Annotated in this window: 49 protein-coding genes, 2 pseudogenes and 1 riboswitch (2 of these 52 only partly in view); of the genes and pseudogenes, 31 read left to right on the plus strand and 20 right to left on the minus strand. The window is 55.8% G+C overall.

Annotated elements, in window-relative coordinates; genetic code table 11:
- From ACR0BI_RS09295 to ACR0BI_RS09320, 6 genes are all read left to right on the plus strand, one after another.
- On the plus strand, positions 1-527 hold the final stretch of the coding sequence (locus ACR0BI_RS09295) for an enolase C-terminal domain-like protein (protein WP_480562260.1). 607 nt of this gene lie to the left of the window's left edge; the window shows 527 of its 1,134 coding nt (coding positions 608-1,134); its start codon lies beyond the left edge, outside the window; its stop codon occupies positions 525-527.
- Positions 524-1,774, plus strand: a complete 1,251-nt coding sequence (locus ACR0BI_RS09300) for an NAD(P)/FAD-dependent oxidoreductase (protein ID WP_480562259.1) — start codon at positions 524-526, stop codon at positions 1,772-1,774. Before ACR0BI_RS09295 ends, ACR0BI_RS09300 begins: the two co-directional genes overlap by 4 nt.
- 52 nt (positions 1,775-1,826) lie before the next feature.
- A complete protein-coding gene (locus ACR0BI_RS09305) occupies positions 1,827-2,801 on the plus strand; it encodes a TRAP transporter substrate-binding protein (RefSeq protein ID WP_170663349.1) in 975 nt (324 codons plus the stop codon).
- Between the two features lie 69 nt (positions 2,802-2,870).
- Positions 2,871-3,404, plus strand: a complete 534-nt coding sequence (locus ACR0BI_RS09310; protein WP_170406962.1) for a TRAP transporter small permease — start codon at positions 2,871-2,873, stop codon at positions 3,402-3,404.
- A gap of 4 nt (positions 3,405-3,408) precedes the next feature.
- Entirely contained in the window at positions 3,409-4,722 is a 1,314-nt protein-coding gene (locus ACR0BI_RS09315; protein ID WP_223118444.1) for a TRAP transporter large permease, read from the plus strand.
- Positions 4,723-4,728: 6 nt separating this feature from the next.
- Positions 4,729-5,661, plus strand: coding sequence for a hypothetical protein (locus ACR0BI_RS09320; RefSeq protein WP_480562258.1), 933 nt, complete (start codon positions 4,729-4,731; stop codon positions 5,659-5,661).
- Between the two features lie 30 nt (positions 5,662-5,691).
- Here the strand turns inward: ACR0BI_RS09320 and ACR0BI_RS09325 are convergent, their stop codons facing one another.
- The gene (locus ACR0BI_RS09325; RefSeq protein WP_480562257.1) at positions 5,692-7,008 is read right to left on the minus strand and encodes a UDP-glucose dehydrogenase family protein; all 1,317 of its coding nucleotides are present in this window, start codon (positions 7,006-7,008) and stop codon (positions 5,692-5,694) included.
- 581 nt (positions 7,009-7,589) lie between these two features.
- Between ACR0BI_RS09325 and ACR0BI_RS09330 the strand changes: the two genes are divergently transcribed.
- Positions 7,590-10,592, plus strand: coding sequence for an ATP-binding protein (locus tag ACR0BI_RS09330; protein WP_480562256.1), 3,003 nt, complete (start codon positions 7,590-7,592; stop codon positions 10,590-10,592).
- Here the strand turns inward: ACR0BI_RS09330 and ACR0BI_RS09335 are convergent.
- On the minus strand, positions 10,589-12,250 hold the full coding sequence (locus ACR0BI_RS09335; protein WP_170663357.1) for a peroxidase family protein: 1,662 nt from the start codon (positions 12,248-12,250) through the stop codon (positions 10,589-10,591). The two genes, ACR0BI_RS09330 and ACR0BI_RS09335, sit on opposite strands and share 4 nt — an antisense overlap.
- 18 nt (positions 12,251-12,268) lie before the next feature.
- A complete protein-coding gene (locus ACR0BI_RS09340; protein WP_170562132.1) occupies positions 12,269-13,336 on the minus strand; it encodes a catalase family protein in 1,068 nt (355 codons plus the stop codon).
- 258 nt (positions 13,337-13,594) lie between these two features.
- Positions 13,595-13,802: riboswitch (cobalamin riboswitch) on the plus strand.
- 102 nt (positions 13,803-13,904) lie between these two features.
- Between ACR0BI_RS09340 and ACR0BI_RS09345 the strand changes: the two genes are divergently transcribed.
- Genes ACR0BI_RS09345 through ACR0BI_RS09360 form a run of 4 tightly spaced genes read left to right on the plus strand, consistent with a single transcriptional unit; the run spans position 13,905 to position 17,024 of the window.
- Positions 13,905-14,261, plus strand: a complete 357-nt coding sequence (locus ACR0BI_RS09345; RefSeq protein ID WP_480562255.1) for a DUF1636 family protein — start codon at positions 13,905-13,907, stop codon at positions 14,259-14,261.
- Complete coding sequence (locus ACR0BI_RS09350; protein ID WP_480562254.1) at positions 14,258-15,043, plus strand: ABC transporter ATP-binding protein; 786 nt, start codon at positions 14,258-14,260, stop codon at positions 15,041-15,043. The genes ACR0BI_RS09345 and ACR0BI_RS09350 overlap by 4 nt, the downstream gene beginning before the upstream one ends.
- Before the next feature lie 18 nt (positions 15,044-15,061).
- Positions 15,062-16,009 (plus strand): ABC transporter substrate-binding protein, encoded by a 948-nt coding sequence (locus tag ACR0BI_RS09355; RefSeq protein ID WP_480562253.1) that lies wholly within the window; start codon positions 15,062-15,064, stop codon positions 16,007-16,009.
- Position 16,010: 1 nt separating this feature from the next.
- Entirely contained in the window at positions 16,011-17,024 is a 1,014-nt protein-coding gene (locus tag ACR0BI_RS09360) for an iron ABC transporter permease (protein ID WP_170509083.1), read from the plus strand.
- Positions 17,025-17,078: 54 nt separating this feature from the next.
- Here the strand turns inward: ACR0BI_RS09360 and ACR0BI_RS09365 are convergent, their stop codons facing one another.
- A complete protein-coding gene (locus ACR0BI_RS09365) occupies positions 17,079-17,972 on the minus strand; it encodes a LysR substrate-binding domain-containing protein (RefSeq protein ID WP_170422562.1) in 894 nt (297 codons plus the stop codon).
- 255 nt (positions 17,973-18,227) lie between these two features.
- Between ACR0BI_RS09365 and ACR0BI_RS09370 the strand changes: the two genes are divergently transcribed.
- Genes ACR0BI_RS09370 through ACR0BI_RS09385 form a run of 4 tightly spaced genes read left to right on the plus strand, consistent with a single transcriptional unit; the run spans position 18,228 to position 24,547 of the window.
- Positions 18,228-20,681 (plus strand): GcvT family protein, encoded by a 2,454-nt coding sequence (locus ACR0BI_RS09370; RefSeq protein ID WP_170422564.1) that lies wholly within the window; start codon positions 18,228-18,230, stop codon positions 20,679-20,681.
- A 15-nt stretch (positions 20,682-20,696) separates the two neighbouring features.
- Positions 20,697-22,217, plus strand: a complete 1,521-nt coding sequence (locus ACR0BI_RS09375; protein WP_480562252.1) for a trimethylamine methyltransferase family protein — start codon at positions 20,697-20,699, stop codon at positions 22,215-22,217.
- 60 nt (positions 22,218-22,277) lie between these two features.
- Positions 22,278-23,291 carry an Ldh family oxidoreductase gene (locus tag ACR0BI_RS09380; RefSeq protein WP_170625709.1) on the plus strand — a complete coding sequence of 338 codons (1,014 nt, stop codon included), beginning with the start codon at positions 22,278-22,280 and terminating at the stop codon, positions 23,289-23,291.
- A gap of 11 nt (positions 23,292-23,302) precedes the next feature.
- Positions 23,303-24,547: an FAD-dependent oxidoreductase gene (locus ACR0BI_RS09385; protein ID WP_170625708.1), complete on the plus strand. Its 1,245-nt coding sequence runs from the start codon at positions 23,303-23,305 to the stop codon at positions 24,545-24,547.
- Here ACR0BI_RS09385 and ACR0BI_RS09390 read toward each other — a convergent pair.
- The 3 genes from ACR0BI_RS09390 to ACR0BI_RS09400 are packed head-to-tail and all read right to left on the minus strand — an operon-like array spanning position 24,522 to position 27,100.
- Positions 24,522-25,910, minus strand: a complete 1,389-nt coding sequence (locus tag ACR0BI_RS09390) for an MATE family efflux transporter (RefSeq protein WP_170732630.1) — start codon at positions 25,908-25,910, stop codon at positions 24,522-24,524. The two genes, ACR0BI_RS09385 and ACR0BI_RS09390, sit on opposite strands and share 26 nt — an antisense overlap.
- 12 nt (positions 25,911-25,922) lie before the next feature.
- Positions 25,923-26,510: a helix-turn-helix transcriptional regulator gene (locus tag ACR0BI_RS09395; RefSeq protein ID WP_170393837.1), complete on the minus strand. Its 588-nt coding sequence runs from the start codon at positions 26,508-26,510 to the stop codon at positions 25,923-25,925.
- An 11-nt stretch (positions 26,511-26,521) separates the two neighbouring features.
- On the minus strand, positions 26,522-27,100 hold the full coding sequence (locus tag ACR0BI_RS09400) for a carboxymuconolactone decarboxylase family protein (RefSeq protein WP_170393839.1): 579 nt from the start codon (positions 27,098-27,100) through the stop codon (positions 26,522-26,524).
- A gap of 269 nt (positions 27,101-27,369) precedes the next feature.
- Between ACR0BI_RS09400 and ACR0BI_RS09405 the strand changes: the two genes are divergently transcribed.
- From ACR0BI_RS09405 to ACR0BI_RS09420, 4 genes are read left to right on the plus strand one after another with little or no spacing between them, the layout of a single operon-like run.
- Positions 27,370-28,116, plus strand: coding sequence for an amino acid ABC transporter ATP-binding protein (locus ACR0BI_RS09405; RefSeq protein ID WP_480459463.1), 747 nt, complete (start codon positions 27,370-27,372; stop codon positions 28,114-28,116).
- Between the two features lies 1 nt (position 28,117).
- On the plus strand, positions 28,118-28,960 hold the full coding sequence (locus ACR0BI_RS09410; RefSeq protein WP_170393841.1) for an amino acid ABC transporter permease: 843 nt from the start codon (positions 28,118-28,120) through the stop codon (positions 28,958-28,960).
- Positions 28,961-28,996: 36 nt separating this feature from the next.
- Positions 28,997-29,830: a transporter substrate-binding domain-containing protein gene (locus tag ACR0BI_RS09415; protein WP_170393843.1), complete on the plus strand. Its 834-nt coding sequence runs from the start codon at positions 28,997-28,999 to the stop codon at positions 29,828-29,830.
- 53 nt (positions 29,831-29,883) lie between these two features.
- Positions 29,884-30,765 carry an amino acid ABC transporter permease gene (locus ACR0BI_RS09420; protein WP_170646825.1) on the plus strand — a complete coding sequence of 294 codons (882 nt, stop codon included), beginning with the start codon at positions 29,884-29,886 and terminating at the stop codon, positions 30,763-30,765.
- 7 nt (positions 30,766-30,772) lie between these two features.
- Here ACR0BI_RS09420 and ACR0BI_RS09425 read toward each other — a convergent pair whose 3' ends face one another.
- The 3 genes from ACR0BI_RS09425 to ACR0BI_RS09435 all read right to left on the minus strand — a co-directional run bounded on the left by ACR0BI_RS09425 (position 30,773) and on the right by ACR0BI_RS09435 (position 33,302).
- Positions 30,773-31,090, minus strand: coding sequence for a non-heme iron oxygenase ferredoxin subunit (locus tag ACR0BI_RS09425; RefSeq protein WP_170663377.1), 318 nt, complete (start codon positions 31,088-31,090; stop codon positions 30,773-30,775).
- A gap of 3 nt (positions 31,091-31,093) precedes the next feature.
- Positions 31,094-32,038, minus strand: a complete 945-nt coding sequence (locus tag ACR0BI_RS09430) for a fatty acid desaturase family protein (RefSeq protein WP_170646827.1) — start codon at positions 32,036-32,038, stop codon at positions 31,094-31,096.
- Between the two features lie 154 nt (positions 32,039-32,192).
- Positions 32,193-33,302, minus strand: a complete 1,110-nt coding sequence (locus ACR0BI_RS09435) for a hypothetical protein (RefSeq protein ID WP_480878544.1) — start codon at positions 33,300-33,302, stop codon at positions 32,193-32,195.
- 71 nt (positions 33,303-33,373) lie between these two features.
- Between ACR0BI_RS09435 and ACR0BI_RS09440 the strand changes: the two genes are divergently transcribed.
- Positions 33,374-34,303, plus strand: a complete 930-nt coding sequence (locus ACR0BI_RS09440) for a LysR substrate-binding domain-containing protein (RefSeq protein ID WP_480562250.1) — start codon at positions 33,374-33,376, stop codon at positions 34,301-34,303.
- Between the two features lie 96 nt (positions 34,304-34,399).
- The gene (locus ACR0BI_RS09445) at positions 34,400-35,449 is read left to right on the plus strand and encodes an aromatic ring-hydroxylating dioxygenase subunit alpha (RefSeq protein WP_480562249.1); all 1,050 of its coding nucleotides are present in this window, start codon (positions 34,400-34,402) and stop codon (positions 35,447-35,449) included.
- A gap of 34 nt (positions 35,450-35,483) precedes the next feature.
- Here ACR0BI_RS09445 and ACR0BI_RS09450 read toward each other — a convergent pair whose 3' ends face one another.
- Positions 35,484-36,287, minus strand: coding sequence for a phytanoyl-CoA dioxygenase family protein (locus ACR0BI_RS09450; RefSeq protein WP_480878547.1), 804 nt, complete (start codon positions 36,285-36,287; stop codon positions 35,484-35,486).
- 273 nt (positions 36,288-36,560) lie between these two features.
- Between ACR0BI_RS09450 and ACR0BI_RS09455 the strand changes: the two genes are divergently transcribed.
- The 5 genes from ACR0BI_RS09455 (at position 36,561) to ACR0BI_RS09475 (ending at position 44,514) form a co-directional block, all read left to right on the plus strand.
- A complete protein-coding gene (locus tag ACR0BI_RS09455) occupies positions 36,561-37,811 on the plus strand; it encodes an FAD-dependent oxidoreductase (protein WP_170393855.1) in 1,251 nt (416 codons plus the stop codon).
- A gap of 14 nt (positions 37,812-37,825) precedes the next feature.
- A complete protein-coding gene (locus tag ACR0BI_RS09460) occupies positions 37,826-38,083 on the plus strand; it encodes a sarcosine oxidase subunit delta (RefSeq protein ID WP_480562247.1) in 258 nt (85 codons plus the stop codon).
- Positions 38,070-40,940 carry a 2Fe-2S iron-sulfur cluster-binding protein gene (locus ACR0BI_RS09465; RefSeq protein ID WP_480562246.1) on the plus strand — a complete coding sequence of 957 codons (2,871 nt, stop codon included), beginning with the start codon at positions 38,070-38,072 and terminating at the stop codon, positions 40,938-40,940. Before ACR0BI_RS09460 ends, ACR0BI_RS09465 begins: the two co-directional genes overlap by 14 nt.
- 1 nt (position 40,941) lies before the next feature.
- Positions 40,942-41,430 (plus strand): sarcosine oxidase subunit gamma, encoded by a 489-nt coding sequence (locus ACR0BI_RS09470; protein WP_480562245.1) that lies wholly within the window; start codon positions 40,942-40,944, stop codon positions 41,428-41,430.
- Positions 41,431-41,721: 291 nt separating this feature from the next.
- Positions 41,722-44,514 (plus strand): bifunctional aconitate hydratase 2/2-methylisocitrate dehydratase, encoded by a 2,793-nt coding sequence (locus ACR0BI_RS09475; RefSeq protein ID WP_480562244.1) that lies wholly within the window; start codon positions 41,722-41,724, stop codon positions 44,512-44,514.
- A gap of 121 nt (positions 44,515-44,635) precedes the next feature.
- Here ACR0BI_RS09475 and ACR0BI_RS09480 read toward each other — a convergent pair.
- Positions 44,636-44,898, minus strand: a pseudogene (locus ACR0BI_RS09480) (transposase); the annotation flags it as partial.
- A 26-nt stretch (positions 44,899-44,924) separates the two neighbouring features.
- Between ACR0BI_RS09480 and ACR0BI_RS09485 the strand changes: the two are divergent.
- A pseudogene (locus tag ACR0BI_RS09485) lies at positions 44,925-45,431 on the plus strand (UDP-N-acetylglucosamine 2-epimerase).
- An 8-nt stretch (positions 45,432-45,439) separates the two neighbouring features.
- On the opposite strand, the gene ACR0BI_RS09490 reads toward ACR0BI_RS09485, so the two are convergent.
- The gene (locus ACR0BI_RS09490; protein ID WP_480562243.1) at positions 45,440-46,942 is read right to left on the minus strand and encodes a glycosyltransferase family 4 protein; all 1,503 of its coding nucleotides are present in this window, start codon (positions 46,940-46,942) and stop codon (positions 45,440-45,442) included.
- 163 nt (positions 46,943-47,105) lie between these two features.
- On the opposite strand from ACR0BI_RS09490, the gene ACR0BI_RS09495 reads away from it, so the two are divergent.
- Both ACR0BI_RS09495 and ACR0BI_RS09500 read left to right on the plus strand, forming a co-directional pair.
- Complete coding sequence (locus ACR0BI_RS09495) at positions 47,106-48,059, plus strand: Gfo/Idh/MocA family protein (protein ID WP_170393871.1); 954 nt, start codon at positions 47,106-47,108, stop codon at positions 48,057-48,059.
- A 232-nt stretch (positions 48,060-48,291) separates the two neighbouring features.
- Positions 48,292-49,374: a DegT/DnrJ/EryC1/StrS family aminotransferase gene (locus ACR0BI_RS09500; RefSeq protein ID WP_480562242.1), complete on the plus strand. Its 1,083-nt coding sequence runs from the start codon at positions 48,292-48,294 to the stop codon at positions 49,372-49,374.
- A gap of 63 nt (positions 49,375-49,437) precedes the next feature.
- Here the strand turns inward: ACR0BI_RS09500 and ACR0BI_RS09505 are convergent, their stop codons facing one another.
- The 5 genes from ACR0BI_RS09505 to ACR0BI_RS09525 form a co-directional block, all read right to left on the minus strand.
- Complete coding sequence (locus tag ACR0BI_RS09505) at positions 49,438-50,451, minus strand: NAD-dependent epimerase/dehydratase family protein (RefSeq protein WP_170393875.1); 1,014 nt, start codon at positions 50,449-50,451, stop codon at positions 49,438-49,440.
- A 140-nt stretch (positions 50,452-50,591) separates the two neighbouring features.
- Positions 50,592-52,040, minus strand: coding sequence for a phosphonoacetaldehyde dehydrogenase (phnY, locus tag ACR0BI_RS09510; protein WP_170393878.1), 1,449 nt, complete (start codon positions 52,038-52,040; stop codon positions 50,592-50,594).
- Positions 52,041-52,081: 41 nt separating this feature from the next.
- Positions 52,082-52,417: a carboxymuconolactone decarboxylase family protein gene (locus tag ACR0BI_RS09515; protein ID WP_170393880.1), complete on the minus strand. Its 336-nt coding sequence runs from the start codon at positions 52,415-52,417 to the stop codon at positions 52,082-52,084.
- 10 nt (positions 52,418-52,427) lie between these two features.
- The gene (locus ACR0BI_RS09520; protein WP_170646909.1) at positions 52,428-53,189 is read right to left on the minus strand and encodes an amino acid ABC transporter permease; all 762 of its coding nucleotides are present in this window, start codon (positions 53,187-53,189) and stop codon (positions 52,428-52,430) included.
- 10 nt (positions 53,190-53,199) lie between these two features.
- On the minus strand, positions 53,200-53,940 hold the full coding sequence (locus ACR0BI_RS09525) for an amino acid ABC transporter ATP-binding protein (RefSeq protein WP_170407352.1): 741 nt from the start codon (positions 53,938-53,940) through the stop codon (positions 53,200-53,202).
- Positions 53,941-54,060: 120 nt separating this feature from the next.
- On the opposite strand from ACR0BI_RS09525, the gene ACR0BI_RS09530 reads away from it, so the two are divergent.
- Both ACR0BI_RS09530 and ACR0BI_RS09535 read left to right on the plus strand, forming a co-directional pair.
- On the plus strand, positions 54,061-54,831 hold the full coding sequence (locus tag ACR0BI_RS09530) for a transporter substrate-binding domain-containing protein (protein WP_170393886.1): 771 nt from the start codon (positions 54,061-54,063) through the stop codon (positions 54,829-54,831).
- Between the two features lie 45 nt (positions 54,832-54,876).
- Complete coding sequence (locus ACR0BI_RS09535; protein WP_480562241.1) at positions 54,877-55,614, plus strand: creatininase family protein; 738 nt, start codon at positions 54,877-54,879, stop codon at positions 55,612-55,614.
- Positions 55,615-55,645: 31 nt separating this feature from the next.
- Here ACR0BI_RS09535 and ACR0BI_RS09540 read toward each other — a convergent pair whose 3' ends face one another.
- On the minus strand, positions 55,646-57,358 hold the full coding sequence (locus ACR0BI_RS09540; protein ID WP_480562240.1) for an ABC transporter ATP-binding protein: 1,713 nt from the start codon (positions 57,356-57,358) through the stop codon (positions 55,646-55,648).
- A 4-nt stretch (positions 57,359-57,362) separates the two neighbouring features.
- Positions 57,363-57,671: the end of an ABC transporter permease gene (locus ACR0BI_RS09545; RefSeq protein WP_170393891.1), read on the minus strand. Its footprint extends 642 nt past the window's final position; only the last 309 of its 951 coding nucleotides appear in the window; its start codon lies beyond the right edge, outside the window — the gene reads right to left on this strand; its stop codon occupies positions 57,363-57,365.

The raw sequence follows: 57,671 nt of genomic DNA on the forward strand, positions 1-57,671 counted from the left end.
TCGAGGACGCACCGGCTCAGGTTCGCGATGTTGCGCAATTCGCTCCGGATTTCATTGAGCAACCTGTCCGCGCTCATCAATTCAGCATGATGGGCAAGTTGCGACAGATGATTGACGTCCCACTTCTGGCTGATGAGAGCGTCTTTGGCCCCGAAGACATGGAGCGGGCAGCGCGTGACGGTATCTGTGACGGGGTTTCAGTGAAAATCATGAAATCCGGTGGCCCGACACGAGGCCAGACTGTGGCCCGTATCGCTGCAGCACATGGTCTGACAGCCTATGGCGGTGATATGTTCGAGGCCGGATTGGCGCATCTGGCGGGCACACATATGATTGCTGCAACACCTGAGATAACGTTGGGCTGCGAATTCTATCAAGCCTCCTACTTCCTGAAAGAGGACATTCTTGAAAGCCCCTTCCAAGTAAGCAGCGGCGAAGTTGTAGTCCCTGACGCACCCGGCCTCGGCAACAGGCCTGATGTAACCAAGCTTGAGCATTATGCAATGGCCAAGGCGGTGGGGGCATGAGCGAGAAGAAGACCATAGCGATCATCGGCGCTGGGATTGTTGGCGTGTCTGCTGCGGTATGGCTGCAGCGGGATGGTCACGAGGTAATCCTGATCGACAAGGTCGGACCGGGAGAGGGCACCTCACATGGCAATGGGGGCGTGCTGGCGTCATGCTCGATTGTTCCGGTGACTGTTCCAGGGCTGCTCCGGAAGGCGCCCAAAATGCTGCTCAGCCCGTCTCAGCCGTTGTTTCTGAGATGGGGGTATCTTCCAAAGCTGATCCCTTGGCTAACCCGCTATTTGAGTCATGCGAATGCATCAGATGTGGAACGCATAGCTTCAGCTTTGACGCCAATTGTTGGCGATAGCCTGAACGACCACAAAGCGTTGGCCGAGGGCACAGGCGCTGAAAAATGGATCGTGCCCTCTGACTATCTGTTCCTGTACAACGACCGCGCGCATTTCAAAGATGATGCGTTTGGCTGGGACATTCGGCGCAGGAACGGATTCACATGGGACGAATTGGAAGGCCCTGCCTTTCACGCCTATGATCCGGTCTATAGTGAAGACATTGGATTTGCGGCGAAGCTTTCGGATCATGGCCATATCACGGACCCGGGCCGGTACGTCAAAGATCTGGCGGCGTATGTCGAGGCACATGGGGGCACAATCCTGCGTGCAGCGGTCGATGACGTGGTTCAGAAAAACGGTCGTGTAACCGGTATACGGGCGGCAGGCGAAACCATCGCGTGTGATACGGCAATTGTAACTGCGGGCGTTTGGTCGGGGCCTTTGGCCAAGCGTTTAGGCATTTCTGTTCCCCTTGAAACCGAACGCGGCTATCATCTTGAATTGGTGGAGCCTTCTGCCATGCCGCGCAGTCCGGTCATGGTGGTTTCCGGCAAATTTGTCGCCACACCGATGGATGGCCGCATTCGTTTGGCTGGCATCGTGGAATTTGGCGGTCTTGATGCGCCACCCTCACGCGCGCCGTTTGAATTGATGCGCAAGAATGCCCGGATGGCCTTCCCGGGTTTGACATGGAAGGAGGAGGTGGAATGGATGGGGCACCGCCCAGCACCAACCGACTCGATCCCGATTATCGGTGAGGCTCCGGGGATCAGCGGTGCGTATATGGGCTTTGGGCACCATCACATTGGCCTGACAGGCGGGCCGAAAACGGGGCGACTTCTGGCCCAGATGATTGCGGGCAGAACACCGAACACTGACATGAGCGTCTACGCGCCCTCGCGTTTCGCAACATAGAAATGACTGGCGAAGAACGCCGGCACCTCAAAACTCAACAGGGAGAAACATGATGAAAAAACTGACAAGCCTTCTGGCGGCAACCGCTCTGACCGCTACCGCGGCCGCACCTGCAATGGCCGAGAAATGGGATATGCCGATGGCCTATTCAGCATCAAACTTCCACTCGGCCACGGGCGCGGAGTTCGCCAAATGTGTCACCACAGGAACCGGTGGTGAGATTGAGATTGTCACGCACCCTTCCGGCTCGCTGTTCAAAGGTGCCGACATCAAGCGTGCGATCCAGACCGGGCAAGCCCCGATTGGTGAGCGTCTGCTGTCTGGGCACCAGAACGAAAACGCGCTGTTCGGCTTTGATTCCATCCCGTTCCTGGCCACGTCATTCGATGATAGCGCCAAGCTTTGGGATGCCGCCAAACCTTCGATTGAAAAGCTGTTGGCTGAACAGAACCTGACCCTGCTTTATGCAGTGCCGTGGCCTCCGCAAGGGCTTTATTTCAAGAACGAAGTGAACTCGGTTGCGGATATGGAGGGGATCAAGTTCCGCTCCTATAACAACGCCACCTCACGCCTGGCCGAACTGACTGGTATGCTGCCCGTCACCATCGAGGCGGCTGAGATCAGCCAGGCCTTTGCCACCGGAGTAGCGGATTCCATGGTGTCGTCCGGGTCGACCGGCTATGACCGGAAGGTCTGGGAAAGTCTGAACTACTTCTATGAAGTGGATGCCTGGCTGCCGCGCAACTACGTGATGGTCAACTCAGACGTCTGGGCCGGTGTCTCGGATGCGAACAAGAACGTCATCAAAGGCTGTGCGGAACTGGCCGAGTATGCAGGTAACTGGCGTGCCAAGGAATATACCGGCTTTACGCTTCAGGGTCTGCGCGATGGCGGCATGACAGTTGGTCCTGCATCCGAACAGATGACGAATGAGCTTAAAGAAATCGGTGTCACCATGACCAACGAATGGCTTGAGGCCGCCGGTGACGAAGGCAAAGCCATCGTCGACGCGTTTAACTCTCAATAATCGTTCGAATGCGGGCGGCAGTTCATCCTGCCGCCTGCTCCCAATCCACAAAAAGCACAGGGGGACAGCATGGCGGCAATGCGAGGGCTCAGGTCCGTACTGGATTTCATTTATCTGGCAGCAGGGGTTCTGGCGGCGCTCAGCCTGATTGCCATTCTGGTGTTGATTGTTGTGCAAATGCTGGCCCGTTGGACCGGTGAGGTGTTTCCCGGCGCGCCGGATTATGCTGGATACGCGATGGCCGCTGCGTCTTTTCTGGCCTTCGCCAACGCCCTGAACCGAGGCAGCCATATTAGAGTCTCCATTCTCCTGAATGCGGTTCCCGATGGCTTTCGCAGAATTCTGGAAATCTGGTGCTTTGCGATTGGTTCGGCGGTCATGTGGTATTTCTGCTGGTATGCCTATCGCTTTGTGTACTGGAGCTGGAAGTTCAACGATATCAGCCAGGGGCAAGATAAAACCGCCCTTTGGATACCGCAATCTACCATGCTGATCGGAGCGGTCATTCTGGCCATCGCGCTGACCGATCACCTGTTCCATGTCCTGTTCAAGGGTGATCACCGCATCACCCGTGATCTGGCCGATCAGAGCCACGGAGAGTAAGAGCATGGAAAATATATCCGTTATTATCCTCTTCCTCTTTGTCCTTTTCACCTTGCTGGGCACCGGTGTCTGGGTCGGGCTCGCTCTGATGGGCGTCGCCTGGGTCGGGATGGAGCTGTTCACGACACGCCCGGTGGGTGATGTGATGATCACGACGATCTGGTCGGCTTCGTCATCCTGGACGCTGACCGCCTTGCCGATGTTCATTTGGATGGGCGAGATCCTCTACCGAACGCGATTGTCCGAAGACATGTTCAAAGGCCTGTCGCCGTGGATGGCACCTTTGCCCGGAGGGCTGGTTCACACGAATATCGTAGGCTGTACGGTGTTTGCCGCGGTATCGGGGTCATCTGCCGCGACGTTGACCACGGTTGGCAAGATGTCGATCCCGGAACTGCGAAAGCGCAACTATCCCGAACGCATGGTCATCGGCACGCTGACCGGCGCGGCAACACTTGGGCTAATGATCCCACCGTCACTGACGTTGATCGTGTACGGCGTTACGATCAACGAGTCCATTACCAAGCTGTTCTTTGCAGGCATCCTGCCCGGTCTTGTGCTTGCCGCAATGTTCATGGGCTATGTCGCCATCTATTCGAAAGTTGGCAAAGACTGGAACCCCAACGATGAGAGCAAGCTGACCTTTTCCGAAAAGATTAAGAACTCTCGCTTTCTGTTGCCAGTGATCCTGCTGATCATGGTGGTAATCGGATCGATGTATCTGGGTTATGCTACGGCGACCGAGGCGGCGGCTTTCGGTGTGATTGGCGGACTGCTACTGGCAGCAGGGCAGGGATCGTTGAACTGGAAGACCTTCACTGAAAGTTTGATGGGCGCAACCCGCACCAGTGCGATGATTGCGCTGATCCTAGCGGGTGCTGCGTTCCTGTCATTGTCGATGGGCTTTACCGGCCTGCCGCGCGGGCTTGCGGATTTGATCGCGGGCTGGGAACTGACCCGGTTCGAACTGCTCATGGTTCTGCTGGTATTCTACGTCATTCTGGGATGCTTCCTTGATGGGATTTCTTCGGTTGTGCTGACTATGGCTGTTGTCGAGCCTATGATCCGGGACGCCGGGATCGATCTGATCTGGTTCGGTATCTTCATCGTGGTCGTTGTCGAGATGGCGCAGATCACGCCGCCCATCGGTTTCAACCTGTTTGTGATGCAGGGCATGACTAACCATGAAATGAGCTATATCGCCCGCGCTGCGATCCCGATGTTCCTGATCATGGTGCTGATGGTGTTCGTTCTGATCTGGTTCCCCGAGTTGGCGACGTGGCTGCCCGAAAACCTGCGTCAAAGCCCCGGTGGGTAGACGCCGTTGAACCCGCTTCACCTTGCGGCGCGTCACGGCCCATATGTGTTGGTATCGGGCCTTGCCGCAGGCCTTCTGCTGCCGGGGCTGGCCGCACCGATGCGGCCTCTATTGCCGCCCTTGGTCATGCTCCTGCTGTTTTTGACGCTGCTGCGAATGCAGCCGGGGGCCATTGTGGGTTCGCTGGTTGACCTGCGAAAAGTTGCGGGAACGATTGCCGCCTTTCAATTGGTTTTGCCGTTGTCTGTCGTTGGGATTGGAATTGCCTGCGGATGGACCGGTTCGCCAGTTTTTTTGGCATTGCTTGTCATGGCTGCAGCCCCATCAATATCCGGCAGCCCCAATATGTGCCTGATGATGGGCTATTCTGCGGAACCGGCGATGCGACTAGTCGTGGTTGGAACGGCTGTTTTGCCACTGACCGCGTTACCGATCTTTTGGCTGATGCCGGAATTGGGTGATCTCAGGGCGGTCCTGATGACCGCGCTTCGGCTTTTTCTTACCATCACAATAGCAATTCTCGCGGCTGTCATATTGCGCCGCACGGTGCTGCGCCAACCTTCAAAGTCTACGCTTTTGAACGTGGAAGGTGCGGCAACGATTACTCTGTCCGTTTTCGTTGTTGGCCTGATGCCATCATTGAGTGCAACCGCACTTGTGGACCCACGTTTCGCGCTGTTCTGGATCGCGTTTGCCTGTCTGATCAACTTTGGGGCTCAGGTTGTCTCATTCCAATTCACACGAACTCGAATGCCCGGTGCCGAGGCTACGGCGGTGTCTCTGATCGCCGGAAACCGGAACATCGCGATATTCTTCGTGGCACTGCCACCTGAAGTGACCGCGCCGATCATGGTGTTCATCGGGGCCTATCAGATACCGATGTATCTGACGCCGCTGATCATGCGCCGACTGTATCAGACGGCTGCCACAACCAGCTGATTTGGGCCAGAGGCATTGGCGGTGCCAGCCCTAACGCTGATCCCCAACCCCGACGCCGACATAGGTTTCAAATCCCGATCCCAGAACCATCGTGGACGAGTAGATATTACGCAAGTCGACCATTCGGGGGGATCTCATAGTCTCTGCCAGCTCGCTCAGGTTCAGGGCGCGGAACTCGTTCCATTCTGTCAGCAAGACAACAACGTCCGCATCTTTGGCTGCGGCGTAGGGATCATCCATCCACTCGACGCCAGGAAGCAGCGCTTCCCCCTCGGCACGGCCTTGCGGATCGACAACGCGGACCTGGGCACCGCCGCCGATCAGGGCGGGAACGATGGTCAGGGAAGGTGCGTCGCGCATGTCATCGGTGTTGGGCTTGAAAGTCACACCCAGAACCGCCACGGTCTTGCCATTGAAGCTGTCATCGCAGGCATCCCGGATCTTCTCGATCATCCGCTTCTTGACCTCATCGTTTACACGAATGACGGTTTCGGTGATCTGCATCGGGTGGGCAAAATCCTGTCCGATCCGGGCAAGTGCAGCGGTGTCTTTCGGAAAACACGAGCCGCCATAGCCAGGGCCTGCGTGCAGAAACTTGTTGCCGATCCGCCCATCCAGACCAATACCGCGCGCCACCTCTTTGACATCGCCGCCTGCCCGCTCGCAAAGACCGGCGATTTCATTGATGAACGTGATTTTGGTCGCCAGGAATGCGTTCGCCGCGTATTTGATCATCTCGGCGCTTTCTAGATCAGTGGTCAGGATCGGAAAGTCACGCAGATAAAGCGGGCGGTAAATCTCGGCCATGACATCCGCCGCTCGTTCGTTTTCGATCCCTACGACAACACGGTCTGGGCGCATAAAATCATCAATTGCGGCGCCCTCGCGCAGGAATTCGGGGTTCGATGCGACGTCGAATTCCGCCTTCGGATTTGCACCCGAGACAACTTCATGAACCTTGCGGTTGGTGCCAACCGGGACAGTCGATTTGGTTACGATAACCGTATAGCCGGTGATGGCCTGAGCGATTTCTTCGGCGGCGGCCATCACATAAGTCAGATCAGCGTGCCCGTCCCCGCGTCTCGTAGGTGTGCCTACCGCGATGAACACCGCGTCCGCGCCGTCGACCGCAGCGGCCAGGTCGGTGGTAAAGGTCAGGCGGCCAGCTGCCACGTTCTTGGCCATGAGCACATCAAGGCCCGGCTCGTAAATCGGCACCTCTCCATCCTGAAGCATCTTGATCTTGCGATCGGATTTATCGACGCAAATCACATCATGGCCAAAGTCCGAAAAGCAAACCCCGGACACCAAACCAACATATCCGGTGCCAATCATCGCAATGCGCATTTATCGAATTCCTTCTTTTGGGTTTCGCCAATGGCGCATTTCCTGGTCTCTTTCAACCGCTGAACTAAGAGCTCTTGGGGCTCGATAATTACAACCGCCTAGGCATTGCCGGCTTGCTTTCGACAACAACTCGGCACTTCTGAGGTGTTGCGGGCGATAGGGCAAAATCATCAGACTGTTTCTTGGCGACCGAATATGCTTGTTGTGGTGAATTGTTCAAGTGCTGTTCGTGGCTTGCGTTGAACTGGCTATCTGGTCTCGGCGAAGAACGGCGTGTTACGATCAAGATTCGTTGCCAGATCGGATTTCCTACGATGGCATTCGTTCGACCGCTGGCGCGCATTCTCAATCCTACATGTAATATCAGGCACTTCTTCGCTTCAGCAGGCGTTGGGCATAGCCAGAATGCGAAGCTTCATATAGTCTCACAATCAGTTTTCGTGGTGTCGAGCGGCGGCGCGTGCAATCTGTTAATTATTTTAAGGCTTCGCGATGGGGGGCATGTTCTCGTTTTTGGGTTCCGGGAAAGGCGTTGGCCCTGCATCTCCACGCCGCATGAGCGCCGGTCGCGGAGCGCGCTGATGGTGCTGCACCCCACCGGCCCGGAAACTGATCTTGGCGCGATGGAGCACCGCCATCTGACTGTCATGATGGTGGATCTTGTCGAGTCCACGGTATTGGCTCAAATGCTTGAGCCCGAAGATTTGCTGTCTACGACATTACGTTATCATAAACTGGTCGAACAAATTGCCGATGAGTTCGGGGGCAGGGTGCTGCAGATCGTGGGCGACGGTATCCTCGTCGCCTTTGGTTGGCCTGCTGCGTCTGAAAATAATGCCGAGCGCGCTCTACGCGCGGCGCTGCGCATCCACACTGATCTGCCCGCAATGGCGGGTCCGCTCGATCTCAGGTGCCGGATTGGGATCGCATCCGGCGTAGTTCTTGTCGGGGACATCGCGCTTGGGACCAATATTCAGCCCGACGCGATTTTTGGATCGACGCTAAATCTTGCGGCACGTCTTCAGTCGTTGGCGACCCCCGGTGGAACAATGGTTTCTGCGGCAACACGAGCGCTTGGGGCCGAGCAAATGGAGTTCGAGCCGCAAGGCGTTCAGAGCCTCGCGGGGTTCGACCGGCCTGTTCCAGTTTATCGATTGACCGGTGAAGGCAAGGATCAGGCCCGCCGCCATAACCGCACCCCGTTGCTTGGCCGCAAAGCCGAACGCGGACAACTCCGCCGCGCGTGGAAAGACGTGGAAGCCGGAAGAGGGCGGGTGATTCACATATTGGGTGAGGCAGGGATTGGCAAATCGCACCTGATCCGTGATCTGCGTTCGTCGGTCGGGCCGCAGGCATGGGTGACCTATCACTGCAGCCCGTTCCATGTCAGCACACCGTTCTTTCCCTTCGTATCACAGGTCGAACGGTGGTGCGGCATCCACAATCACGACGATATTGCCGCGCGTCGCGACCGGTTGTCAGAACATCTGAGCGATATTCTGGACGACGCGCAACTTCGCACGCTGTATTTCATTCTTGCCCCGGGCCCCGGCGACAGCGGGACGACCAGTGAGGACGAACTGCGCGCGCAACTGAGTGACATATTCATCCGCGTCTACCAAAAACTCAGCCGAGAGGGACCGGTGCTTGTCGTGGTTGAGGATATGCAATGGGTTGACCCATCGACCCTTTCAGTGCTGCGCGACGTGGCCGAGCATCTGACATCACTTCCCGTACTGATGTTGATGGTTTCGCGGATGCCGGCGCCATCAGCGATCAAAGAGAGCATACCGTCTCTTGAGCAATTGTCGCTTCCACCGCTCGATGATGCGACATCGTCAGAACTGGCCAAGGCGGCCTCGGGTGCGCGACTTGATGACCGCACCACGGCGCAGATTTTGGCGCGGGGCAATGGTGTGCCCCTTTTCATCAAGGAATGCTCTGCCGCCATCGCTGCGTCGCCTGAACGTATCGTGGACAACATTCCCGCCACCTTGCATGACCTCCTGGCGCAACAGGTTGACGAGGTCGGAGAACTCCGACGCGCCGCGATCGAAGCCGCTGTTATTGGTGGTGCCTTTGGGGCACCTTTGCTGGCTCAGATCAGTGAACTGACTGAAGACGAGTCCGAAGACGCTATCTTTGGGCTCGCCGCCACGGGTATATTGCAACATCTGCCCGGCGCGAATGACGACGCCGAAATGATCTGGCGGTTCCGCCATGAATTGGTGCGTGAGGCGGCATATCAAAGCCTTGTGCGGGACCGTCGCATTCATTTGCATCGACGCACGGCGGAAGCCCTTGCCGCCCAACCGGAAGCCGCCCGACAGCCTGAACAAATAGCGCGGCACTGGGAACTGGCCGGTGAAACAACGAAGGCGGTGGCCGCCTGGTCGGAGGCCGCGCGGCTGAACCTGAGGCGCCACGCAAATCGCGAAGGGGCTCAGCATGCCCGAAACGGATTGCGGCTGTTGGACGAGTTGCCCGTAGACCAACGCGATAAAGCTGAATTGAACTTGCAATTCCTTCTGGCCGCTGCCGAACGCGTGCATGTCGGTTATGGTGCCAAGCCCGCAATCGATGCCTTTGGGCGCAGTTTTGAACTGGCTGAAAAGCTGGGCGACAGGCGTACTCTTGTGCGCGCGGGCAGGGGTCTGTTTACCGCTGCAATGGTCAAAGGTGATTACCAGAACGCCGAGCAATGGGGGCAAGCGATCATCGATGCGTATGACGATCACCACACCCGAATGGTCGGAAACTACATCTGTGGGGCCGCGCTATCCCCGCGCGGTCGGTTTCAGGATGCGGCAGCAGCTCTGGAACAAGCGGCGTCTCATGCGGATGCGCATTGCGCCGAAGCTGGAAACAGCCCCGATATTGCAGCCGTGATACAAATCGAGAGTATGAGCGCGCTGGTCGACAGCTTTCAGGGCAAAACTGAGGTGGCACTCGCCAAAGCCAAGCGGGCAGTTGACGCCGCGATGGCGTCAGGCCAGCCCTTGATCATCGCAAATGCAATGCACTGGTTGACCGAAATCCACATGCAAATGGATCACCCGGATTATGCGCGCATGGCCGAGGCGCTGAGCGCGGCTGTTCAGGACAAGGGCGGCCCTTATTACCAAGCTGTTGCGACGGCCCATCTTGCCGGGGCTGCCATCAGAACCGGCGAGGCCACAGAGGGCGTGGCCATGCTGCAGGCCGCTTGGGGAAGGATGCACGCAACGGGTGCCGAGGCGGCTGGCGTGCTCGTCAACACCGAGCTCGCACGGGGCTATCTTGCTCTGGGTGAGATTCAGAAAGGGTTGGATGCGGTGGAGGCTGGCCTGACATGTGCAGAAAACACTGACGAGCGGAACTATGAGGCTGAAATCCACCGGATCAAGGCAGCCCTTCTACTGGAACAAGGTGCTCCGTTCGACGCGGCTGAGGCGGCTTTGCGTGAAGCTATAGCCGTGGCGAATGATCAGGGCGCGGCGCTGTATGAATTGCGCGCGCTGAGTGATCTTGCCTGCATCCGGCCAGCCGATACGGAAGTTGCCGCGCGGATTACTGAGCTGGAAGAGCGCGCGGTCGCGTCTTAGGTCCCGCCGGGACGTCGACCTAAAGTGCAGTCTTCGGGTTGCAGGTCCAAGCCAACAAAACGCGCCACCTGCGAGAATGACGAAGTTTTCTTCAGCAACTGAAAACCTTTCTCTGAAAAAGTCTCAGCCGAGTACAAGTTTTTGGACACCATCGGGTTGTTCATAAGCTGCGTGATTGCGTCATACGCCACCATCGATGTCATCAGATCGCCCATGATCACATCGCCCTTGTGCTGTTCCGCAAAGAGACCAGGGAACAACTCGACCCTATTGACGTCGCAATAAAGCCGGCTCAGGTCGGCAATCAATTCGTCCGCAAACGGCTGATCACCAACCATCTCAGTAAAGCTTGAATGCGGTTTGCGGCAGAAATGATGACGATAAGTGTTCAGCGACGGAAGACGCGCCTTACGCGTCAGGGCAATTGTAGCTTCGACAGGGGCAGGAGCACCGGGCGCAGGCCTTTGGAACAGGAAATCGGGCGTGTTGCGCAGCGACATGCGGGCTGCAGGTTGGCGCGACAATGATCGGATCATTTCCGCCAAGCCCGTTTGTTCGACCAGTCGTGGATTGAACCTGAAGCCTTCTGGGCCAACCTGTGCGCCGTCGATTATGAACCGTTCGGGGATCATCGAATGCCAGCGGTAGAGCAAATTGAACTCAATCGCGATCTGGTTGGAGTGATGCCAGGGTTGCCAGCGATTTACGCCAATGGGCAGTTTGAATGGCATATTGGCGATGTGGGCGATGTAATCCTCAAGCACAAGCTTGATCAGCAATGCGATCAAGGTGCAGCGTGTAGTCTGGAACACACGCTCTTTATCCCAGCCCGAAATGCCGCGCTTTTCGCGCCACAACAGATCGGCAAAGGTGTTATGGGCGCGCAACATCAGTGTATTGATCGCGATATAGCCTATGGTACCATTGCCATTATCGAGCCCGGTTGCATGAAAATCGAGCAGTAGCTGGTCAATCGCGTGATCGCTGAGACCCGGATGCGCCCGTTTCACCGCATTCCACAGCTTGCATGGATCGTGCAGGGGCTTTCCGCAATTCTCGCCAGTGGCAATACTGCCATCAAAGGGGGGCGCAAGCTTAACACCACCGGATTGGTTCTTTTGAAACAGCTTCGGGGCCCACATCTCGCCTTGTGTATCCAGACGAAAGGCCAACCGGTGGGTTAATTCATTGGTATCGGGATCGCGTTCGCGCAGCATGTCGGTCTGAAAATCGTTCAGCCCGTAGATTTGGCACAGATCGACCTCGTGGTTCGAATCCGTCTGATCAACCGGTCCTTTCGCCCCAAAGGTGCGCAGGAAACTGTCGGTAAACCATTGTGCGGCCGAGATAAACAAAAGTGTCGATCCTTGCGGGCACATCAAGGTAAGCGGGCTGCCATCCATTTGTGTCCGTCGGCGAAAGAGATCAGCAACTTCGCTTTCCGACGGCAGGACGGGTGAGAGGTCTTCTGGCGTTGTATGCCGACCGATCCAGCGATGGGAAAACACGCCGGGCCATGTCGTGTAGTCTGCGCCCATCGTATAGGGCCGCGGTCGGTGGATCTTCGCGGCGTTTGCAAGCCTGATCGCGGCTAAATAGCTCGTAACGGGTGGGGAGATCTTGAATCCGAGTTTGATCAGATCATCAACGTCCAGCATCAATACATCTCCGTTTGGTCATCGATTCGGGAACCGGGCGCGGGCCAAGCTCAGATAGGTTCTGAGCCGGATCGCATTAATCGGTCCTAAAGGTTCGTGATCTGCCGTGACACGCCAGGGCGAGAAGCTCATCGCGTCTCCATTCTGCGGATCAAATTCTGCACCTTTGGGAATCGTGATATCCGCCACGGGCGTGACGGTATGATGGTACGGATCAAGAGGTGCATCTGGTTGCGGATCGCATGCCCACCGGATGCGATTGTCGAGCACATCGAATTCGTCGGCCGGGCGCGGGGGCTCAATCACACACAGCTCGAAGTGATTATCTCCATCGGCCACGTCTTGCCGCAAACACTGCCCGATCCCATCTGGGTCGTCTACCGGATGTGCCGGAATTTTTGGTTTCGCGCTGCGGGCCAAGTATCTGACCGTTAGATCGGGGCCCAGCCGATACGGTGTTGTCGACCAGAAATGGACCTCAAAAGGCGAGTGCATATAGTTCGAGGCAAAATCACTCGCGACGCGAAACTGACGCTTGCCTTCACGAGTGAGGAAGGCGCGAAATCCTGCGCGCAGCCCTTTGGTGATCAACCTAAGGCTCCATTTTCGTCGCCCTTTGATCGCGTGCTGGACCGCTTGTAATGTGGCGACAAGCCTGCCCAATCGCTCATATTCATCGGGGACGTAGCTGGGAAACACATCCTGATCGACCAATACGAAATCGAACTCGTCGCTGAGTTGTGTGGTCCCCAGATGCGCAAGTGCCTCGGCGTCGATCAGCTTGGGGCCTGGCACGTCAAAAAGCTTGATCGCCATCCCGTGGGCATCCGATTTCCGGTCATCCAGATGCGCGCCGTTGGAAAAGCGAAGTGCGGCTGAATAGGCAGCGGGCTGTTCAAACAGGCCGTGACGGAACTGTTCTGGTAGATCGTTTCTGACAGTGAATGTTGCAGCCACGCACCCGTGACTGCGCCCATGCTGAGCCCTTAAGCGATGGCCTTTCCACCGTGCAACGGCCTCGAGATTGTGGTCAATGACATCATCAACAATATCCGGCGGCAATGCGTTTTGCGAAACATGCGTCAAAGAACCGTCTCCTTGGATAAACCCAGGCAATGATCAAACAGGGGTAAGGCGCTGACAAAGCTAAACCTCTAAATTTGTTCAGCTTACCTCAGATTGTCTAATTTCCAAACACACCAACTATGGACAGCCGTGGCCAGACAAATTCGGCGCGCAGCCCAACCCATTCGGTTGGTGCTACGGACACGTGGTTGCCCGCGCTCGATCCTCGACCAGAGTTGGGTGCCTTCGACTTTATCATTGACGTGTCCGGTGTTCTCGGGCACTCAATCGATTGATGGTTCCCGGTGGTATTGCCGCGGGATGAAAAGGGAATACGGTGAGGTTTGCCAAAAGGTGCCAATTCCGTAACTGCCCCCGCAACTGTAAGCGGTGAGCAAGGCCAAACAGCCACTGGTCCACAGGGTCGGGAAGGTTGGCCGAGCGCGGACCCGCAAGTCAGGAGACCTGCCATCAGATGTTTAACCAACCCGGGGCGGGGCGTCCTGGAAGGAGGCTTTGATGGCGCGTCAATCGCGTGTTTACATTGTCGGCAGCTTCCGCATGCGCTTGGAAACAAGTGGAGTGGACCATGCCAGATAAGCCTGATCATTTCATTCTAGTCTGCGAAAGCTGCACTGAAGGGCTGCCCCTTGATGAAATTTGCGATGCGTTGACTGGGAAATTACCTCGCAGTTTTGCGATCCGCGCGTCGTCTTGCATGGCAGGCTGCGATAGTCCCAGAACGGTTGGGTTCCAGGCCGTAGGAAAGGCGCAATACCTTTTTGGTGGCATTCAGACCGCGGAAGAGGTGCAGGCGCTGGCTGAGTTTGCAGCGCAGTATCGTGAAAGCCCGGATGGCTGGACAAATGCCACTGATCGCCCGCAGGCGTTGTTCAATAAAACCCTCTCGCGCATGCCGCGGATCGAACACGGGGCATCGCAATGACGTTGCCACCCTTTCTGATTGCCGAAAACCTTGAGTATTATGCCCTTAACGGAGATGTCCTGTTGCAGGGCGTCTCGTTCGAGTTGTACGAGGGTTCCATTCTAGCCATCGCCGGCCCGAACGGGGCGGGGAAAACGACGCTTCTCAATCTGTTGTGCGGCGCTGAGCCGCTGGCACTTGGTGATGTTCGGATCAAAGGACGCAGTCTGAAAAAGCTCACGGCCAAAGAGCGTGCGCGCATGATTGCAGTGGTAGGTCAGCAGGAACTGCCCGATGGACGCTTGGCGTTACGCGATTATGTTGCGCTGGGGCAAATACCCATCCGTGCGGACCGCTCTGCCGAAGGCCACGCGCAAGAGCTGGACCGGATTTTAGACCTGACCGGTCTCGCCAATCTCGCGGACAAGCGCATGGCCCAACTGTCTGGAGGCGAACGTCAGCGTGCCCATATCGCACGTGCTTTGGCGCAGAACCCTTCGTTGCTGTTTCTGGACGAACCGACCAACCATCTGGATCCTGATGCAAAAGGGCGGATGCTGTCTTTGGTCGCCGAGCTTGGGATCACCGTGGTCATGATCGTACACGATCTGGTCATGATCCCCGAATTCGCCACACACGTGGCGCTGATGAAATCGACCCTCATGATCGAGTTTGGGTCGGTGGACAAGGTGCTGACACCCGAAAGAGTCCGCGAAACTTTTGGCGTTGATTTCCTCTGCTTTCTCCACGAAGGCCGCGTGATCCCGGCGCTTGATATTCGAAGAACCACAGTCTCAACTTAGTCGAAGGAACACACTGAGATGAAATACATCTGGCCCGTGGCGTTGGCCACCGCCATGGCAAGCGGTGCTGCTGCGCAAGAAGTCACCGTAGACAACTGCGGCGAACCGCTGGTTTTTGATACCGCGCCCAAGCGCCTGGTTGTGCATGACATGAACATGACCGATATGGCCTTTGCATTGGGTCTGCAGGACAAGATCGTCGGCCTGACCGGCATCACCGGCTGGTACAAGACCAGCCCTGATTTTGATGCCCTGCGCGGCGACATCCCCGAGCTTGCGCCGAAATATCCGACCGTCGAAAACCTGGTGGCGGTTGAACCCGACCTGTTCTTTGCCGGTTGGTACTATGGCATGAAGCCGGGTGGTGATGTGACCCCAGATACATTGGAACCGTTCGGAATCAAGACCTTGGTTCTAACCGAAAGCTGTATCCATCTGGACAAGGATCGCCCCGAAGCCAGCATGGATCTTCTGTTTGGCGATGTGTTGCGCTTGGGCAAGGTGATGCAAGTCGAAGACAAGGCCGAAGCTCTGGTCTCGGGCTGGAAAGAGCAGCTGGCAGCGATCGAAGCCAAGACTGCTGAACTGCCCAAGCCCCGCGTCTTTCTTCTGGATGGTCCTGCAGATGCTCCGTTTACCGCCGGTAAATTCGCGATTCCCGATGCGATGATCACTGCCGCCGGTGGTGAAAACGTCACTCATGACATGGACACGAGCTGGGGCCGCACTTCGTGGGAGGCCGTTGCCGCATCGAACCCGGAATTCCTGGTTTTGTTGGATTATCAGACCGGCAATGGTGCCGAGGACACCTTCAAGTTCCTGCAGGAACATCCCGTCATGTCGCAGACTGACGCCGTCAAGAACGAGCGCTGGATCGGATTGCGCTACGAGGAGCTGACGCCGGGACCGGCAAATATCGAAGCGATCTCGAAGATGGCGCGCGCGATGCATCCGGGTCAGAGCTAATATGGGCCGACTGGGCCTGACGTTGTTGCTGGGGGCGGTCGTTCTGACCGCCCTTTTGCTGATCTCCACGATCTACGGTACAACCTCGATTCCTTTATCCGACACCTTCACCGCGATATTGCGCGGTACCGGGTTGCAGGACGGAGAGATGTCGCCGCTGCATAGGATCGTATTCGACCTGCGACTGCCCCGCGCGTTGTTTGCAGCCGTGATCGGTGCCGGGCTGGGCATCGTTGGCGTGGTGCTGCAAACGACCACACGTAATGACCTTGCCGATCCATTTCTGTTCGGCCTGTCCTCGGGCGCGGCAGCGGGGGCGGTGTTTGTAATTACCGTGACCGGAGATATTCTGGGTTTCTGGACTCTGCCTCTGGCTGCCTTTTGCGGCGGTCTTGTGGCGTCGGGCATCGTGCTGGCGCTGGTTCATGGGCTTCGCACCAGCGCACCGGAGAAGCTGATCCTTGCGGGTCTGGCTGTGTCGTTTTTGTTTTCGGCCATCACCAACTATCTGATCTTCGCCGGTGATAGCCGCGCCGCCCATTCTGTCATCTTCTGGATGCTGGGGGGGCTGGGCCTGGCCCGTTGGGAGACGTTCCCGCTGGTGTGCATCGGTCTGCTGCTGATCCTGAGCTATTCGCTTTATCGCAGCCGCTGGTTGGATGCGCTGCTGACCGGGGATTTGACTGCCGCTACTCTGGGTGTGCCGGTTCGGGGTCTGCGGTTCAGCATGTTTTTCACCGCAGCCTTGGCAACGGCCGTGTTTGTTTCCGTAGCCGGAGTGATTGGTTTTGTCGGTCTGATGGTGCCGCATATTGCGCGCGGGATCGCAGGTCCCCTGCACAAAAACCTTCTACCTACCGCCGCTATGGTTGGTGCTGCCTTGTTGACCGGCTCTGACATTCTCAGCAGGCTTCTGCTGGCTCCGCAGGAATTGCCGGTGGGGATCGTCACAACTTCAATCGGATCGGTGTTTGTGTTCTTGCTTTTATTCAGGACTGCGAGAAATCAACGGTAAGGCCCTCGATCTTCGCTCCCAAGATATTTCGTCCTGATCAGGTCTGAGCCGAGTTTAAACCTTTCCGTCAGCCGCTTGGCCGAGCCACTTGAACACAAGCTTGGCGCGGTCGGATGAGGTGTTGTGTAGTTTCACGTAGAAATCCAGTTGCGATGAGATGGTTTGCGGCAACAGTCTGACCAGTTTTCCGGATGCGGTCAGCTCCGAGGTCAGTCCCTCCCATCCCAGCACTGCGCCCATATCGTCCTGAGCGGCCTGAAGCGCAATCGTGTAATTGTTGACCCGATGCGCGGAATTCAGCGGGCCTTCATAGCCCAGTTTACGGGTCCAGGCCCGCCAATCGGTCCAACCGGTATCTGGTGCATCAAGATGGATGAGCGGCACTTTGGCGATCTCGCCGACATGCTCGATTGGGTTCTGTTTCGCAAACCGAGGGCTGCATAAGGCCATGATGTTGTCGTGAAACAAGGTCTTGATAATCCCTGAATCCCGGCGTGTATCACCGTAGTGAATGCTTAGATCACATTTTGAGGTATCGACCCCGAGATCGGTCACAACTTGTGTCACAGAAACATGGCCATGCGTTTTCCAAAACTGGGCAAGCCGTGGTGTAAGCCAAAGCGAGCTGACCGCCGTAGAGGAACGGATCGTCACGCCTTTGTGGTCATACTGTCGGCGCAACTGCCCAAGGGCCTCGCTGATCCCTTCAAGGCCACGTTGAAGGGCGACCAGCAAATAGGCTCCGCTTTCGGTAAGTTCGACGCCGCGATGATGGCGCAGAAACAGCGCGCATTGCAGCTCGTTCTCAAGCGCTTTGACCTGATGGCTGATCGCTGCGGGCGTAACATTCAGCTCTTCAGCAGCAGTTTTGAAACTCACATGCCGCGCTGCGGTTTCAAAGCTGATCAGAGAGCTTAGGGGCGGAAGATCATATGGGCGGTTGGGCAAGATGTTTTGACCTGTGACAAGTTGAAAACCCGATAATAAGAACGCAATCAGCAGCGATTTGGCTTAGTTCATCTTATGCAGAGTGAATCTTTTTGCAATTGCCCGCCAGCAGTTCAATGTGAAAATTCGCCACAACCGTTTGAGACATGATCAAGGGATGTGCCAAGGGTCCTCAAGCCCCTTGGACATCATATCGATCTTTCCTCATGCAATTCGATCCCCGGTTGGTCGTGCACAATTTGAAGGAGTTGCAGTATGCAGTCACATGCAAAAGTCGTGGTTGTCGGTGGCGGATGCGTCGGGGCGTCAATTCTATATGGGCTGACCGAACATGGATGCTCTGATGCCGTTATGCTGGAACGCACCACACTGACCTCGGGTTCGACGTGGCATGCGGCTGGTTTGCTAGTGACCTTTGTGCGGTCGCACAACGTGTCGAAGATGACGATGGAAACCATCCGCATCTACACCGAGGTGGAAGAGAAGATGGGCAGTTCGGTCGGACTGCGTAAGGTAGGACAGCTGCGGGTCGCCAATACCGAAAAGCGCTGGGATGAGTTCCAGTCCTATATCTCGATTGCCGAAGCTGCGGGCGTGCCCTGCCAACTGCTGACGCCGGAGGAGATTGCCGAGATTCATCCCTTGCTGAACCAAAGTCCAGATATTCGGGGTGGTATTCTGCACACGGAAGACGGCTATGTGAATCCCGCCGACATTACCATGGCATTGGCCAAGCTTGCGCGGGATGCCGGCGCCAAGGTATACCAGAACACCGAAGCGCAGGCTTATGAGAAGCTGGACAATGGCCACTGGAAAGTGACCACCAATCAGGGTGAGATCACCTGCGAGCATCTGATCTTTGCCACCGGAAACTACGCCCGCGAAAATGCGCGCCGCGTGGGGCTGGACCTGCCATGTATCCCGATCGTTCACCAGTATTGGACGACCGAGACGGTGCCGCTGTTGAAAGAGCGCCGGGCGCAAGGCTTGCCCGAATTCCCAATCCTGCGGGATGAGGACTACGGCGCTTATCTGCGCGAAGATGTGGGCGGGATCCAGTTCGGGCCGTATGAATTCACCAAAGACCTCAAACTGTTTGCCGAGGATCGTGTCCCGCCCGAGTTCGGAGCCGATCTGTTGCCCGAGGATTTTGATGCCGTGGAAACCCAATGGGAACGCGCCATCGAACGTGTGCCGACCTTGGGTGAGGTTGGGATCAAGGCCAACACCCGTGGCCCGTTCCAGATGACCCCGGACGAGCTGCCTCTGGCCGGACCCGCACCGGGGCATGAGAACCTTTGGCTGGCCGAAGGCATGCCTGGTGGCATCCTCTGGGGCGGCACCGTTGGAAACCGTTTGGCCAAATGGATCGTCGATGGCGATCCGGGCATGGATATGTCGGAGCTCGACCCGCGTCGATTCTCGGACTACGCCTCAAAACGTTGGACCATGGATAAGGTGCGCGAGACATGGGGCACCCATATGGATGCGCATGTTCCGGGTGAGGATTTCCCGGATGCGCGCCCGATGAAGACCATGGGGTCATATGATCTTTTGACTGCTCAGGGCGCGGTTTGGACCAGCTTTAACGGCTACGAATTTCCTCGCTGGTTTGCCAAATCGCCCGAAGAGGCGATCCCCGAACACAGTTTCCGCCGCACCAACCATATGGAGCGTGTTCAGGAAGAGGTGCGCACCACCCGTGAAGAGGCTGGCTTCATCGAAATGTCGCCGATGACCAAGTTCACAGTGCGCGGGCCGGGTGCCGCCAAATGGCTGGATAGCCTGATGGCCAACAAGCTGCCCAAGGTGGGCCGCATGACCTTGTCGCTGATGTTGAACGACAAGGGCGGCATGGATGCGGAGTACACAATCGTGCGCTATGCCGACGACGATTTCTACCTGATATCGACGCCGAACTGGCGAGCCTACAATTGGGATCAGTTACAGCGCGTGCTGCCAGGTGATGGCTCGGTGGTGATCGAGGATATCTCAGAACAGCTGGGCGTGATCGCACTGGCCGGGCCCAAGGCACGGGACATCCTGCAACCATTGACCGATAATGATTTGTCGAACGAAGCATTCCCATGGCTGTCGGCACAGATGGGCGAGGTGGGCTATGCCAAAGGTGTGCACTTGTTGCGCGTCTCCTACACCGGTGAGTTGGGATGGGAACTGCACCACCCGGTCGGGTACAATCGCCACCTCGTTGATTTGCTGCTGAAATCGGGTGTGAAACCTTTCGGGCTTGAAGCGTTGGAGTCGATGCGGCTTGAGAAATCCTATCGCGCAATCAACCGCGAAATCTGCAAGGACCTGACCCCATATGAGGCCGATTTGGGCCGTTTCGTTGCAATGACCGAGAAGATCGGCGGGCAGGTGGCCGAACGTGATTTCATCGGCAAAGCCGCGTTGCAACAGCAGCAGGAGCAGGGTGGATACAACACACTGGTCACACTGAAGCTGCCGTTCTGCGACACCTCGGTGATGTTTGACGAAGGCGTCTATGCCGATGGCAAGCTGATCGGACGCGTCACTTCGGGCGGGTTCTCGTATTACTGCAACCACGACATTGCGATGGCGCTGGTTCCACACGAGATGACGGCACCCGGCACCAAAATGCAGGTGCTCATCCACAATGAAATGCGCGAGGCCGAAGTGATCGATACCTGCGCCGTTGATCCCACCAGCGCCCGCGCGCGCGCCTGATCCGGAGGATTTGAGATGGCAGAAGTCAAAGCACGCTCGGGCCGTGGCGGTGGACGTGCCGCGCGGGTCAAGGCTCGCACCAACCCGCCCCCAGTCTACTTGTCGACGCTGAACCGCAAAGTTGGCCCGATTGATCTGCTTGGTCCCGAAGGCGTTGAGAAAATCCACAACGCGGCCATGACTATACTTGAAACCACAGGGATTGAGTTCCGCGATCCGGTGGCATTAGCGGATTGGAAGAAGTACGGTGCGGATGTGCAGGGTGAGCGGGTGCGCATCGGACGCGAGATGCTGATGGACCTGATCTCGGCCGTTCCCTCGGAATGGGGCTATGCCGCGCGCAACCCGGAACGCTCGCTGCGGGTGGGCAATCGGCATTCGGTCTTTGCCAATGCGTATGGTGCGCCGTTTGTCTATGGTCTGGATGGTGTGCGCCGCCCTTCGATGCTGGAGGATGCGCATAACTTCTTCAAACTCAGTCAGATGAGTCAGTCGATGATGGTGCCGGGTATTTTGCCGGTTGAGCCGCAGGATGTCCCCGTGCCGCAACGCCACTTGGAGCTGGTTCATGCCGCGCTGACGCTGACCGACAAACCGATCAAGGGTTCAGTTCTATCCGAACAGGCAGCGTTGGACTCGGTAGAGATGACTCGCATCGTGTTTGGTGAGGAGTTTGTTGACAACAATGTGGTGATGGCAGCCCTGCTGAACTGCAACACACCGTTGGTCTGGGATGAGACCATGTTGCAGAGCCTACGCGTCTATGCCGCCGCCAACCAGCCCTGCCTGCTGTCGCCCTTTGTTCTTGCCGGGGCGAGCACACCTGCAAGCCCGCAGGGTGGTGTCGCGCTGCTGATTGCAGAATCTCTGGCCGGTATGGCCTACAGCCAGATCATCCGGCGCGGAGCCCCGATGGTGCTGGGGGTGGCAATCATGGGCGTTTCGATGAAGACAGGTGCACCGATGATGGGCTCTCCGGAACCCGGGCTGATGAACCTTCTGGTGGGTCAGATGGCTCGGTTTTATGGTGTGCCATGGCGGACCTGTACCATGTGGACCGGATCGAAATCCCCGGATATGCAGGCTGCGTTCGACACCGCAAACACCATGTGGCCGGTGCTGCTGGGTGGCGCAAACTACATCGTACACTCAGCAGGCTTCCTTGAAGGCGCGCTTGGGGTCAGCTACTCAAAATGGGTGCAGGACGCGTTGCAGTTGGAAAACTTCCACCGTTTCTTCAGCGGCCTGCAAGAGGAAAATCTGGACACGTTGCTGGGCGACATTGACAAAATCGGACCGGGTGGGCACTTCCTTGGTACTGACCACACGCGCGAAAACCCAATGCATATGAACCACTTGCAAAACAATGACAGTTTTGAACGGTGGGAAGCAGAAGGTGCTAAAACCGCAGAAACCGTTGGCACGGAAGAGGCGCAGCGTATGCTGAACACCTACGTCCAGCCACCAATGCCGGACGATCAGCGCGGGGCGTTGGATGAGTTCGTCGCTAAGAAGCGGGTGGAATACAGCGCCTAAACAGATCTGCAAGCGGGCACTTATGTGCCCGTTTCCTCAACCAACGACAGGATTAGGCACATGGCCGATAACTCGACGATCGCTCTCTCACTCGACGAAGTAGAGGAATTGGCAAAATCTGTCCTTGTGGCTGCAGGCATGGATGAACATGGCAGCACGGTTCTGGCCGGGCTTGTGCGGATGAGCGAGCGCGACGGCCCGCGTAGCCATGGGTTAAGGATGTTACCTGTTTATGCGCAGAGCTTTTCTTCGGGATATGCCAACCCCGAGGCCGACCCGAGTGTCGAACGGATCGCACCGGGGGTTCTGCGCGGAGATGGTGACAATGGCTATTACCAGATCGTGGCCGCCAAAGCGCGAGACGAGCTTATTGAAATGGCGCGGGCGAATGGTATTGCCGCGTTTACTTGTGCCAATTGCCACCATCTGGGGGCACTACGTTTCGATACAGGTCCGCTGGCGGACGCTGGGCTGGTCGCGCTAGGTGTTGTGAACTCGCTCTCGATGGTGGTGCCGCAAGGCGGCACCCGCCCTGTTTTTGGCACCAATCCGATGTCCTTTGCTTGCCCGCGACCGGGTCGTGCGCCGGTTGTTTGGGATCAGGCCTCGTCAATGGTTGCGCTGATGGACATCCGGATGGCCGCGGCTGAAGGGCACGAATTGCCGCGCCCTGCGGGGCTTGACCCGAACGGTCAGCCAACCAGCGATCCCAACGCGATTTTGGAGACCCGCAGTCTGTTGCCGTTTGGCGAGCACAAAGGCGCGGCGATCGCCTTCCTGATCGAAGTTCTTGGCGCGGCACTGGCCGGTGGAACATTGTCCGTGGACAATGCCAACCGCGAAGCGCACGGTGCCTTGAATATCAAGGGCGGCTCAACGTTGATCGCGATTGATCCGGCGCGTTTCGGGAATGCCGCATTTGAAGGCTATGTCCAACGCATCTGCGCTGAGATTGAAGGTAACGGGGATGCTCGCGTTCCCGGAGATGGCCGCTTGAAGAACCGTGCTGCGGCCGAAGCGGATGGTGTTCGCGTCACGGCGGACTTGATGAAACAACTTCGCGAACTTCTGTAGGGGTCCCAGTAATGGCACGGGTGGTTGTAATTGGCGGCGGCATCGTCGGAATATCCTGTGCGCTGACATTGCAGTCGCAGGGCCACGAGGTCACCGTCGTAGAACCGGGTCCGGTTGGTGAGGGCGCGAGTTGGGCTTCCTGCGGGTGTATCGCAGTCGGTGAGATCGTGCCGTTGTCGCAGCCGGGGATGCTGATGAAAGTGCCGGGCTGGTTGCTGGATGCCGAGGCCCCGTTGACACTGCGCCCGGCCTCAGCGGTGAAATTGCTGCCGTGGTTTGCACGGTTTACGGCCAATGCGCGTCGCTCGAAAATGCGCGCAATCGCCTCCGATCTGGCAAGACTTACGTTTGCTGCAACAGCGGATTTCAAGGCTCAGCTTTTAGATGTAGGCCATCCTGAGGTTTTGGTCGAACGGCCGGTAATCAAGTTGTTTGACGACGACAATGACCTTGCGACCATGCGCCCAGCTTTTGAGTTGGCGCGTGAGTTGGGCTGCACGATTGATCAAGTTACAGGTCAGGAAGCGCATGAAATCGATCCTGCAATAGCATCTGATTTCAAACATGCAGCTTTGCTTAGAGACTGGAGTTTTGTGACGGACCCTAAGGTATTGGTTGAAACGCTGACGCAGAGTTTTAGCAGCCGCGGCGGGGCAGTCGTCGCAGGAAGAGCAATCGGTTTTACGCAGGACGGACAACATGTGAAAAGCGTGAAGCTGAGCGATGGGCGATCGATCAGCGCAGATGATTTCGTCATCGCTGCGGGAACGCCGTCTAGAATCTTGGCCAAGACGCTGGGCGTTCAACTGAGGATGGAAGGGGTGATCGGATATTCGACTGCGTTGAAAGATAGCGGGGTCGAGCTCCGCCATACGGTGTTTTATGCCAAAGGCGGGTTTGGCATTACACCGTATCAGCAGGCGCTGGCAGTGGCCGGTACCGCAGAATTTGCCGACCTGAACGCGCAGCCGAATTGGAACCGAGCCGATGTGCTGGTCAGGCGTGCATTCCGCGTATTACCGGGTTTGAAGACCGATAATGCGGAACGCCGGATGGGTCGCCGCCCGTTTACACCGGACACACGTCCGATCATTGGCCGCAGCAGGCGACTGGCTAACGTCGCCTTTGCGACGGGTCACGGACAGCTTGGCCTGACACTAGGCGCGACGACGGCGCGTATAATCGCAGATGTAATTGCTGGCAGATCACCGGACATCGATATAGAAGCCTTCAGTCCAGATCGGTTCTCGTCCTGAGCCAAAGCCCGCCCAGCTCTTTTTGAGCCACATGGGACGTCATCAGCAACGCGATCATCCAGCCAGTCACCACGGCACCTGCGGTGCCGAACCAGACACCAATTTCGTTAAAGCCGAGCAGGCCGACGAAAATCCAGACAAAAAAGGCGACGCCAAATCCCTGACGATATAGGCTGATCCACACGGTCCAGATCGGTCGCTTCAAGGCTTGCAATAGCGAGTTGATGGAAAACAGCATCATGTAGATCGGGAGGATCAGACTATCGACACGTAGATAGCTAAGTCCGACGCGGATCACTTCGGGATCGTCGGTGAAAAAGCCCATCATAAGGCGGCCAAATATCCACAATATGGGGGCTGCGATGGCGGTCATGATGAACCCGACTTTCCAGCAATAAAACAGTGCCTCGCGTACCCTTTCATAGTCGCGGGCACCGAAATTCTGGGACGCGATGGGCAGCAGTGCCCCCGTGACCCCCAGCACCGGCAAAAGCAAAATCTGCTCAAGCCGAATGGCAATGCCAAAGCCAGCGATTGCGTGCTCTCCAAAGATTTTCAGGGCGAACTGCATGACGAAACCTGACAGCAGCATCACGAAGAAAGATGTCGCTGTGGGAAGTACCTGAACCGAGATCTCCTTGAACTTCTGTAGGCGCGGAATGAAGTTTCGGGGGCGCATGCGCCTCATCCTGCGGCGTCTGAGGACCTGACGGATCAGAAACACCATCACACCGGTCTGGCTGATCACCGTCGATACAGCGAGGCCATCAAATCCGATGCCCGGGATCATGCCCGGAATGCCGTAGATCAAGAGGGGGTTCAGACCGATATTGGCAAAAAACGCCACCATGAGGGCGCGTTGCATCGATACCGCGTCACCATGTGCCTGGAGAATGCCATTGCAACCGAAGGCCAGTAGAAATCCGGGCAAGGCCAATAGGAGCCAGTGGAAATAACGTAAACCTGCATCGCGATAAGGTCCCGGTTCCGAAACCAGAGTTATCAGCGCAGGGCCGTACCAGAGACCAGCCGCCGCCAGAACACAGGCTGCAATGAAGCCATAGATCATTCCCTGTGCCGCAAACCGCCGCGCTGCTCGAGTGTCTCCAGCGCCTAATGCGTTGCCGACCAGCGCGCTCATCGCGGCACCCAACCCGACCCCGACCGAAATGGCAATGAAAAAGGCCTGAAACCCTAGTGCCAATCCAGCCTGCGCGCTGGTCGAGAGAAGGCCGGCGAAGAACATGTCGACAACGTTGTAGAGAGTGTTGAACAACATCCCGATTGCGCCCGGGATCGCCAGGGTTCGGAAATGGGTCGAGATTGGCCCGCGCGTCAGATCAATTTCAGTTGGGATGGCCATATCAACTGGCCACTACGGACGTTCGGCCTGAACGGTCAGGAAGACGAACTCGGGGGTCAGTACCTCTTCGAAGCCGTGATTCAGCTCTGCATCGACGCTGATGCTGTCTCCTGCTGAAAGAGTAAATCGGGCCTCGCCGTAGCGATAGATGGCCTGCCCTTCGAGAACCTGCACAAACACGACGCCATGGCCGACATAAGTGGGCGGCTGCCCCTCGTCGCGCAACAACGTGACACGACGGGCCTGAAAGCGCAGGTCCTTCCGGGAATGCAGCGCAAGGTTGACGTATTCGTGCGAATGGCCGCCCGCCAGTCGCGTAGACTTTAGCCCTTCGCCATGGCGAACCAGCGTATAGTCGGTGTGATCTGTCCGCGCTTCGCGAAACAGCGATACGATTGGTACTTCCAACGCCTCGGCAAGTGCAGCCAGCGTATCGATTGACGGAGAGACCAACCCGTTTTCGATACGGCTGACCATTGCAGCCGAGATACCAGACTGTTCTGCCAACCGACGGGCGGATTGCTTGCGGCTTTGGCGCAGCTCCCTGAGCGAGGCACCAATAGCGCGATCAATCTGTCTTCCCGGCGTGTCATCGTGCATGATTCAATCCGTCAATCCTCGGCGTAGTAGCCCACCACGTCCCCTTCCGTTGTGACACCCAGACCATTCAGCAATCGGTTGGCATAATTGAAATATCCGACGATCTGGTTGATCTCGAGAATCTCTCCGTCTTCCCAGCCGGCATCTTTCAATGCGCGAACTTCGGATTCCTCCATTGCACCCGGCGACAGGGTCAGCTTTTGCGCATAGATCAGCGCGGCCAACTGCGCACCTTCAAATGCGTCCTGCGGACGATGGGCCTTTAACGCGGCCTCGATTGCGTCGGCGCGTGCGTCGTCACCGATCAGATGTCGGGCGTTTGCCCAATGGTTGGCATAAGAATAGGGGCAGGTGTTCAACGTCGATACGTAAGAGCTGATGACTTCCTGAAACCACATGGGTATGGAATTGGCTTCATCATGCAGGCACGCGCGATACAGAATGACGTGACCTTTCATGGTGTTGGGACGCAGTGAATGCACGCGCATCACGTTGTCCACGGTCCCGTGTGGTGTGCGCGCCAGATCCAGAGTCGCTCTCAGGTGCTCGTCGGCATCTTCGTCAGATATCATCCGAATCCAGGCGGACATTCACGTTTCCTCTCGTGTTTTCTGTTTCTATTTTCGCGGCGTGTGCCGTTCGGCTGAGTTTTTTATTGACGAATATTGCACATTAAGCAACCATATTGAACAGCGCGCAACGAATTTGAGGATTCTGAAGCTTTGCCAGATCTCTCCAGACTGACTGAATCCCCTCGAATGACCTCGTGCCCATGCGTGCATGACCTCATGTTGCGATCGCACCACCACAGCGTCATAGATCAGCGACGCCAGCTGATCCGCATCGTGACAGGTTCGGCATGACACAGCTCTCCCCCATGATCGAAGTGACCAATCTGGATAAGTTCTATGGGACTTTCCATGCGCTCAAGAACATCGATCTGACCGTTCATCAGGGCGAGAAGGTGGTAATCTGCGGCCCGTCCGGATCGGGAAAATCCACGCTGATCCGCTGTTTCAACGGGTTAGAGTGGCATAATTCCGGGCGTCTCGTGATCGATGGGATCGAAGTCTATGAGGGTGCCAAGGAAATCCGTGAACTGCGACAGGAAGTCGGCATGGTCTTCCAGCAGTTCAACCTGTTTCCGCACCTGACTGTGCTTGAAAACCTGATGATCGGACCGATGAAGGTGCGCAAGCTATCCAAGGCGCAGGCCGAGGAAACTGCGCGCAACTATCTTGATCGCGTTCACATCCCCGAGCAGGCCGACAAGTACCCGGCGCAATTGTCGGGGGGGCAGCAACAGCGCGTCGCGATCGCGCGGTCCTTATGCATGGAAACACGGATCATGCTGTTTGATGAACCGACATCCGCGCTTGATCCCGAAATGATCAATGAGGTGCTGGATGTGATGGTTGAACTGGCCGATACGGGCATGACCATGGTGGTTGTCACGCATGAGATGGGGTTTGCGCGCAAGGTCGCCGACACGATGGTCTTTATGGAGTCGGGGCAGATCGTTGAAATCTCGCCGCCCGATCAGTTCTTCACCAACCCGTCAAGCGAGCGCTGCCGTCTATTCCTGAACCAGATATTGGAACACTAACGTGACCGATCTGGGCATATCACAGGGACGCGGGCAAGCGCTGCCGAAGCCACCACTATACAAGCGGTTCTTTGGTTCGGTGTTAGTGTCCGTCGTGATCTATGCGGTTATTGTCGGGTTGATCGCCTACGGGTCATATGTTGGCGCGCAGGGTATGGGCTATAACTGGCAGTGGTATCGCGTGCCCCAATTCCTGTACCGCAACACCGAGATTGGGTTCGAGTGGGGCGAAATCCCCATCGGACTGGTTGCCACGATCAAGCTGTCAGTTACCTCGTTTCTGCTGGCCACAGCTATCGGGTTGCTAGTGGCGTTACTGCGCTTGTCCGGCTTGGTAGTTGGCACTGCTGTCGCGGTTGCCTACCTTGAACTGATCCGCAATATACCGCTGCTGGTTCTGCTTTACCTGTTCTATTATGTCCTGGGTCCTATCTTTGGATTTGATCGATATACCGCCAGCATCCTGACTTTGGCGGTGTTTCATTCAGCCTTGATTTCAGAAATCCTACGGGCGGGGATCAACGCCATCCCATCTGGTCAGTGGGAGGCGGCCAAGTCTATCGGTATGACCCCCTATCAGACCTACAGATATATAATTCTGCCGCAATCTGTTCGCTTTATGCTACCGCCCATGACGGGCGAGGTCGTCCACCTGATCAAATCCTCGGCTATTGTCAGCGTCATTGCCGTGGCCGAACTCACCACCTTCGGGCGCAACATTATATCCGACACGTACATGAGTTTTGAAATCTGGTTCACCATCGCGCTGGTCTATCTGGTGGTGACCCTGATTCTGTCGATTGGCGTTAGCTATCTGGAGAAGAAATATGCCGTCGACCAATAACCACAAGAACTTAACCGGACAACAAGGAGAACCAAGATGAAGCTATCTCGCAGAATGCTCGGGGCGGCCCTGGGCGCGGTCGTGGCAACAGGCATGGCGACCTCAGGCTGGGCGCAAAGTGCGACTCAGGAACTGTCCCGCGAAAGTGTGATTGAAACGATCAAACAGGATGGGGTAATCCGGATTGGTCTTTCGCTGTTCGTGCCGTGGTCGATGCGCGACAAGAATGGTGATCTGATCGGGTTCGAACTGGATGTCGGTCGCAAGCTGGCCGAGGACATGGGTGTAGAGGTCGAGTTTGTACCGACCGCCTGGGATGGCATCATCCCGGCGCTCGTATCCGGCAATTTCGACGTGATCATCTCGGGCATGTCGGTGACTGCGCAGCGAAACTTGACGATCAACTTCACCGATCCCTACGCGTATTCGGGCCTGGCTATTATGGCTAACAAACAGTTGACCGATGGTATGTCTTTGGAAGATTTCAATAAACCTGAGGTCACCTTTGCCGCTCGTCGCGGTGCGACACCAGCTACAGTGATTGCGGAAAACTTCCCCAACGCGACGCTGCTGTTGTTTGATGAAGACGGTGCATCAACGCAAGAAGTGCTAAACGGAAACGCGCATGCTTCGATGGCGGCTCAACCTACGCCGAACCGCGAGGCCGGTCGTCATCCGGAAACTCTGACCGTTCCGTTCGATAACCTCTATGATCCGCGTGGCGAAGCGTTCGGAGTACGCAAGGGCGATCCGGACGCCATGAATTTTTTCAACAATTGGATCGCTCAGAACTGGCGGTCGGGTTGGTTGGAAGAGCGTCACAACTATTGGTTCGCAACTGAAGAGTGGGCAGACCAGGTTGCCCAATAACCAATTAGCCGGGGGCGGGTCAGCCGCCCTCGGGCCTGAAGCGGAGCGCCCAGGTGCCTGAATTTCTTAGAAAACTCAGATGGCCAGATTATCTGATCGTGGCGGTATTGATCGCCTTCTTCGGATATATCTGGCTGTCGATCGAAGGCACGCTGAACTATAAGTGGCGGTGGGAATTGATCCCCAGCTACATCGTCGGCTGGCATACTGGGCGAGAAGAGTATTTTGCCAATCTATTGCTGCAAGGCTTGGTGGCGACGGTTCGTATCAGCATCTATTCCGGCATTTTGGCGCTCATTCTGGGTACAATTCTGGGGATCGCGCGCTGTTCCGCGAACCTGACCATACGCATGCTGGCACGCACTTATCTTGAATTTCTGCGTAATGTGCCACCGGTTGTTGTTGTCTTTATTTTCTTTTTCTTCCTATCGCAGCAACTGATCGACGCACTGAACCTTGAACGCTGGGCGCGTGGAATTGCGCGGCAGGAAGACAACCAGATCTGGACATTTTTCTTTGGTGAGATGCGGCGCTTTCCGTCGCTTGTCTCAGGTGTCATCGTTCTGGCGCTGTTTGAAAGCGCATTTGTCGGCGAAATTGTCCGAGCAGGTATCCAGTCGATCCCGAAAGGTCAGCGCGAAGCTGCACGCTCGATCGGTATGAGCCGCATACAGGAATTGCGCTATGTCGTTCTCCCGCAGGCGATGAAAAAGGTTGTGCCACCGTTAGCGAACCAGTTCATCTCATTGATCAAGGACAGCTCAATCCTGTCGCTGATCTCGGTTCAGGAACTGACCTACAAGACCGTCGAACTAGTCGCCTCGTCTCGAATGATCTTCGAGGCATGGATCACAACGGCGGCATTCTACTTCGTTGTCTGTTTCGGTCTCAGCCGTATTTTCGCGCGGCTCGAAAAACGATCAGATAAGCGCTAGGTTCTGGTCACATACGGACCTGAACCATCCCGTCTATTATGCGCGTTTCGAATACGCGCATGGCTCGGGTCGCAGGTGCAGAAACAGGCTTGCCATCCCGAACGTCGAACGCGCCCTGATGCAAGGGGCATTCGATGACATGGCCGTCAAAATAACCATCGCAGAGATCTGCACCACCGTGATTGCACAATGCCAGTGAGGCGTAGACACCGCTGGGTGTGTCATATACCGCAATCAATCGTCGCCCGACTGAGACCCGCGTGACCCAGTTTTTTTCCAGTTTAGATGCCTCGATCAGATCGCGCCATGGTTTGTCTGCCTGCATCGCTCAGGTCCTCGCTTTGCGCTGCATGATCTGGCGCAGAATGTCGCGATGCGCGGCAAGATATCCGCCCTTTTCGACAAAGATATGATCCTTCAGCTTCTCATGCAGCCGGGGCAGGGCGTGGAATGGGACCGAGGCGACATAATGATGTTCAGCATGATAGTTCATATTCCAGCACAGAAAGGACATCGGTTTTGACACCAGATTGGTGCGTGTATTCTCTGACATCTGAGCCACGGTTGGCCGCCCAACATGTTCGGTCATGCGCACAAATCGCATCACGGGCTCGCCCAGAAACAATGGTATGATCCAGTACCAGATCAGGCCCCACCACCCGGTGATCGCCATAGCAACAAAGACAACCGCGTAGATGGCAAGCATACGACGCGCGTCCCAATAGACCGATTGGTGTTCTTCCTTGGGAATAAAGCGCAGTTCTGCCGCACTGAGTTTGCCAAATGCATGGCGAAACAGCTCGGTAAACTTGGCGCGCCAGTAGGGCAAGGCGGACAGATACAGAAGATACTCGCCAAGCGTTTTGGGTAGCGGGATCAGTTCGGGGTCTTCGCCAGTCAGTTGGGTATAGGTATGGTGATCGCAATGCTCATACCGAAAGAACCGATGCGGCAGGATAATGATCAGCCCGCAAATCTGGCCAACCAGATCATTCAGCCAACGGGTGCGAAACACAGTATAGTGCACACATTCATGTTGCAGTGAGAAATGGTGCACCAGAACGGTGCCTTGCAGGAACATCGCGGGCCAGATCAGCCAGCTGTTCCAGGCTAGAGTGATCAGCGTTGTCGTGCAGGCCAGAACCAGAAACCAAAGCGCCAAATGGCGCAATCCGGGCCCGTTCGAGCGTTGCATGAATCCTTTAAGCTCTTCGCGTGTCAGTTTTCCTTCGGCCAGAGCCTGAGTCAGCGGCGTGACGATAGCTTTTGACATGTGATTTCCATGATTTTGCCGGAGCGGGGGTCTTGCCCTCTGCGCATATTCCGGCACCGGAGACGGGAGTGCTCCGCACCATAGGGCCAACTCGAACAGACCCTATTATCTAAGAGTATTTCCACAGCTCGTGATTCGATCAAGCCGCTATTGATCAGCCAATTGCACGTAGACCGATATCCGGATCGGGATGGGCGAACAGGGCGGCCGCGCAAGGGTGCCGATCCAGGATTGATTGACCGCTAGGTAGCCGTTCGGCATGGAATGTACCGTGGTCCCAATAAGTTACGCCATCGATTTCGATGGAAGGATCAATAACGTTCCAGCTGATTTCTCCGGGCGCGTACGCCCCGCAGGTGTGGAAATGCAGGATGCGTGGATTTCCGAAAGCGGAGCCGCCCCAGCGTTCATAGTTTTCGCGCATATCCCAGGGGTAGCCACAGCCCGGATGAATACCTGCATGCCAAGAGTGCACGAAATTGCGATCAATTCCCAACTGATTGGCTACCCGGTCATAATGCGCCTCGGCCCGTGCGGCGTTGGCGGGATCGCCGTCAAAACGCTGCAGCCGCCCATTCTCCATCATCGCAAAGACAGGGCGGTCGAATTCGATGGTGTAGTCATCGTAATACTTCGACCCCGTTCCCGTCAGAAAACTGATCGCGACACGGCCCGAGAAACTGTGGGCAGGAACCGGGGTAAAGACTGACATCGGAAAACGCAGGATCGAGGTGTCGCCCGAGGGTTGCAGGTTCATCACTGGCCGACCGCTTACATCAGTGCCCAAAGGGCAAGTGATCCGCACCTCGCTGGCCGCGTCCAAGACCGCGTTGATATCGGCCTTAAGCTCCATGAACGCATCGTGGTGGCCGTTGGAGAAACCAGATCCCAGCATTTCTTTGGTTAAAGCGAAGCTAACGATGACTTTCTTACCCTGCGGCATGTCCGAGAACCGCAACTGATCCCCAAGACGGGCCAGAAATAGAATGATGTCTGCCGCTTCGAACCGGGCAAGCAGATCGGGCGATAATTGCGGATTGTCCGGATTGAAGCCCACATCAATCGTGTCGACCCCCAGCCCAAGTTGACAGGCCGCCTGACTGACAACATTCACGCTGTCGGCGTCGAAATATCCAAACTCTGCAGGTTCATAGGCAATCAGCAGCCTTTCACCCGCCGCCGCGCGGGCGCAATTGACCAGCAGATTGTAAGCGCCCCGCTCTGGCGTCATGTCGGACATCGACATCTCCTGATTACTTGACATTATCAACTTACGGCCTAAGGCCGCCGGCAATCCATTTGAAAGTGATAATGGCTGACATTAGGATGACTAATATGATCTTGAATCTGCCATACTCCGCGCTGCGAGCCTTTGAGGCAGTTGTACGCCATTCCGGCTTTTCACCCGCCGCCGAGGAACTGGGGGTCAGCCAAAGTGCCGTCAGCCAGCACGTCAGATCGCTCGAGGAATGGCTTGGGCGGGATTTGCTGGTGCGCGGTGCGCGGCAATCGCGACCTACCCGCGAAGGTGAGCAATTGGCGCAGGCAATCTCGGATGGGCTGGGCCGCATTTCAGATGTGTGTGCGCAACTTCGCGATCGAACGCGTGCGGACCGGACCATCGTGATTTCATGCTTGCCGGGGTTTGCATTCAACTGGCTGTTTCCAAGGCTTCTGCACTTTGATTTGGCCCACCCGGACCTGTCTATTTCGATCGCGACTGATACGGGATACTATCCGTTTTCCGGCGCAGATTCCGATATCGGCATTCGATATGGTCTTGGTGAATATCCCGGGTTTGAAGTGGATTTGCTTATGCCGGAAAGGCTGTTTCCCGTCTGCGCGCCCGCGCTGTTGCCTGAACTGAAGCGCATTGAAGATTTGTCACAGCACACACTGCTCGTAGATGAAAATCTGCACCATGGTACCTCCAGCCCAACATGGGAGTTCTGGGCGCGGCAATCCAATCTGACATTGCCGTCTGGAGTGCGCACGCGCCGATTGGGCCAATCAAACATGGTCATACAGGCAGCGATTGAGGGGCTGGGGGTGGCGCTTGGGCGCGAACCGCTGGTGATTGATGCCTTGTGCGATGGCCGTCTGGTGCGACCGTTTCAGCAACTGACTCAATCGCCACTTTCCTATTGGCTCGTCCGGCGCCCTGATAGCAAAGACAGCCGAAAAGTCAGCGAGTTCCTGAACTGGATCAAGGCCGAAGTTGCTTCGCAGCCCGATCTGCCCCCGTCGGTTATGCTGCCGAATTAGCTTACCTTATATGTATCATTACAAATCCAGAATGGTGTATTGCACTGACGCTGCCATAATGGCGCTAAGCCAACTGATCAAATTGGAGAGCAAACCATGTACCTCAGAAATTGCTGGTATGTTGCCGCCTGGAGCAAGGATATCGGGCGCGAACTGAAAGCTGAGACATATCTGGGTGAGAACATTGTGCTCTATCGTCAGCAGGATGGGACGCCCGTTGCGCTTGAGAATGCCTGCCCGCATCGCAAGCTCCCGCTATCCGATGGCAATCTGAAAGGGGATCTGGTCGAATGCGGCTACCACGGGCTGACATTCGATTGTTCGGGCAAATGTACGGACAGCCCAACGCAGCGGGGGATGACGCCTCGGCGCGCGGTGGTGAAGTCTTATCCAGTTGTCGACCGCTATCGCCTGCTCTGGATCTGGATGGGCGATCCTGAACTGGCTGATCCGGACCTGATTTTCCCAATCGAAAACTTTGATGACACGAGCTGGGGCCTAACCGATGGCGGGGTGATGGATATCGATTGCCATTATCTTTGGGTTTGCGACAACCTGCTTGATCCCAGCCACGTGGCCTGGGTACATGTCTCGTCATTCGCCGGCGCGGGAACGGATGAAGCGCCTCTGGACGTCAAAAAAACAGATCGCGGCGTGATTGTCTCGCGCTGGATCGAAAACAAACCTCCATCGCCTTACTATGCCAAACTGGTCTCGTTCGACGGCGATTGCGACCGCTTGCAGCATTACGAAATGTGCATGCCCGCAATCGGGCTGAATAAGTCCATCTATACTCCGGTTGGCACGGGTGGATATGACAAAGATCCTGTCGATGAGACATTCATCAACATCTCTTACAACTTCATGACGCCAATCAACGAGGATCAGACCAGGTATTTCTGGTTCCAGCATCGCAACTCTGATCCGGACAATGCCGAGGTTTCGAAATTCATGAATGATGGTGCGCGGATGGCGTTTCTTGAAGACAAAGATGTGCTGGAAAAAGTGCACAAGGGCATGAAAAACGCTCAGACACCGCATATTGATCTGGGTTTGGATGCCGGGGCAAAAACATACCGACGCGTGCTCGACCGAGCGATCGAGGCCGAGGCCGCTGTGCCAGAGGGTGCAATTCGGCAAGCCTAAAACTTGAACAGGGGCCAGTTCCCGGCCCCTTATCTTAGGTGTTGCTATAGATGACAGGGAAGCGCCCACCGGCAAAGGGAGCACCCGATTTCAGGTCGTCATCATGCAGCCATTCAGTAACGCTATCGCGCGGTTCATAGGTGGCACCTTCAACGGCAAAACGTACCGCATATCCACGCCTGCGACGGGTCGAGGTTCGGTTGCCCATCGCCGAATGCACAGTCATTCCATCGAAGGCCAGGGCATCGCCAGGTTCCATCTGTTCATAGTGGAATATGTCATATTTAGTGCGATCCGCCTCGAAATCGGGCATGTCGATATAGTCCGGGTTATCCTCTTCCAGATAGTGAAGAAACTTGCCAAGCTGGTCAGTTTTGAAAGGCCGGTATTTTGCGCCCCAAGCGTGCGAGCCACGGACAAATTCCAGCGCTCCATTGTCTGTGTCGACAGGATCAAGTGCGATCCACATTGTCATGATGGGACCGGCCACAGGCCAATAGGGCTGATCTGTATGCCAGCCGGTCTGGGTGCGTGTGCCAGGTTCTTTCACGAAAATTTGGTCATAGATCAACGAAGTCCAGGGGCTGCCCGCCACCTCGGCCACGCGCTTTCCAATATCTGAGTTCAGACAATAGTCCTGAAAGATACCCGGTTTTTCACGCATATTTTTATAGGCAAAATACCGGTCACCCTTTTTGACCTCTTCGTCCACGGCATCACGCAACTTGTTTAACCAATCGTCTGTGAGGATGTTTCTCAATAAAACGACGCCGTCGCGCGCATACGCTTGCTGAACAGTATCTGTATCCGGTGTGTTTATCATAGTTCTTCCAACCATAGCATCCGCCTCATTTCCCGGCGGGTTTGAATTCAGGCGCAAAGCGCCACGGTCTGCATGGAGTCAGAGAGAGGGTGAACTGCGGCAGTTTATGATGAAGCAGGGCCAGCGGGATCGGGCCGACCATTTGCCAGCAAGATTCCGATGAAACTGTTCAATTTTGAAGGTCATGCGCCATGGTAGCCCACCACCTTTGATTGCCCAAGCAGTTTTTGCGTAATGGTAAATATATTTATTGACGATATATTTTTTCTGATAAATATTGTGCTTGCTATGCAAAAATATTCGGCATTTTCACTCGCCCGTAACGCGATTTCTGGTCATAAGAACTGGTCCCGAGCCTGGCGGAGCCCGCCGCTCAAAGACCGGTACGAGGTGGTGGTGATCGGGGCAGGGGGTCACGGGCTGGCCACGGCTTACTATCTGGCCAAAGAGTTTGGCATAACCGACGTCGCCGTGCTGGAACGGGGCTGGTTGGGTGGCGGAAACATAGCGCGCAATACGGTTACGATTCGGTCAAATTACATGCGTGACGAGTCGATCCCGTTCTACGTCAAATCCGTCGAGATGTACGAAGGGCTGACGCATGAGTTGAACTTCAACATGATGCATTCCAAGCGCACCATGGTGGATGTGGTGCAGACCTGGCCCAAACTGCGAGAGTTGCGGCGACGGCAATTGGTCATGGACATCTATGGCTCGACATATGAACAAATCACCGCAGAAGAATTGCGCAAACGCATACCTGCGCTGACAGGCGGTGGGCCAGATGCGCGCCTGCCGATCATCTGCGGAATGGTCCACACGGACGCAGGTGTAAACCGTCATGATGCGGTGGCCTGGGGCTATGCCCGCGCGGCGGATGCGATGGGGGTGGAGATGCACCAACAGACCGCCGTGCAAGCATTGATCCGTGGCGCTGATGGGCGCATCGAAGGTGTCGAGACCAATCGCGGCACCGTGCGGGCGAAAAAGGTTGTGGTGGCCGTATCGGGCCATACCACGACGTTGACCGAGACAGCGGGGCTCAAGCTGCCATTGCGCACGATGAACCTGACGGCCTTTGTGTCCGAACCAGTGAAGCCCTTGGTGGATGTCATTGTAAATTGCCCGGACAGTGGGTTCTATTTCAGCCAGTCTGACAAGGGCGAGATGGTGATCGGCGGCGCTCCTGATATGGGGCAAAGCTTTCGTCGCGACATCAAGCAACATGTGTTCGAAGACACTGTGACCGCGATGCTGTCGCTTTTCCCGAGCTTCAAGAAACTCAAACTAATGCGCCAATGGGGTGGGCATCTTGATATTGCCCATGATGCCTCGCCCATCATGGATCAGACTGAAGTACCGGGGCTGTTCGTGACCGCTGGCTGGTGGGGCGGATACAAAGCCATTCCTGCGGGCGGACTGACGCTTGCGCATCTAGTCGCCAAAGGCGAGCCGCATCCGCTGATGGCCTCGTTCACTTTGGACCGCTTCCGCCATCTAGAGTTTGTGATGGAAGCCGGCACCACAACGGCGAGATAGGAAGGGACGGGATCATGATGCTCATCCCCTGCCCATTCTGTGGCAAGCGCAATGAAAGCGAGTTCGTCTATGGCGGCCCGGTCGGAGCTGCTCGACCCGATACCAACGCCGTCAGCGATGCTGATTGGGTCGAATACCTGACCATAACGCCCAACCCGATGGGGTCTGTGCAAGAGCGGTGGTGGCACGCACGGGGCTGCGGCGAGTGGCTGACAATCTGGCGGGATACCGTGACACATGACATTGAGGAGGTGCCCGATGGCTCAGATTAATCGCCGCGCGGTGGGTGGTCGTGTTGATCGAAGCCGCCCTCTGACGTTCCAGTTCAATGGGAAAACTTACGAAGGGTTCGAAGGGGACACTCTGGCCTCGGCCCTGCTGGCGAACGGGGTGCGAGTAACAGCCCGTAGTTTCAAGTACCACCGCCCACGCGGCATTGTCGGACACGGGCCTGAAGAGCCGGGAACCCTTGTGGAGCTGGAAGGCGAGGACGCCTCGGGCAACCGTCCAGCGACCACGGTTCCATTGCGCGAAGGGCTGAATGCACGCTCGGTCAATTGCTGGCCATCGCCCGAGTTTGATCTGGGCGGGATCAATCAATTGATTGGCCGTTTTATTCCTGCGGGCTTCTACTACAAAACTTTCAAATGGCCTAACTGGCATCTGTTTGAACCATACATCCGCAAGGCGGCGGGGCTGGCAGCAGCGCCTGCGCAACCGCCTTCATTGGGGCATTTCGAAGCGCGCTACGCTCATGCAGATGTCTTGATTGCAGGTGCAGGTCCCGCCGGCCTGCAAGCTGCACTTGAGGCTGGTCTGGCAGGCAAGCGAGTCTTCCTCGCAGACGAGGGAACCGAAGCGGGCGGCAGCCTCCTGAACCGCACCCTGACCATTGGCGGGCGTCCGGCGATGGATTGGGTAGGCGAAGCGGTTGAAGAACTAAGCCAAATGGCAAACGTCACCCATCTTCAGAACGCGACCGTATGGGCCTATCGCGAACACAACCTAGTGATCGTCAATGAACGCGAGCCGGATCAGGCCAGCATTCTAGAACGCAACTGGCGGGTCCGTGTTGCTGAGGTGGTGATTGCCACCGGGGCCACGGAACGGTCGATGGTGTTTGCCAATAATGACAGGCCGGGCGTCATGTTGGCCTCATCCGTGCAGGCCTATGTTAATCGTTGGGGCGTGACACCCGGTCAGAGTGTGGTTCTGTTCACCAACAACAACAGCGCTTACGCAGTGGCCGCCGATCTGGTCGCAGCTGAGGTAACGGTTAACGCGATCCTCGATAGCCGCGACACGGTTCCAAGGGAAGCTCTTGATCTGGTGTCGGGGATAACCGTCCATGCCGGAACAGTAGCCGCCGATATCCGAGGGTACAAAAGCATCCGTGCTGTCAAGGCCGTTCCCAAGTCCGGGGGCGCAGGCACCTGGATCGACTGCGACTTGCTGGCTCATTCCGGCGGTTGGAATCCGACGGTGCACCTGTGGTCTCAGTCCCGCAGCACACTTCGGTTTGATGAAGAACTCGCTGCGTTTTTGCCCGATCAACCGATTCAATCCTGTCGGGCCGTCGGCGCGGCGGCGGGGGATCTCACACTGGATCGGATCATCGATGACGGTTCAGAGCTGCCTTGTTCGATTGAACCGCTATGGCGCGTAAATGTGCCAGGGCAACGTGGAAAGGCATTCCTGGATATTCAGAACGATGTTGCGGTCAGCGATGTGCATCTGGCGCTGCGTGAAGGATATGACAACGTGGAACATGTCAAACGCTACACCACTGGCGGGATGGGCATAGATCAGGGCAAGACGGGCAATATCAACATTATTGGCACCGTTGCTCTGCAAAAGGGCGTTCCATTGCAAGATGTTGGCACGACGACATTCCGCTCTCCCTACACGCCGGTCTCATTCGGTGCGATTGGGGGGTTGCGTGAGGACTCGGTGTTGTTCCCCTACCGGCACACGCCGGTGACCCAATGGAACAAGGATTATGGCGCAGTGATGTATGAGGCTGGTGCCCGATGGCGCCGTCCGGGGTTTTTTCCCAAACCCGGTGAGGGCCTGCAAGAGGCGGTGAACCGGGAATGCCGCGCGGTGCGTGAAGGCGTTGGCGTATACGACGGTTCGCCGCTCGGCACGTTCGAGCTTAAAGGGCGCGATGTTCCGCGCTTTCTGGATTTTCTGTATTCGAACATCATGTCCAGCCTGAAGCCCGGCGATGGTCGCTATGGTCTTATGTTGTCGGATGACGGTCTGATCATAGATGACGGGGTGGCCTTTCGGCTGGATCAGCACCGCTGGATAATCTCGACCTCAACAGGTCACGCGGACGCCGTCAACCAGCACTTGGAAAAGCTGCTTCAGACCGAGTTTCCTGACTGGCAAGTCATGATCACAACTGTGACAAGCCAGTGGAACAACGCCACCATTTGTGGACCCCGCGCGCGCGATGTCATGCTCGCGCTGTGTACGGATATCGATCTGTCGCCCGAGGCATTCCCCTTCATGTCGTTCCGGGACGGTACGGTTGCGGGGTTGCCTGCGCGGGTTGTGCGCGTCAGTTTCACCGGTGAACTATCCTATGAGGTCAACGTTGCCCCACGCCACATGGCCGCCTTGTGGGACAAGGTGATGGAGGCTGGTGCACCCTTTGGTATCCTGCCTGTAGGATCGGAATCCAGCCATGTCTTGCGTGTGGAAAAAGGCTTTCTTTCGCTGGGGCACGAGGTCGACGGTACCGTGGACGCCTATGACCTGGGCATGGGCTGGGCAATGTCGAAGAAAAAGCCCGACTACCTAGGCAAGCGCTCGGTCCACTTGCGCCGTGAAGCGGTAGGGGAACGCCGGGAATTGGTCGGCATCTTGCCCGAAGACCCTGACAAGCAAGTGCCCGAAGGCGCGCCACTAACCCCTGAAGGTCGCAAAGAAGCGACCGAAGGATTGGTTACCGCCTGCGTCTGGAGCGTCGTCAACAATCGCTGGGTTGGCCTGGCGTTGCTGAAGAACGGGCAGGAGCGACACGGGCAAACCGCGCATGTTCGGCTGAAAGACGAGGTGATCCCGGTGACCATCACAAAGCCTGTATTCCATGACCCCGAGGGTCAGCGCCTGAGGTCCTGAGATGAGCTACGACGTCAAGATCGAACGCCAAACCCTGAATGCGCTGTTTGACCTCAAAGGGGATCCCGAGGTCGTTCAAAATTGGGCCGAATTTTCTCTGCCAAGCCGCCCCAACACGAGGGCGATGCAGGAAGCGTTTGAGGTATATCACATTGGACGCAATCACTGGATTGTACGTGCTTCGCTGGAACTGGAAGAGGCACTGGAAGCACAGCTCAAACCAACGGATTGCCCTGCGGACATCAGTATAGTGCGGATATCGGACACCCTTACCTTCTTTAGTGTCGCCGGACCCCAAGCCGCTGAAGTGATGGCTATTGCCTGCCCGCTTGATCTGCATGTCACTGCTTTTGATGAAGACGCAGTAACCTATTCCGAGTTGTTTGGCCTAAAAGCACTTGTGATGCGCTACGAGGCTGGTTTTGAGTTTGCGGTTGAACAGAGTTTTGGCGACATGGTTCAGGATTATCTGACCCGAGCAACTGCCTGACGCAATTCGAAGCAGGGGCGGTTTACGCCTTATGGCTATTCATTATCTCGGCGGTCTATATGCATATCGTCCGGGAACAGGGTTCAGATAAGGACATAGCGGACTTATCGAAAGTCATTGGCTGGCACAAAATCCTTTGTGAAGTGTTGCTTTTAGACGGGACATCGCGCCACAGGTGCAAGGCTTGCAAGTTCCGGTCATTTAGTATACCGCCGCATACAATTAGGATCCTCGGGCGTTCATAACGTCTTTAAGCCCCTGCTAATCGAGCCACATATACCGGAACGAGCCATGAGCCTTTACACCAACTACCTCGACGAAATTGAAGCCCGCAAAGCGCAGGGTCTGCATCCGAAACCGATTGATGACGGCGCGCTTGTCAAAGAGCTTGTTACGCAGATCAAGGACGTCGATCATGCGCATCGTGCGGATTCTCTAAACTATTTCATCTATAATACGCTGCCCGGCACGACCAGCGCCGCTGGCGAGAAGGCACGTTTTTTGAAAGAGATCATTCTGGGCGAAGCGCTGGTTGACGAAATTTCAGTACCCTTTGCCTTTGAACTGTTGTTGCACATGAAAGGCGGTCCTTCGGTTGAGGTTCTTCTTGATCTGGCTTTGGGTGGTGATCCCGAGATCGCAGGGCAGGCGGCTGAAGTGCTGAAAACACAGGTATTCCTATATGAGGCTGATACGGATCGTTTGAAGGAGGCGTTTTCTGCCGGAAATCCGGTCGCACGCGACATTCTTGAAAGCTATGCGCGGGCCGAGTTTTTCACCAAGCTGCCCGATATCGAAGAAGAGATCAAAGTTGTCACGTATATCGCTGCCGAGGGCGATATTTCGACTGACTTGCTGTCTCCGGGCAATCAGGCACACTCGCGCTCGGATCGGGAGCTGCATGGCAAGTGCTTAATCTCGCAGCAAGCGCAAGACGAGATTCAAGAATTACAGCGCCAGCACCCAGATAAACGCGTGATGCTGATTGCTGAGAAAGGGACAATGGGAGTTGGCTCGTCCCGGATGTCGGGTGTCAACAACGTGGCGCTTTGGACCGGCAAGCAGGCCAGCCCATATGTGCCATTCGTAAACATTGCCCCGATCGTGGCCGGCACGAACGGTATCTCTCCGATCTTTCTGACCACCGTTGGTGTGACGGGCGGGATTGGTATCGACCTGAAAAACTGGGTCAAAAAAGTCGATTCCGCGGGGAATCCGATCCTCAACAATGACGACAGCCCTATCCTGGAGCAAAAGTACTCGGTCGAAACGGGGACAGTGCTCACGATCAATACGAAAGACAAAAAGCTTTATGACGCCGATGGCGCCAAAGAGCTTGTTGATATTGCCTCGTCCTTCACTCCGCAAAAGCAGGAGTTCATGAAGGCCGGCGGATCCTACGCCATCGTGTTCGGCAAGAAGTTGCAAACATTTGCAGCACAGACACTGGGAGTCGAGCTGAAGTCGGCATTTGCGCCTTCGAAAGAGATCAGCCGAGATGGACAGGGCCTGACCGCGGTCGAAAAGATCTTTAACCGCAACGCTTTGGGAGTAGTGGAAGGCACGGTCTTGCACGCCGGGTCGGACGTACGGGTCAAGGTCAACATCGTAGGATCGCAGGACACCACTGGCCTGATGACCTCGCAAGAGCTTGAGGCGATGGCGGCGACCGTGATTTCTCCAACCGTCGATGGTGCGTATCAGTCCGGTTGCCACACCGCCTCGGTCTGGGACAAGAAGGCGCAAGCCAACATCCCCAAACTGATGGCGTTTATGAACAATTTCGGCCTGATCACAGGGCGCGATCCCAAGGGTGAATATCACTCGATGACCGACGTGATCCACAAGGTTCTGAACGATATCACCGTGGATGATCGCGCCATCATCATTGGGGGCGACTCGCACACGCGCATGTCCAAAGGTGTGGCTTTCGGGGCGGATTCGGGCACCGTTGCCTTGGCACTGGCCACGGGCGAAGCAACCATGCCCATTCCGGAATCCGTGAAGGTGACGTTCAAAGGCAAAATGGCCGATCACATGGATTTCCGCGACGTGGTCCACGCGACACAGGCGCAGATGCTGAAGGCGTTCGGCGATAACGTGTTCCAAGGGCGTATTATCGAAGTTCATATCGGAACCCTGCTGGCGGATCAGGCTTTTACCTTCACCGACTGGACGGCCGAGATGAAGGCGAAGGCTTCGATCTGTATTTCCGAAGACGAGACCCTGATCGAGTCACTGGAAATCGCCAAAGGTCGGATTCAGATCATGATCGACAAGGGAATGGAGAATGAGGCACGGACCCTGCAAGGCCTGATCGACAAAGCCGACGCACGTATAGCCGAGATCAGATCCGGCGCAGTTCCAGCCCTGAGGCCGGATGAAAATGCCGAGTATTTTGCCGAGCTGGTCGTTGATCTGGACGAGATCAACGAGCCCATGATCGCCGACCCTGATGTGAACAACGCGGATGTCTCCAAGCGTTATACGCACGATACGATCCGGCCTGTTTCCTACTACAAAGGGGAAAAGAAAGTGGATCTGGGATTTGTCGGATCTTGCATGGTCCACAAGGGTGATCTGATCATCGTATCGCAGATGCTTAAGAACCTTGAAAAGAAGGAGGGCAAGATTGAATTCAAAGCCCCTCTGGTCGTCGCGGCGCCAACCTACAACATCGTTGATGAGTTAAAGGAAGAAGGTGAGTGGAGCATTCTTCAGGAATATTCCGGTTTCGAATTCGACGATCTTTTCCCCAAGACATCAGCGCGAACCGAATACGAAAATACGCTGTATCTTGAGCGTCCGGGCTGCAACCTTTGCATGGGTAATCAAGAAAAGGCTGAGAAAGGTGATACTGTTCTGGCGACATCTACCCGCTTGTTCCAAGGGCGTGTTGTCGAGGACTCGGAAGATAAGAAAGGTGAATCCCTTCTGGCTTCCACACCGGTAGTTGTACTGTCTGCCATCCTCGGGCGAACTCCGAAAATCGAGGAATACAAGGCCGCTGTCGAAGGGATCGACCTGACCCGCTTTGCACCTCCGGTCGCCAAGCCCGCAAATTCCAATTCGGCACATTTCTGATTGGAAAAGGCCGGTCGCCGCTCAGGCGCACCGGCCTTATGCTGTCTAATAGAATCCATTCTGAATCGATAAGTCTAGCAATGCTTGTATTGCGGAATGAGATTTAGCCATTTCAGTAGGGTCATGATCCCCAACCGATAGAGACGGTTTCCGCGAGAGCGATGTCTGCGAGAAAGACCTTTGGGCAGCCTTCATAGCGCGTTGCGCCGCGTCTACAGCCCTTGAGCCTGCTGAACATGATTTCAACGCGGTTTTGCCGCTTGCATCTGCGTTTGTCGTATTTGAAGTTGTACTTTGTTGCTTTCGGCCTGGAATGCCAGCGCGTATCCCCTTGTCTTGTGAAGACTCCCTGAACTGGTTTGCATCAGAGCCGCGATCTGCGAGGTGAGTCCAAGCAGAAATCAACGATCTTGACTGACATTGGGGTTGACGCAAAGGGATTCATACTCGCGACGATCCATAGAGCTAAAAATACGGGTTCGCTAGAAACGTTGACAAGCATTGTGGATGGTCTGGAGGCGGTTGCGAAACAAAATCCGGTTGTCTTGCCATTTCATCAACGTACTGCCGCAAGGATAAATGGAATCGGTCGTAAATTCGAATATGTCTAAACGATAAACCCAGTCGGGTACTTGGATATGGTCGCTCTAGAAAGCAATGCGGTGCTGGTTTCTACGGGCTCTGGCGGAATGCAGAAAGAAGCGTATCTCTACGGCGTCCCATGCGTCACTATTAGAACGGAAACAGGGTCGATTGAGCTTGATGAAAGCGGCTGGAATCGTGTCGATTCGCCCATGGAAGGGAATATCGAAGGTGGAACCGTCAGTACGATAGGGACTACCGGAAATCAGGTGGAAATCTATGGTGATGGAACCGCATCACAACAAATCGCACAGATATTGGCCGCGCGAGCTTAAATACCGTCTTAAATACCGTCATAGAGCGCCGCCAACTTCTTGGCTTGCGCGGGCCAGCTGTAGGACTCCCAAAGCTTCATTCTGTTGTCGGCGCTCAACGTAAAGCGTTCAGGATGATCAAGGACATCCCGAATAGCTTCAGCAATGCTCTGGGGGTCGGTTTCATCCATTGCTCGCCCCAAACCGAGCGATTCTGTAAAACGGCGCATGTCGGGAAGATCGGAGACGCAGATCGGCAATCCTGCAAACGCGGCTTCGAACAGCTTATTGGGCATTGCAAACCGATAGCTTAATGACGCATCTTGAATCGGAATGACGGCAACATCTGCGGTACTAATCGCTATGGGTACATCTGGAGCAGCCACTGGTGGAAGCAAGGTAACGCGATCATCCACTCCTAAGTCATGAGCGACACTCATGAACCACTTGTCGTTTCTATGGTTTCGTGGCCCCATCGTAGCTAACTTGACCTCGGGAAGTTGAACCAGAGCCTCAAGGACTTTATCTAGCCCACGATGCGACGTTTGAATGCCGCCAGTAAAAATAATCAAGGGCGACCCGTCAGCAACGTTTGCCTGAGCACGGATTGAAAGCTGATCCAACTCCTGTTTATTACGACTCTCCATGTAATCGACATCTATCTCTGGAGCATTGAGGATAAGTGTCGGACTATCTTTGAAGCGTTTGGCATACAAATCTGCGATGGACGACGATACGGTGATCATATAGTCGACGAAGGGGAGGCAATCGTCTTCTAGGCTTTCGGCGAAGTTCGATCCATTCGACGGGTTCTTTGTAGCGCGCGCGGGCTCATACTCATGGGCGTCATAAACAAGTTTTGCGTTGAACTGCCTGGCAAGTACGACGCCTGCAGGGAGACAATATATATCATGAGCGTGGATGACATCAGGGACCTCATCAAATTTAAGGTGGCAAAGGTTTTCTGCGTAAATCAATGATTCCAACTGATAGAGTTTAAAGAAGTTTTCTCTGACTTTTCGGGCCATCAACATAAATGACTTGAGGTTTTTCGGGCCTTTTCCAAATCCAAGTCCAAGCCGTGTTTTCCAAAGCAGCCGCTTGTGTACGAGTTTTCTAGCACGCCTTTCATCACCGCCGAAGTTTTTGTAGTACATAGGGTCAAGCTTTTGGACGTCTTCGTCCGTCAGAAAAGTCTTCAACCAGGTTTTCAAAGAATTCAGCTGAATAGCGGATTCGACATACGGTACGACACGTTGCTCGACTTGAGCGGACGTGCGCTCCATAAACGAGAAACGTTCAAGCAATTTTTCAGTGATGTTCTCACAAGACTGCCAGTTGAATCGAGTGATCCGAATGCCATCGATGCTGTCTTCTTGCGGCAAGCCCCCTGGCCAGTCGCAGAAGATTTGTACGTTATGGCCCGCTGCTTGAAGCGCGCGCGCTTCTTTAAGAACGCGCGCATCCGCCGTTATCTCGTGGTAGGTAAGACAGAAAACGGTTTTTTGAGATTTGGGGCGGGTGTCTGACATCGGTCGAAGATCAATCTAGCTCTGACAATTCCGAACCGCTCTAACAGAGGTTGATGGGGGTTTCCAGCGTGATTGGCGATGCTTGAAATGCCTGCGTCTATTGACTTCCCAAAGAAATTCTTGGAAGCGCTGTAGCACAATTTGAGCACTTGGGACGCACCGAATGAGCAACTTCGCACTAATAGGAACCGCAGGATACATCGCGCCGCGCCACATGAAGGCGATAACGGATACCGGAAACACGTTGTTGGCTGCTCTGGACACAAGCGACTCCGTTGGGATTATCGATAGCCACTTCCCCGATGCACATTTTTTCACAGAGTTTGAGCGTTTTGATCGCTATGTTGACATGTTACGTCGCAGCGAAGCGGGCAAAATTGATTATGTCTCGATCTGCTCGCCGAATTACCTCCACGACAGCCACATGCGGTTTGCATTGCGTTCTGGCGCCGATGCGATCTGTGAGAAGCCGCTGGTGTTGAACCCAGAGGATATCGATGGCCTGGAAGCGATTGAGCAAGCGACTGGACAGACCGTAAACACGATCCTGCAGTTGCGCGTACATCCCTCGATCATTGCTCTGAGGGACAAGATTCGAAACAGCCCCAAGGATACCAAGTACGAGGTCGATCTGACTTACATCACGTCCCGTGGACGTTGGTATCTGGAGAGCTGGAAGGGGGATGTCCGCAAATCTGGCGGTATTGCCACCAACATCGGCGTGCATTTCTTTGACATGCTGCACTTCCTCTTCGGAGATCTTCAGGCGAACCATGTGCATCTCAATGCCCCGACCAAGGCCGCGGGCTATCTTGAGTTTGAACACGCCCGGTGCCGTTGGTTCTTGTCGCTGGACGTAAATGACGTTCCGGCAGAGGCGCGAGAAACCGGAGCCAGAACCTATCGCTCCATCACTATTGATGGGGAAGAGATCGAATTCTCGGGCGGATTTGCCGACTTGCACACGCGAAGCTACGAAGAGATTCTGAACGGGAACGGGTTTGGATTGAATGAAAACCGGCCTGCAATTGCGATGGTCAGCCATATCCGCAATGCCTCGATCGAAGCAAGCAAAGGTGAGCAGCATCCGAAGCTGATGAGCAGCAAGGTACTCTGATCAAACGGATCGTCTGCATGTTATCCCACCACCCATGACGTTGTGGGCACTGGGCAATACAGGGAAACGGTCCGCCCAGTTATTAGTACTGCGGTAATTCGTGCCAAACAGACCCGTTGTATTAAGTCTTTGCCGACGAATAAACATGGTCGAGCGGTGCCGGATTATGTATGGGAAACTGCAGAGGTACAGCTTGCAGAAATTCCTCAAGAACCAATAGGGCGTTTTAGCGATGCAATTTATTGACCTGGCGGAACAACAGAAACGTATCAAGGATCAGCTTGATGCCGGCATTGCCAATGTGTTGGCGCATGGGAAGTACATTCTTGGCCCAGAAGTGGCTGAACTAGAGGCACGGCTGACTGCCTTTACGGGTGCCAAACATTGCATCACTTGCGCCAATGGAACGGATGCATTGCAAATTGCCTTGATGGCGCTTGAGGTCGGGCCGGGGGATGAGGTCATCACGCCCGGATTTTCATATATCGCCACGGCTGAAGCCGTCAGATTGCTGGGCGCAAAGCCGGTTTATGTCGATATTGACCAGACTAGTTATAACATTGATCCCAACAAGCTTGACGCTGCGATCACACCCCGGACAAAGGCAATTATACCGGTGTCGCTGTATGGCCAACCTGCTGATTTCGAACGAATTAACGAGGTAGCTGTGGCAAACGGCTTACCTGTCATCGAGGATGCTGCTCAGAGCTTTGGCGGATCGTTGCGTGGCAAACGGTCAGGAAACCTGTCAACGATTTCCTGCACCAGCTTTTTCCCATCGAAACCCCTTGGCTGCTACGGCGATGGTGGTGCGATCTTCACCTCGGACGATGATCTGAGCGTCATTCTTCGCCAGATTGCCCGGCACGGGCAGGACCGGCGTTATCACCATATCAGGGTTGGCGTTAACAGCCGTCTGGACACGTTGCAGGCTGCGATCCTGCTGTGCAAGCTGGATGTTTTCGAGGATGAACTGGTCCTGCGAGACACCGTCGCGGACCGTTACAAAGTGCTACTGAAGGAAACCAATATCGCCGCTCCGACGCTGATGGAGGGGGCGACCAGCGCCTGGGCGCAGTACACGATACGCGTGGACAATCGTGAGGATGTGCAAGCTAAGCTCAAAGACGCCGGGGTTCCGACCGCCGTGCATTATCCACTGCCGTTGAACAAGCAACCAGCTGTTTCTGACCCAAATGCCGACTTGCCTGTTGGCGATCAGGCCGCCGCAACAGTGATTAGCCTGCCGATGCACCCGTATCTGCAGGAGAATTCGCAAGAGCAGATAATCGCGGCACTGAAAAAAGCGATCTGATCGCGCTGACGGTTTAATCGGTGCTGTGGCCGGCGAATTCAGGTTTAGGCAGGTTCGCAGGTTCTATTTACCGTAATATGCGCGATACCAGTCCACGAAGGCCTGAATGCCGTCCCTGATTTCGGTTTTTGGGCGATAACCGGTCAGGCGGTGCAGCAGATCGGCATTGGCCCAAGTTGCAGGCACATCGCCCAACTGCATCTCCATATAGTTTCGGATAGCGGGTTTGCCGAGGCTTTCTTCAATGGCGTCGATGAAATCCAACAAACGCACTTTGTCCGAATTTCCAATGTTCACTATGCGATAGGGAGCGACCGGGCTCAGGCTGTCACCTTCGGCGATGTCTTCGGGGGCTTTGGGGCGAACAGGCACAACGTCGATCAGCAGAGAAATTGCGCGCACCAGGTCATCCACATAGGTGAAATCACGATACATGTCGCCGTGGTTGTAGATGTCTATCGGGCGGTCGTTGAGGATCGCGTCCGTGAATTTGAAGAACGCAAGGTCCGGGCGCCCCCAAGGACCGTAGACTGTGAAGAAGCGGAACATTGTTGTCGGAATATTCCAAAGATGGGCATAGGAGTGTCCCATCGCTTCATTTGCCTTTTTGGTGGCTGCGTACATAGTGAGTTGATGATCTGCTTTTTCGCACTCATCGAAGGGCATGTCAGGATTTGCCCCGTAGATCGACGAAGTCGAAGCCATCAGCAGATGCCGCACTTTGTGCCGCCGCGCAGCTTCCATAACGTTGAACGTCCCGACAACATTGCTTTCGACATAGGCGCGCGGGTTCTCCAGGCTATATCGGACGCCAGCTTGCGCCGCGAGGTGGATGATCACGTCCGGTTCAAAAGCATCAGCGATCTGGTCGAACTTGGCGGTATCTTCCAGCATCCCTTCATCGCAAGAAAAATTTGGGTTCTCCAGCAACAGCGCATGTCGGCTCTGTTTGAGGCGGACATCGTAATAATCAGTCATCCCGTCAAAGCCATGAACCCGGCAACCGTTCTCAAGCAAAAGTTTGGCAAGATGGAACCCGATAAATCCGGCAGTACCTGTGATCAGAACCTTTTGCATGAGGTATTTCCTTGTTTCGGGGCATCGCGCGTGCGTTCGAAGGCACATATGACGCCAAGAGCCGAAGGGCTCAAGCGGTCATTTCATGGCTGAGTGAGCATGAATCTCTAGTGGTGTGCATTGCAATCTTCAACAAGTCTTCAACCGGGCCAAGGAAGCGAGTAGGTTTTGACATTCGTAAAGAACCTCATTGCCTCGATGACCCCTTCTTTGACACCATTGCCCGAATCCTTGATGCCGCCAAAGGGGGACATTTCGATACGGTATCCGGGTTGTTCCCAGATATTGCAGGTGCCCACGCTCAGCCCATTGATATAGGCAATTGCGCGGTTCAGGTCATTGGTACATACCCCCGACGACAGGCCGTACACAGTAGAGTTCGAGATGCGCATGACCTCGTCATCGTCGTCGGGCACGCGAATGATGGGAATAATGGGGCCGAAAGTTTCCTCCATCACTAACGCAGAGTCGTGGGGAACGTCGTCGACCACGATCGGCGGCAGCAGCGCGCCCTGACGTCCGGGGTGGTAAAGGACTTCTGCTCCCGCTTTCTGGGCCAAGTGAACACGATCTTCGAAAAGCTTGGCCGCTTCCTCGTGGATCACGCAACCCAGCTCGGTCTCAGGATCCTGCGGATCTCCGAACCTGATCTTTTTGGCCTTCTCCAGCACCAAAGGCACAAAGGTGTCCGCGACACTCTCTTGCACCAGTATTCGCTTGATCGCAGTGCAGCGTTGTCCCGAATTGCCGGTGGCCCCGGCTACGGCGATCGTTGCGGCCCTGTCTAGATCGGCATCGTTGAGGTCATTCAGAACAATCAGTGGATCATTACCGCCCAACTCCAGCGCCTGACGTTTGTAAACCGCCTTCTCTGCGATCATCTTGCCCACGGTAACACTACCGGTGAAGGTTATGATGTCGATGTTCTCATTGACGATCATCTCATCCCCAATGTCCTGTGGCCAGCCAGTGACCACCTGAAACATCTCAGGCGGCAGGCCTGCCTCATAAAGGATATCGGCCAGCGTCAGGCAGGTCAGAGGCGTCAACTCGGTCGGTTTGCAGACCATGCAGTTATTGGTGGCGATCGACGGAGCAACCTTGTGGCTGACCATGTTGAGTGGATGGTTGAATGGAGTGATCGCGCTGATTGCGGTCACAGGCTCGCGCATCGTGAAAATCTTGCGGGCTTTACCATTTTGGGTCAGATCGCACGCAAAGATTTCGCCATCATCCTTCAGTGCCTCGGCCGCCGCAAATTGAAAGACATCCTGCGCGCGCTTGGTCTCGTAGATCGCGTGTTGATGGCAGATGCCAAGCTCAAGCACCAGCCATTTGGTGAGGTAATCGCGACGTTCACCAATCAGCTCTCCAGCCCTTTGCAGGATTTGGCTGCGTTCATAGCGGGTCAGTTCGGGCTTGTAGTTGGCCGCAATTTCGAAGGCGCGGCGCGCGTGTTCAGCCTGCCCTGCGGGCACATGGCCCACGACCTCATTGGTATAGGGGTAGTGAACCGGGATGGTCTCAGCGGTAATGATGATCTCGCCACCAATTCGCATCCCTTCATTACGGATTTCGGTGACTGCCATGGCAAGAACCATCCAATGAAATCGGACCGCGTACCGGTCTATTACTCTGAAAACACATCAAACGCCTTCAACGCCTTGGCGCTGTAGGCGTAAGACGGGCCGCCGCCCATATAGGTGGCCATTGCCAGCGCTTCGCACAGCTCTTCGCGGGTCGCACCCAGCCGCACCAATGAGCGGACATGGAAGCCGATGCAGCTGTCGCAGCGCGTCGCGATGGCAATCCCCAACGCCATGAATTCCTTTGTCTTTTCACTCAGCGCACCATCTGTTTTGGCCGCCTTACCCATGATGCCAAAACCACGGACGGTTTCGGGCACTTCTTTCGAGAATGCACCAATATTGGCCTCGGTCTCGACCATGAAGTCTTTCCAGTCCATCTTATGCTCCTTATCCGCGCTCATCTGCGCCCATCCGGCGCTCGAGCCAACGCACACCGGCGCTGATGATCAGTACCAGCACCAGATACTCGAAGATCAACAAGGTATAGATCTCAAGCGGGCGGTATTCCGTCACTACCAGCTCATTCGCACGGCGTGTCAGTTCTTGCATGCCGATGACGCTGGCGAATGCGCTCATCTTCACGATGTAGATGAACTGGTTGGCCAGCGGCGGCAGAATGCGCCGGATCGCTTGCGGCAGGATCACATAGCGCATGGTCTGAAAATAGTTCAGGCCAATCGTCTGCGCCGCCTCGCTTTGCCCTTTTGCGATAGATTGTATACCGGCACGGTAGATCTCGGCGGTAAAGGCGCTGTCCGATATCGCAAGGGTGATAATTGCGCCCCAGAAGGGATCGATTGGGATGTCCATACCCATCGACTGAAAGACAATCGGCAACCCGTAGAATACCCAAAACAGCATAGGCAACAGAGGGATCGAGCGGACAAATTCGACATATACCCGGTTTACCAGCCGCCAGCCGCGCTTTTCCGACAGACCCGGCAGGGCGACCAGCAATCCAATGACAATCGACAAAATCGCCGCAATCAGCGAAATCTGAATGGTCGCACCCATGCCCGAAATCAGGAATTTTACATTGGTCCAGCCTGAAGCCGTGGTTGGGTCAATGACGTACCAACCCCAGGTCTGTGAGGACGAACAGCCCGTGATCAGCAAGAAAAGGGGAAGGAAGAGAAGTGTTTTTTTCATCGGACCCAACTCAATGCTGCAGAATTTGGCTCAGGAATTTCTGACACCGCTCAGACTTTGGATTGGTGAAGAAATGCTCGGGCTTACCTTGTTCGACAATCTCGCCTGCATCCATGAACACCATGTTGTCGGCCACTTTTCGGGCAAATCCCATCTCATGGGTTACCACAACCATGGTCATGCCTTCCTCGGCAAGTTCGACCATCACGTCGAGCACCTCGGAGATCATCTCAGGGTCGAGCGCCGAGGTGGGTTCGTCGAACAAAAGGACCCGGGGCTCCATGCAAAGCGAACGGGCAATTGCCACTCGCTGCTGCTGTCCACCTGAAAGCTGTATCGGGCGCTTGTCGGCCTGATCGGGTATATGAACACGCTCAAGGTAGTGGCGCGCTTTGTCTTCGGCTTCTTTTCGGCTCAACCCGCGGGCCTTGATCGGACCAAGGGTCAGGTTTTCCAGCACTGTTAGATGCGGGAACAGATTGAATTGCTGGAACACCATGCCAACTTCTGACCGGATGGTGGCTGCAGATTTGGCATCATCGTTCAGTTCGACCCCATCGATGCGGATGGTGCCCTTTTGATGTTTCTCAAGCTGATTGATGCATCTTACGACCGTTGATTTACCCGATCCGGATGGGCCGCAGATCACAACCTTTTCACCACTGTTTACTGTCAGGTTGATGTTCTTGAGCACGTGAAATGTGCCAAACCACTTGTCTACGTCGACAAGCTCGATCGCTGCGTTTGGCATCTGCTGGCCCACTTGTGATTACTATGAGTTAATTAGTTGCTTGAGGTTATCTTTTTCTTTACGCTTAAATCAAGAAGCAATGTCGTGATAAAAGACTAACGCCACCAACGGGAGAACCACATGAAACGTTTTGTTAAAGTCGCGGCTGCGGCTGCGCTCGGTCTTGTGATCAGCGGCGCTGCGCAAGCACAGTCGGCTCTGAATGAAATTTTGGATGACGGCGTGCTGAAAGTGGGGACAACCGGTGACTGGAATCCGATGTCACTGCGCGACCCGGCGACTAACAGCTATAAAGGCTATGATATCGACATCATGAACGCGCTGGCCGCTGATCTGGGTGTTGAGGTCGAATATGTGCCCACCGACTGGAAAACATTGGTCAATGGTGTGGTAGCGGGGAAGTACCACATCACCGGTTCGGCTTCTATCTCACCTCCGCGCATGAAAGTTGCAGGGTTTTCCGACAGTTACATCGCGGTTGAGTTGTTTCCCTACACAACCAAGGAAAAGGCCGACAAATTTGATGGCTACGACTCGATCAACAAGCCGGACGTGAAGGTTGCTACTACCCTGGGCACCACCTTTGAAAAGCGCGTGCGCGAATGGTTCCCCGATGCGGATATCAAAGTGGTCGAAGCTCCTGCACGTGGTTTTCAGGAGGTCTTGGCCGGTCGTGCAGATGTGTTCATAACCTCGAATATCGAGGGATCGACCCTTGAAGCAAAGTTCCCGGTCGTCCGCGTCAAGAATGCCGGGCCGCGTTCTCCTTCTCCCATCGCGATGCTATTGCCGCAAAGTGATCAGGTCTGGATCAACTATGTGAACAACTGGATTGAAGTGAAAAAAGCCCAAGGCTTCTTTGACGAAAACCGGGAACGCTGGGGTCTCTGATCAGAGGCCCTAGTAACTGGAGCGCCTGCGAGAGTCTTCAAAGTCATGAAACTTGAGCACATGACATGGTACGAGGTTGACACTCGTATCAATGCCGGTACGGCCGTGTTGTTGCCGGTTGGATCGACCGAGCAGCACGGCCCGATGGGTCGCATTGGCACCGACACGATTTGCGCCGAGGCTGTCGCGCTCGCTGCTGCCAGGCAATGCGAGGGTATCGTCGCTCCGGCGCTGGCCTACACGCCAGCGCCTTTTAACACGGGATTTCCCGGAACGGTGTCTATTTCAGCCGAAACCTTTCGCACCATCGCAGATGAGGTGATCCGGGGGCTCTTGGAGCAAGGATTCGTTGGAGTGTTCATAGTGAATGGGCACGGGGCCAATTTGGCGCCTCTTCGGCAGATCGAAAGCGAAATTGCCGGTGGTCAATTGCTGATCCGTAGCTGGTGGGAGCCGAACGCAGTGAATGTTCTGCGACAGCAGCTCTATGGAGATTGGGAAGGGATGCACGCCACCCCCTCGGAGATTGCCATAACCCAGTCTTTGCTTGGACCATTGCCTGCCAATCAGGCCGCTGAGCCGCCCCAGAAACTCAGCGCCGAATACATCCGGGATCACGCAGGTGATCGCCATGGTCCACCCGACGAGCATCGCGCGGACTTCCCGGATGGCCGCGTTGGATCGCATTCAGCTTTGGCCAATCCTCAGGATGGCGAGCGTCTGCTGGCGATAGCAGCTGCGGCTATCGCTGCCGAGTTCCGGGCATTCGAACAAGGCCTCTAGTCACGGAGCGCCTGCGACGGGTGTCGCAGCCCTATTCTGCTTCGACCCCAAGCCCGTCAGTCGACAGGTCATCGAGTTTCGGCATCAACCGCAACAGTTCTTGCGCGTATTCGGTTTTCGGACTGGCAAACAGATCGCTGGTGTCCTGAACCTCGACGATTTGTCCCTGTTTCATGACCGCAACTCGGTCACACATCTGGCGCACCACAGGTAGGTCGTGGCTGATGAACAGCATGGTCAGGCCCAGATGCTCTTGCAGGTCTTTCAGGATGTTCAAAATCTGCGCCTGGATTGAAACGTCGAGCGCGCTTGTGGGCTCATCGCAGATCAGGAACCGGGGTTGTGTCGCCAATGCGCGGGCAATCGAAATACGCTGGCGCTGACCGCCCGAGAACTCATGCGGATATTTCAGCCCGGCCTCTGACCCCAAACCCACTTGATCCAGCAATTCGTCCACGCGGCGCTTGACGTCGGCACCTTCCATCAGGCGGTGATGGCGGATCGGCTCCGCCACTATTTCATCCACCCGCATACGCGGATTGAGAGACGAGTAGGGGTCCTGAAAGATCATTTGGATGTTCTTGCGGTATTCGTCTTGCACCGCACGATTGCTTAGATCGCTAACCAGTTGCCCGTCAAAGGTGATGGTGCCACCGTCCACGGGATAAAGCCCTGCGATCATACGCGCGACGGTGGACTTGCCCGATCCGGACTCACCGACAACCCCAAAGACTTCGCCCGCGCGAATGTCAAAGCTGACGTTGTCGACAGCGGTGAAGTAGGTACGATCCCAAGGCAGTAATCCACGCTTTTGCAGGAATTTCTTGGTCAGGTCGCGGATTTCAAAGATCGGTTTGCTGGCGTCGTTATTCACCTTGGGCCAGTGGCGTGCCATATCCTCGATCGCGAAACGCGTTTCACGCCCGCCATAGCTGATCTGAGGGAAGCGATGCAGTTTCAGCGTCGGGCGTGGTACGGCGGCGATCAGGGACTTGGTGTATTCGTGTTGCGGCTGGCCCATCACCTGTGCCGTGGTGCCGCTTTCAACCACCTTGCCCGCATACATCACGGTCACGCGGTCAGTTGTATCGGCGATCACGCCCATATCATGGGTGATCAGGATGACACCCACCTGACGCTCTTGTGCCAGTTCCTTGATCAGGTCCAGAATCTGGGCCTGAACCGAAACATCCAAAGCTGTCGTGGGTTCATCGGCGATGATCACATCCGGTTCGGTGCAAAGTGCCAGAGCAATCACCACGCGTTGCCGCATGCCGCCCGAGAACTGGTGCGGGTACTGATCCAGCCGAGTATCCGGGTCTGGGATGCCAACGCGGTCGATCAAATCACGGGCGCGCTTGCTTGCTTCGGCCTCGGATCCACCCAGATGGGCCTGGATCGTCTCGACCAGTTGTTCGCGCACTGTAAATAGCGGGTTCAGCGACGTAAGCGGGTCTTGAAAGATCATCGAGATCTTCTTGCCGCGCAGCCCGCGCATCGCCTCGGCATCGATGCCGCTGATCTTATCGCCGCCCAGCCTAATCTGGCCGCTGGCGATGCGACCTGGGCGTTCCAGAAGGCCCATCACCGCAGCGCCGATGGTGGATTTACCTGCCCCGGATTCGCCCACAAGTCCGTGGATTTCACCGGGTTCGACAGAAAGGCTGGCGTGGTCCACTGCAGTAAACAGCTGGCGGCGGGTCGGGAATTCGACGGTGAGGTCTTGGATGGTCAGAAGGCTCATGAAATCACCGCAGTTTTGGGTTCAGCGCGTCGCGCAGCCAGTCGCCTAACAAGTTGACCGACAGGGCGAGGGCCAGAAGCGTGCAGGCCGGGAAGAACAAAATCCACCATTCGCCCGAGAACAAGAAACCTTGCCCGATCCGGATTAGTGTTCCCAGCGACGGCTGGGTCGGGGGGGCGCCCACACCCAGAAAACTCAATGTGGCCTCAGCAATGATCGCCAGCGCCAGCGAGATGGTCGCAATAACAAGAACAGGGCTGAGGACATTGGGTAGGATGTGACGGAACATGATCGGGAACGATCCACGCCCGAT

Source organism: Ruegeria sp. E5 (assembly GCF_056534105.1).

Bases quoted from the DNA above. Each gene is read 5' to 3' on its own strand.
- ACR0BI_RS09300 (WP_480562259.1), top strand. From the start codon at position 524: ATGAGCGAGAAGAAGACCATAGCGATCATCGGCGCTGGGATTGTTGGC.
- ACR0BI_RS09305 (WP_170663349.1), top strand. From the start codon at position 1,827: ATGAAAAAACTGACAAGCCTTCTGGCGGCAACCGCTCTGACCGCTACC.
- ACR0BI_RS09310 (WP_170406962.1), top strand. From the start codon at position 2,871: ATGGCGGCAATGCGAGGGCTCAGGTCCGTACTGGATTTCATTTATCTG.
- ACR0BI_RS09315 (WP_223118444.1), top strand. From the start codon at position 3,409: ATGGAAAATATATCCGTTATTATCCTCTTCCTCTTTGTCCTTTTCACC.
- ACR0BI_RS09325 (WP_480562257.1), bottom strand. From the start codon at position 7,008: ATGCGCATTGCGATGATTGGCACCGGATATGTTGGTTTGGTGTCCGGG.
- ACR0BI_RS09330 (WP_480562256.1), top strand. From the start codon at position 7,590: ATGGTGCTGCACCCCACCGGCCCGGAAACTGATCTTGGCGCGATGGAG.
- ACR0BI_RS09335 (WP_170663357.1), bottom strand. From the start codon at position 12,250: ATGCTGGACGTTGATGATCTGATCAAACTCGGATTCAAGATCTCCCCA.
- ACR0BI_RS09345 (WP_480562255.1), top strand. From the start codon at position 13,905: ATGCCAGATAAGCCTGATCATTTCATTCTAGTCTGCGAAAGCTGCACT.
- ACR0BI_RS09350 (WP_480562254.1), top strand. From the start codon at position 14,258: ATGACGTTGCCACCCTTTCTGATTGCCGAAAACCTTGAGTATTATGCC.
- ACR0BI_RS09355 (WP_480562253.1), top strand. From the start codon at position 15,062: ATGAAATACATCTGGCCCGTGGCGTTGGCCACCGCCATGGCAAGCGGT.
- ACR0BI_RS09360 (WP_170509083.1), top strand. From the start codon at position 16,011: ATGGGCCGACTGGGCCTGACGTTGTTGCTGGGGGCGGTCGTTCTGACC.
- ACR0BI_RS09370 (WP_170422564.1), top strand. From the start codon at position 18,228: ATGCAGTCACATGCAAAAGTCGTGGTTGTCGGTGGCGGATGCGTCGGG.
- ACR0BI_RS09375 (WP_480562252.1), top strand. From the start codon at position 20,697: ATGGCAGAAGTCAAAGCACGCTCGGGCCGTGGCGGTGGACGTGCCGCG.
- ACR0BI_RS09380 (WP_170625709.1), top strand. From the start codon at position 22,278: ATGGCCGATAACTCGACGATCGCTCTCTCACTCGACGAAGTAGAGGAA.
- ACR0BI_RS09385 (WP_170625708.1), top strand. From the start codon at position 23,303: ATGGCACGGGTGGTTGTAATTGGCGGCGGCATCGTCGGAATATCCTGT.
- ACR0BI_RS09390 (WP_170732630.1), bottom strand. From the start codon at position 25,910: ATGGCCATCCCAACTGAAATTGATCTGACGCGCGGGCCAATCTCGACC.
- ACR0BI_RS09395 (WP_170393837.1), bottom strand. From the start codon at position 26,510: ATGCACGATGACACGCCGGGAAGACAGATTGATCGCGCTATTGGTGCC.
- ACR0BI_RS09400 (WP_170393839.1), bottom strand. From the start codon at position 27,100: ATGTCCGCCTGGATTCGGATGATATCTGACGAAGATGCCGACGAGCAC.
- ACR0BI_RS09405 (WP_480459463.1), top strand. From the start codon at position 27,370: ATGACACAGCTCTCCCCCATGATCGAAGTGACCAATCTGGATAAGTTC.
- ACR0BI_RS09415 (WP_170393843.1), top strand. From the start codon at position 28,997: ATGAAGCTATCTCGCAGAATGCTCGGGGCGGCCCTGGGCGCGGTCGTG.
- ACR0BI_RS09425 (WP_170663377.1), bottom strand. From the start codon at position 31,090: ATGCAGGCAGACAAACCATGGCGCGATCTGATCGAGGCATCTAAACTG.
- ACR0BI_RS09430 (WP_170646827.1), bottom strand. From the start codon at position 32,038: ATGTCAAAAGCTATCGTCACGCCGCTGACTCAGGCTCTGGCCGAAGGA.
- ACR0BI_RS09435 (WP_480878544.1), bottom strand. From the start codon at position 33,302: ATGTCAAGTAATCAGGAGATGTCGATGTCCGACATGACGCCAGAGCGG.
- ACR0BI_RS09440 (WP_480562250.1), top strand. From the start codon at position 33,374: ATGATCTTGAATCTGCCATACTCCGCGCTGCGAGCCTTTGAGGCAGTT.
- ACR0BI_RS09445 (WP_480562249.1), top strand. From the start codon at position 34,400: ATGTACCTCAGAAATTGCTGGTATGTTGCCGCCTGGAGCAAGGATATC.
- ACR0BI_RS09450 (WP_480878547.1), bottom strand. From the start codon at position 36,287: ATGGTTGGAAGAACTATGATAAACACACCGGATACAGATACTGTTCAG.
- ACR0BI_RS09455 (WP_170393855.1), top strand. From the start codon at position 36,561: ATGCAAAAATATTCGGCATTTTCACTCGCCCGTAACGCGATTTCTGGT.
- ACR0BI_RS09460 (WP_480562247.1), top strand. From the start codon at position 37,826: ATGATGCTCATCCCCTGCCCATTCTGTGGCAAGCGCAATGAAAGCGAG.
- ACR0BI_RS09465 (WP_480562246.1), top strand. From the start codon at position 38,070: ATGGCTCAGATTAATCGCCGCGCGGTGGGTGGTCGTGTTGATCGAAGC.
- ACR0BI_RS09470 (WP_480562245.1), top strand. From the start codon at position 40,942: ATGAGCTACGACGTCAAGATCGAACGCCAAACCCTGAATGCGCTGTTT.
- ACR0BI_RS09475 (WP_480562244.1), top strand. From the start codon at position 41,722: ATGAGCCTTTACACCAACTACCTCGACGAAATTGAAGCCCGCAAAGCG.
- ACR0BI_RS09490 (WP_480562243.1), bottom strand. From the start codon at position 46,942: ATGTCAGACACCCGCCCCAAATCTCAAAAAACCGTTTTCTGTCTTACC.
- ACR0BI_RS09495 (WP_170393871.1), top strand. From the start codon at position 47,106: ATGAGCAACTTCGCACTAATAGGAACCGCAGGATACATCGCGCCGCGC.
- ACR0BI_RS09500 (WP_480562242.1), top strand. From the start codon at position 48,292: ATGCAATTTATTGACCTGGCGGAACAACAGAAACGTATCAAGGATCAG.
- ACR0BI_RS09505 (WP_170393875.1), bottom strand. From the start codon at position 50,451: ATGCAAAAGGTTCTGATCACAGGTACTGCCGGATTTATCGGGTTCCAT.
- phnY (WP_170393878.1), bottom strand. From the start codon at position 52,040: ATGGCAGTCACCGAAATCCGTAATGAAGGGATGCGAATTGGTGGCGAG.
- ACR0BI_RS09515 (WP_170393880.1), bottom strand. From the start codon at position 52,417: ATGGACTGGAAAGACTTCATGGTCGAGACCGAGGCCAATATTGGTGCA.
- ACR0BI_RS09520 (WP_170646909.1), bottom strand. From the start codon at position 53,189: ATGAAAAAAACACTTCTCTTCCTTCCCCTTTTCTTGCTGATCACGGGC.
- ACR0BI_RS09525 (WP_170407352.1), bottom strand. From the start codon at position 53,940: ATGCCAAACGCAGCGATCGAGCTTGTCGACGTAGACAAGTGGTTTGGC.
- ACR0BI_RS09530 (WP_170393886.1), top strand. From the start codon at position 54,061: ATGAAACGTTTTGTTAAAGTCGCGGCTGCGGCTGCGCTCGGTCTTGTG.
- ACR0BI_RS09535 (WP_480562241.1), top strand. From the start codon at position 54,877: ATGAAACTTGAGCACATGACATGGTACGAGGTTGACACTCGTATCAAT.
- ACR0BI_RS09540 (WP_480562240.1), bottom strand. From the start codon at position 57,358: ATGAGCCTTCTGACCATCCAAGACCTCACCGTCGAATTCCCGACCCGC.